This is a genomic window from Polaromonas sp. CT11-55 (assembly GCF_047303325.1).
Taxonomy (GTDB): Bacteria; Pseudomonadota; Gammaproteobacteria; order Burkholderiales; family Burkholderiaceae_C; genus Polaromonas.
On sequence record NZ_JBKBEX010000019.1, the window covers coordinates 1 to 55,497 of the forward strand.

At 63.7% G+C, this 55,497-nt stretch carries 54 protein-coding genes, 1 tRNA gene and 1 riboswitch (1 of these 56 only partly in view); of the genes, 31 read left to right on the forward strand and 24 right to left on the reverse strand.

Annotated features, from left to right (window positions below; genetic code table 11):
• Positions 1-4 precede the first annotated feature (4 nt).
• The 3 genes from ACEN8I_RS16635 to ACEN8I_RS16645 are packed head-to-tail and all read left to right on the forward strand — an operon-like array spanning position 5 to position 3,255.
• Positions 5-934 (forward strand): hydroxymethylglutaryl-CoA lyase, encoded by a 930-nt coding sequence (locus ACEN8I_RS16635; RefSeq protein WP_413329714.1) that lies wholly within the window; start codon positions 5-7, stop codon positions 932-934.
• Between the two features lie 54 nt (positions 935-988).
• A complete protein-coding gene (locus ACEN8I_RS16640) occupies positions 989-2,197 on the forward strand; it encodes a CaiB/BaiF CoA transferase family protein (RefSeq protein WP_413329634.1) in 1,209 nt (402 codons plus the stop codon).
• A gap of 41 nt (positions 2,198-2,238) precedes the next feature.
• A complete protein-coding gene (locus ACEN8I_RS16645) occupies positions 2,239-3,255 on the forward strand; it encodes a Bug family tripartite tricarboxylate transporter substrate binding protein (RefSeq protein ID WP_413329635.1) in 1,017 nt (338 codons plus the stop codon).
• 225 nt (positions 3,256-3,480) lie between these two features.
• Here ACEN8I_RS16645 and ACEN8I_RS16650 read toward each other — a convergent pair whose 3' ends face one another.
• The 8 genes from ACEN8I_RS16650 to ACEN8I_RS16685 form a co-directional block, all read right to left on the reverse strand.
• A complete protein-coding gene (locus tag ACEN8I_RS16650) occupies positions 3,481-3,696 on the reverse strand; it encodes a TOBE domain-containing protein (RefSeq protein ID WP_007869745.1) in 216 nt (71 codons plus the stop codon).
• Between the two features lie 48 nt (positions 3,697-3,744).
• Positions 3,745-4,644 (reverse strand): ATP-binding cassette domain-containing protein, encoded by a 900-nt coding sequence (locus ACEN8I_RS16655; protein ID WP_413329636.1) that lies wholly within the window; start codon positions 4,642-4,644, stop codon positions 3,745-3,747.
• Between the two features lie 18 nt (positions 4,645-4,662).
• The gene (gene ssuC, locus ACEN8I_RS16660) at positions 4,663-5,559 is read right to left on the reverse strand and encodes an aliphatic sulfonate ABC transporter permease SsuC (RefSeq protein WP_413329637.1); all 897 of its coding nucleotides are present in this window, start codon (positions 5,557-5,559) and stop codon (positions 4,663-4,665) included.
• 15 nt (positions 5,560-5,574) lie between these two features.
• The gene (gene ssuD, locus ACEN8I_RS16665) at positions 5,575-6,738 is read right to left on the reverse strand and encodes an FMNH2-dependent alkanesulfonate monooxygenase (RefSeq protein WP_413329638.1); all 1,164 of its coding nucleotides are present in this window, start codon (positions 6,736-6,738) and stop codon (positions 5,575-5,577) included.
• A gap of 35 nt (positions 6,739-6,773) precedes the next feature.
• Positions 6,774-7,787, reverse strand: a complete 1,014-nt coding sequence (locus ACEN8I_RS16670) for a sulfonate ABC transporter substrate-binding protein (RefSeq protein WP_413329639.1) — start codon at positions 7,785-7,787, stop codon at positions 6,774-6,776.
• A 20-nt stretch (positions 7,788-7,807) separates the two neighbouring features.
• A complete protein-coding gene (locus ACEN8I_RS16675) occupies positions 7,808-8,836 on the reverse strand; it encodes a sulfonate ABC transporter substrate-binding protein (RefSeq protein ID WP_413329640.1) in 1,029 nt (342 codons plus the stop codon).
• 146 nt (positions 8,837-8,982) lie between these two features.
• The gene (ssuE, locus tag ACEN8I_RS16680; RefSeq protein WP_413329642.1) at positions 8,983-9,582 is read right to left on the reverse strand and encodes an NADPH-dependent FMN reductase; all 600 of its coding nucleotides are present in this window, start codon (positions 9,580-9,582) and stop codon (positions 8,983-8,985) included.
• Positions 9,583-9,728: 146 nt separating this feature from the next.
• Positions 9,729-10,778 (reverse strand): sulfate ABC transporter substrate-binding protein, encoded by a 1,050-nt coding sequence (locus tag ACEN8I_RS16685; protein WP_413329643.1) that lies wholly within the window; start codon positions 10,776-10,778, stop codon positions 9,729-9,731.
• Positions 10,779-10,956: 178 nt separating this feature from the next.
• Here ACEN8I_RS16685 and ACEN8I_RS16690 point away from each other — a divergent pair, with 178 nt between their 5' ends.
• Together ACEN8I_RS16690 and mnmC are read left to right on the forward strand one after the other, a co-directional pair.
• Complete coding sequence (locus tag ACEN8I_RS16690) at positions 10,957-11,229, forward strand: oxidative damage protection protein (protein WP_074574597.1); 273 nt, start codon at positions 10,957-10,959, stop codon at positions 11,227-11,229.
• 9 nt (positions 11,230-11,238) lie between these two features.
• Positions 11,239-13,131 carry an FAD-dependent 5-carboxymethylaminomethyl-2-thiouridine(34) oxidoreductase MnmC gene (gene mnmC / locus ACEN8I_RS16695; protein ID WP_413329644.1) on the forward strand — a complete coding sequence of 631 codons (1,893 nt, stop codon included), beginning with the start codon at positions 11,239-11,241 and terminating at the stop codon, positions 13,129-13,131.
• A 3-nt stretch (positions 13,132-13,134) separates the two neighbouring features.
• Here mnmC and ACEN8I_RS16700 read toward each other — a convergent pair whose 3' ends face one another.
• On the reverse strand, positions 13,135-13,920 hold the full coding sequence (locus tag ACEN8I_RS16700; protein WP_413329645.1) for a response regulator transcription factor: 786 nt from the start codon (positions 13,918-13,920) through the stop codon (positions 13,135-13,137).
• A gap of 139 nt (positions 13,921-14,059) precedes the next feature.
• Positions 14,060-15,313: an ABC transporter substrate-binding protein gene (locus ACEN8I_RS16705; protein WP_413329646.1), complete on the reverse strand. Its 1,254-nt coding sequence runs from the start codon at positions 15,311-15,313 to the stop codon at positions 14,060-14,062.
• 224 nt (positions 15,314-15,537) lie between these two features.
• On the opposite strand from ACEN8I_RS16705, the gene ACEN8I_RS16710 reads away from it, so the two are divergent.
• From ACEN8I_RS16710 to ACEN8I_RS16750, 9 genes are all read left to right on the forward strand, one after another.
• Positions 15,538-16,329, forward strand: a complete 792-nt coding sequence (locus ACEN8I_RS16710) for a sulfite exporter TauE/SafE family protein (RefSeq protein WP_074574603.1) — start codon at positions 15,538-15,540, stop codon at positions 16,327-16,329.
• Between the two features lie 54 nt (positions 16,330-16,383).
• Positions 16,384-18,195, forward strand: coding sequence for a nitrite/sulfite reductase (locus ACEN8I_RS16715; protein ID WP_413329648.1), 1,812 nt, complete (start codon positions 16,384-16,386; stop codon positions 18,193-18,195).
• Between the two features lie 11 nt (positions 18,196-18,206).
• Complete coding sequence (locus ACEN8I_RS16720; protein WP_413329649.1) at positions 18,207-18,602, forward strand: DUF934 domain-containing protein; 396 nt, start codon at positions 18,207-18,209, stop codon at positions 18,600-18,602.
• 5 nt (positions 18,603-18,607) lie between these two features.
• Positions 18,608-19,228, forward strand: a complete 621-nt coding sequence (locus tag ACEN8I_RS16725; protein WP_413329650.1) for a phosphoadenosine phosphosulfate reductase family protein — start codon at positions 18,608-18,610, stop codon at positions 19,226-19,228.
• 43 nt (positions 19,229-19,271) lie between these two features.
• On the forward strand, positions 19,272-20,228 hold the full coding sequence (gene cysD / locus ACEN8I_RS16730) for a sulfate adenylyltransferase subunit CysD (protein ID WP_413329651.1): 957 nt from the start codon (positions 19,272-19,274) through the stop codon (positions 20,226-20,228).
• Complete coding sequence (locus ACEN8I_RS16735; RefSeq protein WP_413329652.1) at positions 20,228-21,538, forward strand: sulfate adenylyltransferase subunit 1; 1,311 nt, start codon at positions 20,228-20,230, stop codon at positions 21,536-21,538. The genes cysD and ACEN8I_RS16735 overlap by 1 nt, the downstream gene beginning before the upstream one ends.
• A gap of 100 nt (positions 21,539-21,638) precedes the next feature.
• On the forward strand, positions 21,639-21,968 hold the full coding sequence (gene fdxA, locus ACEN8I_RS16740) for a ferredoxin FdxA (RefSeq protein WP_007869720.1): 330 nt from the start codon (positions 21,639-21,641) through the stop codon (positions 21,966-21,968).
• A gap of 70 nt (positions 21,969-22,038) precedes the next feature.
• On the forward strand, positions 22,039-23,142 hold the full coding sequence (locus ACEN8I_RS16745) for an NAD(P)/FAD-dependent oxidoreductase (protein WP_413329653.1): 1,104 nt from the start codon (positions 22,039-22,041) through the stop codon (positions 23,140-23,142).
• A 107-nt stretch (positions 23,143-23,249) separates the two neighbouring features.
• Positions 23,250-23,363, forward strand: a riboswitch (TPP riboswitch).
• A 56-nt stretch (positions 23,364-23,419) separates the two neighbouring features.
• Positions 23,420-24,724 (forward strand): purine-cytosine permease family protein, encoded by a 1,305-nt coding sequence (locus ACEN8I_RS16750; protein WP_413329654.1) that lies wholly within the window; start codon positions 23,420-23,422, stop codon positions 24,722-24,724.
• Here ACEN8I_RS16750 and thiD read toward each other — a convergent pair.
• The 3 genes from thiD to thiM are packed head-to-tail and all read right to left on the reverse strand — an operon-like array spanning position 24,708 to position 27,054.
• Positions 24,708-25,553 carry a bifunctional hydroxymethylpyrimidine kinase/phosphomethylpyrimidine kinase gene (gene thiD / locus ACEN8I_RS16755; RefSeq protein WP_413329655.1) on the reverse strand — a complete coding sequence of 282 codons (846 nt, stop codon included), beginning with the start codon at positions 25,551-25,553 and terminating at the stop codon, positions 24,708-24,710. The two genes, ACEN8I_RS16750 and thiD, sit on opposite strands and share 17 nt — an antisense overlap.
• Before the next feature lie 5 nt (positions 25,554-25,558).
• A complete protein-coding gene (gene thiE / locus ACEN8I_RS16760) occupies positions 25,559-26,209 on the reverse strand; it encodes a thiamine phosphate synthase (RefSeq protein ID WP_413329656.1) in 651 nt (216 codons plus the stop codon).
• Between the two features lie 11 nt (positions 26,210-26,220).
• Entirely contained in the window at positions 26,221-27,054 is an 834-nt protein-coding gene (gene thiM, locus ACEN8I_RS16765) for a hydroxyethylthiazole kinase (protein WP_413329657.1), read from the reverse strand.
• Positions 27,055-27,238: 184 nt separating this feature from the next.
• Here thiM and ACEN8I_RS16770 point away from each other — a divergent pair, with 184 nt between their 5' ends.
• Positions 27,239-28,000, forward strand: coding sequence for a class I SAM-dependent methyltransferase (locus ACEN8I_RS16770; protein ID WP_413329658.1), 762 nt, complete (start codon positions 27,239-27,241; stop codon positions 27,998-28,000).
• 30 nt (positions 28,001-28,030) lie between these two features.
• Here the strand turns inward: ACEN8I_RS16770 and ACEN8I_RS16775 are convergent, their stop codons facing one another.
• Entirely contained in the window at positions 28,031-29,074 is a 1,044-nt protein-coding gene (locus ACEN8I_RS16775; protein WP_413329659.1) for a glycosyltransferase, read from the reverse strand.
• A 208-nt stretch (positions 29,075-29,282) separates the two neighbouring features.
• Here ACEN8I_RS16775 and ACEN8I_RS16780 point away from each other — a divergent pair.
• From ACEN8I_RS16780 to ACEN8I_RS16795, 4 genes are all read left to right on the forward strand, one after another.
• A tRNA-Asn gene (locus ACEN8I_RS16780) sits at positions 29,283-29,358 on the forward strand.
• A 210-nt stretch (positions 29,359-29,568) separates the two neighbouring features.
• Positions 29,569-30,336, forward strand: coding sequence for a leucyl/phenylalanyl-tRNA--protein transferase (gene aat / locus ACEN8I_RS16785; protein WP_413329660.1), 768 nt, complete (start codon positions 29,569-29,571; stop codon positions 30,334-30,336).
• Complete coding sequence (locus ACEN8I_RS16790) at positions 30,333-31,118, forward strand: arginyltransferase (protein ID WP_413329661.1); 786 nt, start codon at positions 30,333-30,335, stop codon at positions 31,116-31,118. The genes aat and ACEN8I_RS16790 overlap by 4 nt, the downstream gene beginning before the upstream one ends.
• Before the next feature lie 73 nt (positions 31,119-31,191).
• Complete coding sequence (locus ACEN8I_RS16795) at positions 31,192-31,971, forward strand: IclR family transcriptional regulator (RefSeq protein WP_007869695.1); 780 nt, start codon at positions 31,192-31,194, stop codon at positions 31,969-31,971.
• 43 nt (positions 31,972-32,014) lie between these two features.
• On the opposite strand, the gene pbpG is transcribed toward ACEN8I_RS16795, so the two are convergent.
• From pbpG to ACEN8I_RS16830, 7 genes are all read right to left on the reverse strand, one after another.
• A complete protein-coding gene (gene pbpG, locus ACEN8I_RS16800; protein ID WP_413329662.1) occupies positions 32,015-33,079 on the reverse strand; it encodes a D-alanyl-D-alanine endopeptidase in 1,065 nt (354 codons plus the stop codon).
• A 204-nt stretch (positions 33,080-33,283) separates the two neighbouring features.
• The gene (locus tag ACEN8I_RS16805) at positions 33,284-34,822 is read right to left on the reverse strand and encodes a 2-isopropylmalate synthase (RefSeq protein WP_413329663.1); all 1,539 of its coding nucleotides are present in this window, start codon (positions 34,820-34,822) and stop codon (positions 33,284-33,286) included.
• Between the two features lie 25 nt (positions 34,823-34,847).
• Positions 34,848-36,548, reverse strand: a complete 1,701-nt coding sequence (gene leuA / locus ACEN8I_RS16810; protein WP_413329665.1) for a 2-isopropylmalate synthase — start codon at positions 36,546-36,548, stop codon at positions 34,848-34,850.
• Positions 36,549-36,720: 172 nt separating this feature from the next.
• Positions 36,721-37,533, reverse strand: coding sequence for a CDP-diacylglycerol--serine O-phosphatidyltransferase (gene pssA / locus ACEN8I_RS16815; RefSeq protein WP_413329666.1), 813 nt, complete (start codon positions 37,531-37,533; stop codon positions 36,721-36,723).
• A 246-nt stretch (positions 37,534-37,779) separates the two neighbouring features.
• Complete coding sequence (gene ilvC / locus ACEN8I_RS16820) at positions 37,780-38,796, reverse strand: ketol-acid reductoisomerase (protein ID WP_413329667.1); 1,017 nt, start codon at positions 38,794-38,796, stop codon at positions 37,780-37,782.
• Between the two features lie 127 nt (positions 38,797-38,923).
• The gene (gene ilvN / locus ACEN8I_RS16825; protein WP_007869681.1) at positions 38,924-39,415 is read right to left on the reverse strand and encodes an acetolactate synthase small subunit; all 492 of its coding nucleotides are present in this window, start codon (positions 39,413-39,415) and stop codon (positions 38,924-38,926) included.
• A gap of 111 nt (positions 39,416-39,526) precedes the next feature.
• Complete coding sequence (locus ACEN8I_RS16830) at positions 39,527-41,305, reverse strand: acetolactate synthase 3 catalytic subunit (protein WP_413329669.1); 1,779 nt, start codon at positions 41,303-41,305, stop codon at positions 39,527-39,529.
• 323 nt (positions 41,306-41,628) lie between these two features.
• On the opposite strand from ACEN8I_RS16830, the gene ACEN8I_RS16835 reads away from it, so the two are divergent.
• The 6 genes from ACEN8I_RS16835 to ACEN8I_RS16860 all read left to right on the forward strand — a co-directional run bounded on the left by ACEN8I_RS16835 (position 41,629) and on the right by ACEN8I_RS16860 (position 45,088).
• Entirely contained in the window at positions 41,629-42,195 is a 567-nt protein-coding gene (locus tag ACEN8I_RS16835) for an RNA polymerase sigma factor (protein WP_413329670.1), read from the forward strand.
• On the forward strand, positions 42,192-42,638 hold the full coding sequence (locus tag ACEN8I_RS16840) for a DUF3619 family protein (protein WP_413329671.1): 447 nt from the start codon (positions 42,192-42,194) through the stop codon (positions 42,636-42,638). The genes ACEN8I_RS16835 and ACEN8I_RS16840 overlap by 4 nt, the downstream gene beginning before the upstream one ends.
• A complete protein-coding gene (locus tag ACEN8I_RS16845) occupies positions 42,635-43,363 on the forward strand; it encodes a DUF3106 domain-containing protein (RefSeq protein ID WP_413329672.1) in 729 nt (242 codons plus the stop codon). The genes ACEN8I_RS16840 and ACEN8I_RS16845 overlap by 4 nt, the downstream gene beginning before the upstream one ends.
• Positions 43,364-43,442: 79 nt before the next feature.
• Entirely contained in the window at positions 43,443-43,982 is a 540-nt protein-coding gene (locus ACEN8I_RS16850; protein ID WP_413329673.1) for an RDD family protein, read from the forward strand.
• Positions 43,983-44,018: 36 nt separating this feature from the next.
• Positions 44,019-44,471, forward strand: coding sequence for a diacylglycerol kinase (locus ACEN8I_RS16855; protein ID WP_413329674.1), 453 nt, complete (start codon positions 44,019-44,021; stop codon positions 44,469-44,471).
• The gene (locus ACEN8I_RS16860) at positions 44,468-45,088 is read left to right on the forward strand and encodes a TIGR00730 family Rossman fold protein (RefSeq protein WP_413329675.1); all 621 of its coding nucleotides are present in this window, start codon (positions 44,468-44,470) and stop codon (positions 45,086-45,088) included. Before ACEN8I_RS16855 ends, ACEN8I_RS16860 begins: the two co-directional genes overlap by 4 nt.
• Positions 45,089-45,104: 16 nt before the next feature.
• Here the strand turns inward: ACEN8I_RS16860 and ACEN8I_RS16865 are convergent, their stop codons facing one another.
• On the reverse strand, positions 45,105-45,443 hold the full coding sequence (locus tag ACEN8I_RS16865; RefSeq protein WP_007869659.1) for a P-II family nitrogen regulator: 339 nt from the start codon (positions 45,441-45,443) through the stop codon (positions 45,105-45,107).
• 147 nt (positions 45,444-45,590) lie between these two features.
• Positions 45,591-47,279, reverse strand: a complete 1,689-nt coding sequence (locus ACEN8I_RS16870; protein WP_413329676.1) for an NAD+ synthase — start codon at positions 47,277-47,279, stop codon at positions 45,591-45,593.
• A gap of 60 nt (positions 47,280-47,339) precedes the next feature.
• On the opposite strand from ACEN8I_RS16870, the gene ACEN8I_RS16875 reads away from it, so the two are divergent.
• From ACEN8I_RS16875 to ACEN8I_RS16895, 5 genes are all read left to right on the forward strand, one after another.
• Complete coding sequence (locus ACEN8I_RS16875; protein WP_413329715.1) at positions 47,340-48,536, forward strand: GNAT family N-acetyltransferase; 1,197 nt, start codon at positions 47,340-47,342, stop codon at positions 48,534-48,536.
• A 93-nt stretch (positions 48,537-48,629) separates the two neighbouring features.
• Positions 48,630-48,974: a hypothetical protein gene (locus tag ACEN8I_RS16880; protein ID WP_413329677.1), complete on the forward strand. Its 345-nt coding sequence runs from the start codon at positions 48,630-48,632 to the stop codon at positions 48,972-48,974.
• Between the two features lie 25 nt (positions 48,975-48,999).
• On the forward strand, positions 49,000-49,806 hold the full coding sequence (locus ACEN8I_RS16885) for a hypothetical protein (protein ID WP_413329678.1): 807 nt from the start codon (positions 49,000-49,002) through the stop codon (positions 49,804-49,806).
• 110 nt (positions 49,807-49,916) lie between these two features.
• Positions 49,917-51,515 (forward strand): wax ester/triacylglycerol synthase family O-acyltransferase, encoded by a 1,599-nt coding sequence (locus ACEN8I_RS16890; protein WP_413329679.1) that lies wholly within the window; start codon positions 49,917-49,919, stop codon positions 51,513-51,515.
• Between the two features lie 91 nt (positions 51,516-51,606).
• The gene (locus ACEN8I_RS16895) at positions 51,607-52,443 is read left to right on the forward strand and encodes an alpha/beta hydrolase (protein WP_413329680.1); all 837 of its coding nucleotides are present in this window, start codon (positions 51,607-51,609) and stop codon (positions 52,441-52,443) included.
• A gap of 85 nt (positions 52,444-52,528) precedes the next feature.
• On the opposite strand, the gene ppa is transcribed toward ACEN8I_RS16895, so the two are convergent.
• Complete coding sequence (gene ppa, locus ACEN8I_RS16900; RefSeq protein WP_074574658.1) at positions 52,529-53,062, reverse strand: inorganic diphosphatase; 534 nt, start codon at positions 53,060-53,062, stop codon at positions 52,529-52,531.
• 305 nt (positions 53,063-53,367) lie between these two features.
• Here ppa and ACEN8I_RS16905 point away from each other — a divergent pair, with 305 nt between their 5' ends.
• On the forward strand, positions 53,368-55,497 hold the 5' portion of the coding sequence (locus ACEN8I_RS16905; protein WP_413329717.1) for a sodium-translocating pyrophosphatase. It continues 102 nt past the right edge of the window; only the first 2,130 of its 2,232 coding nucleotides appear in the window; its start codon is at positions 53,368-53,370; its stop codon lies beyond the right edge, outside the window.

The following is a 55,497-nucleotide window of genomic DNA, read 5'->3' on the forward strand; positions in this document are numbered from 1 at the left end:
CGCCCTGCCCGCCCAAGCCATCATCCGCGAGGTCGGCCTGCGCGACGGCCTGCAAAGCATTGCCGCCGTGATGCCGACCGCCCACAAGCTTGAATGGCTGCGCCAGGCCCATGCGGCGGGCCAGCGCGAGATCGAGGTCGGCTCTTTTGTGCCGGCGCGCCTGCTGCCGCAGCTGGCCGACACGGCCGAGCTGGTGGCCTATGCCAAGACCCTGCCGGGCCTGGTCACCTCGGTGCTGGTGCCCAACCTCAAGGGCGCGGAGCGCGCGATTGAATCGGGCGCCGACCTGATGCTGCTGCCGCTGTCGGCCAGCCATGCCCACAGCCTCGCGAATTTGCGCAAGACGCCTGATGAGGTCGTGGAAGAAATCGGCCGCATACGCGCGGCGCGCGACGCTTCGGGTTCGCGCATGGTGCTGGAGGTCGGCATGAGCACGGCTTTTGGCTGCACGCTGCAGGGCCGGGTGGAGCCGGCCGAGGTGCTGCGCCTCTTGCAGGCCGTGCTGGACGCCGGCGCCGACCGCGTGAGCCTGGCCGACACCGTGGGTTATGCCGACCCGGCCATGGTGCACAGCCTGTTCGAGGCGGCTTTTGCCCTGGTGGGCGACAAGCTGGCCTGCGGCCATTTCCACGACACGCGCGGTATGGGCATGGCCAATGTCTATGCCGCGCTGCAGACCGGCATGACGCGCTTTGACGCCTGCCTGGCCGGCATAGGCGGCTGCCCGCATGCGCCCGGCGCCAGCGGCAATGTGGCCAGCGAAGACCTGGCGTATATGTTCGCGAGCATGGGCATACAAACCGGTATTGATTTCGACAAACTTATGGCCTTGCGCGGCCAGGTGGCCGGCTGGCTCGAAGGCGAAAGCCTGCATGGCTCGCTGTGGCGCGCGGGCCTGCCCAAAACCATGCGGCCCGCCGCCGCAACGGCCTAAACTCTTCGCTGGCAGGCTTTGCCGGCGCCGCTTTTTTTCTTTCACTACACCTGCATGCAAAACACTGCTTCTTCCACCCCACCCCAGCCGCTGGCCGGCCTGCGCGTCGTGGAGTTCACCCACATGGTCATGGGCCCGACCTGCGGCATGCTGCTGGCCGATATGGGCGCCGAGGTCATCAAGGTCGAGCCCATAGACGGCGACCGCACGCGCCACCTGCTGGGCGCGGGTTCGGGCTTTTTCCCGCTCTTCAACCGCAACAAAAAAAGCATAGGCATAGACCTGCGTGATCCGGCCGGCGCCGAGGTGGCGCGCAAGCTGTGCGCCAGCGCCGACGTGGTGGCCGAGAACTTCAAGCCCGGCACCATGGCCAAGTACGGCCTCGACTACCCCGCGCTGAGCGCCGCCAACCCGCGCCTGATTTACGCCAGCCACAAAGGTTTTCTGCCCGGCCCCTACGACCACCGCACGGCGCTGGACGAAGTCGTGCAGATGATGGGCGGCCTGGCCTATATGACGGGCCGGCCCGGCGACCCGCTGCGCGCCGGCAGCAGCGTCAACGACATCATGGGAGGTATGTTCGGCGCCATCGGCGTGCTGGGCGCACTGATACAGCGCGGCATCAGCGGCAAGGGCATGGAGGTGCAGTCGGCCCTGTTCGAGAACAACGTCTTCCTGGTCGGCCAGCACATGCTGCAGTACGCCATCACCGGCCAGCCGGCCGCGCCCATGCCGGACCGCATCTCGGCCTGGGGGGTGTACGACGTGTTCAGCGTCAAGGACGGCGAGCAGATCTTCCTGGCGGCCGTCAGCGACGCGCAGTGGGCCGTGTTTTGCGACGCGCTGGGTTTTGCCGACCTCAAGGCCGACGCGCGTTACGCCGGCAACAACCAGCGCGTCACCGCGCGCCCCACCCTGCTGCCGCTGCTGCGCGAACGCCTGGCGCTGCGCAGTGCCAGTGAGCTGGTAGCGCTGTTTGAGGCGGCCGGCCTGCCTTTTGCGCCCATACGCAAGCCCGAGGAGCTCTACGACGACGAACACCTGCTGGCCACCGGAGGGCTGGCCGACATCACACTGCCCGACGGCGAACGCGCCGGCCAGACCGCCAAGACCACGCTGCTGCCGCTGACCATGGACGGCGAGCGCCTCAAGGTGCGCATGAACCCGCCCAGGCTGGGTGAGCACACACGCGAACTGCTGGCCGGCCTCGGTTATGGCGAGGCCGACATAGCCCGCTTGCACCGCGAGGAAGCGGTGTCATGACGGCCTGACCACCCCACGAATCACGACAAAGGAGACAAGACATGCGCAGCACAACAAAAAATCCCATCGCTCTTCAACTTGACCGCCGCCACACGCTGCAAGGCCTGGGCGCCCTGCTGCTAGGCGGCCTGGCCTGGGCGCCGCGCCGCCTGCTGGCGCAAACAACGGAACGCGCGGTGCGCTTTATCCTGCCGGTGGGCGCGGGCTCAGGCGTGGACACCATCGTCCGCGCCGCCACCGCGGCCCTGGGCAAGACGCTGGGCCACCCGGTGGTGATTGAAAACCAGCCCGGCGCGGGCGGCATTGTCGGCACATCGGCGCTGGTCAAAGCAGCGCCCGACGGCATGACACTGGGTGTGGTGTCCAACAACCACGTGGTCTACCCCAGCGTCTACAAAACGCTGCCTTTCGACCCGATCAATGACATCACGCCGATCTGCGTGCTGGGCAGCACGCCTTTTGTGCTGGTGGTCAACCCGGCCAAGGTGGCGGCGACCAATGTGAAGGAGCTGGTGGCCCTGCTCAAGGCCAAACCCGAGGCCTACAACTACGCCTCATCGGGCAACGGCACCATATTGCACCTGGCGGCGGAGATGTTCATGGACGAAGCCCAGGTCAAGGTCAAGCACATCCCCTACAAGGGCGTAGGGCCCATGGTGACTGACTTGATAGGCGGCCAGGTCGAGCTGGGCGTGCTGGCGCTGCCGGCCGTGCAGGCCCACCTCAAGAGCGGCGCGCTGCGCGCCATAGGCGTAGGCAGCGCAGCGCGCGTGGCGGCCGCGCCCGAGATTCCGACGATTGCCGAACAAGGCCTGCCCAACTACAACATCGAAGGCTGGTTTGCCGTGGTCGGCCCGGCCAAATTACCGATCGCCGAAGCCAGGCGCATCCAGGCTGCCGTGGCCGCCGCCTACGCAACGCCCGAGGTCAAGGAGGCCATGGCCAAACAGGGCAACACCATCAACCCCGGCACGCCCGAAGCGGCCGCACAGTTCTTCCGCAGCGAGATGATGAAGTACGCGCGACTCGTCAAAAAAGCAGGTGTCGAGCTGCAATAAATCCGCAGAAAAACCGTCCTGATTTTATTGCGCAGCATTGCCGTGCCAAGGCCTGTGGCCATGCTCATAAAAGCCTCGTTTTCAATCTGCGGAAATCTGCGAAATCTGTGGATGAAATTCTTATCCGCAGATTACGCAGATTTACACAGATTAAAGAGAAATCCCGGCGACGTGCGTGGCTAGCGCCGCCTCGCCGGTTCTGTGAGCAGCTCCTGAAGCTGACTGCTACAGCTTTGCTATCGAAACCTCGGTGGACTTGACGAGGGCCACGACCTCGCTGCCGACCGCGAGCTCGAGCTGATCGACGGATCGCGTGGTGATCACCGAGGTCACTATGCCCCAGGGCGTTTCGACGTCGATTTCGGACACCACGTCGCCGCGGATGATTTCCTTGACCTTGCCGCGGAACTGGTTGCGGACATTGATGGCTTGGATGGACATAAAGAGGTTCTCCTGGAACTGGGTTAAAGAATCGTTGAATAAGTAAGGCTAGACCGCCCAGCGCACGCCGTGCACCGGCGTGTTGGGCCATCGCGGCTCACTGGGCGAGATTGCCTCGCCGGGCTGCTGCAGCACGCGGTCCAGGATCTTTTTCTCGATCTGCCCGAACAGCGGGTCGCTGCGTTCGCGCGGCCGGCTGATGCGCACGCGCTCGTCGAGCGCGATGCGGCCGTCCTCGATCAGGATCACGCGGTCGGCCAGCGCCACGGCCTCCTGCACGTCGTGCGTGACCAGCAAGGCGGTAAAGCCGTTGCGCTGCCACAGGCCTTCGATGAGCTGGTGCATTTCGATGCGGGTCAGCGCGTCCAGCGCGCCCAGCGGTTCATCGAGCAGCAAGAGGCGCGGGTTATGCACCAGGGCCCGGGCCAGCGAGACGCGCTGGCGCTGGCCGCCCGACAGGCGCGCCGGCCAGTCGGGCTGGCGGTCGGCCAGGCCCACCTGGGCCAGCACGTCGGCCGCGGCCGCATGGCCGCCGGGCGGCAAGCCCAGGGCCACGTTGTCGATCACGCGGCGCCAGGGCAGCAGGCGTGAATCCTGGAACATGATGCGGGTGTCTTCGCGCAGGCCGCTCACGTCCTGGCCGTCCAGGCGTATGCTGCCTTGCGTGGCAGCCTCCAGCCCGGCCACCAGGCGCAACAGGGTGGATTTGCCGCAGCCGCTGCGGCCCACGATGGCGACAAACTCGCCGGGCTCAATCACAAGCTCGGTGTGCTGCAGCACCTGGCGTTTGCCATAACGTTTCGAGAGCCCGCGTATTTCCAGGCGCACGCCGCGCTCCTGCGATACAGGCGGCGCTTGCTGCGGCAGCGTGTCAGGTTCGGCATCGCGCCCGAGTTCCGCCGCCAGATAGGCCTGGGAAGATTCAAAAGAGATATGGGGATGCAGCATGGTGTTTCCTCGTGCCATTCAGGCCGCCGCACTCTGGTAACCGGGGTGCCAGCGCAGCCAGTAGCGCTCCAGCCCGCGCGCGAACACATCGGCCAGCTTGCCCAGCAAGGCATACAGCAGGATGCCAACCAGCACGATGTCGGTCTGCAAAAATTCGCGGGCGTTCATGGTCAGGTAGCCAATGCCAGCCTGCGCCGAAATGGTTTCGGCCACGATCAAAATCACCCACATCAGGCCCAGCGAAAATCGCAGGCCGACAAGAATGGACGACAGCGCGCCGGGCAGGATGACTTCGCGGTACAGCTGCCAGCGCGTGAGGCCATAGGTGCGGCCCATCTCAATGAGGCCCGGATCCACATTGCGTATGCCGTGGAAGGTGTTGATGTAAATCGGGAAGAACACCGACACCGCGATCAAAAACAGCTTGGCCGTTTCGTCGATGCCGAACCACAGGATCACCAGCGGGATCAGGGCCAGCGCGGGGATGTTGCGCACCATCTGTATGGTCGAGTCGAGCAGGGTTTCGAAAAATTTGACCGAGCCGGTCAGCAAGCCAAAGGCCAGGCCCAACCCGCCGCCCACGGCCAGGCCCGCGAGCGCCCTGCCCGCGCTGACCTTCACATGGATCCACAACTCGCCCGAGGCCGAGAGCGTCCAGGTGGCCTTGATGACTTCCGACGGCGCCGGCAGCACGCGGGTGGACAGCCAGCCCAGCGAGGAGGCAATCTGCCAGAGCGCGATCAAGCCCATAGGCACCACCCAGGGCAGCATGCGCTGGCCCAGGTCGCGCAGGATGGCGGCGAAGGGGATGCGCGGCAATGCGACGCCCGAGCCCAGCGGCAAAAAGCCCAGGCTGGGCGCGTCCACAGTGTCGGGCACCGGGGTCACCTGGAGTTCACGAACAGAGTCTGTCATGGCTGTGCTTCGGGTTCAGCTTTGCGAGACGCGCGGCAGGTAGTCATTGGCCACGACCTCGCCGAAGGGGCCGTTGAGCACCTGGCCGGGCAGCTTCTGACGCAGCCTGCGCGGCAGCAGCGGGAAGACCAGCTCGGCAAAGCGGTAGGCCTCCTCGAGGTGCGGGTAACCCGAGAGCACAAAGGTGTCCAGGCCCAGGGCCGCGTATTCCTCTATGCGCGCGGCCACGGTTTGGGGATCGCCCACCAGGGCCGTGCCGGCGCCGCCGCGCACCAGGCCCACACCGGCCCAGAGGTTGGGACTGATTTCGAGCTCGGCCCTTGTTCGCTTGCCGCCGCCCGCATGCAAGGCAGCCATGCGGCGCTGGCCTTCGGAATCCATGCGCGAAAACGCTGCCTGGGCGCGGCCCACGGTGTCGTCGTCGAGCCGGCTGATCAGGCTTTCGGCGGCGCGCCAGGCTTCGTCCTCGGTCTCGCGCACGATGACGTGCAGGCGTATGCCGAACTTGACCTTGCGGCCCAGCCTCTCGGCGCGGGCCCGCACGTCGGCGACTTTTTTGGAGACCTCGGCGGGCGGCTCGCCCCAGGTCAGGTAGGTGTCGACCTGCTCGGCGGCCAACGCATGGGCCGGCGCCGAGGAGCCGCCGAAATACACGGGCGGATGCGGTTTTTGCACGGGCGGATACAGCAGCTTGGCGCCTTTGACGCTCAGGTGCTGGCCCTGGAAATCAAAACTTTCACCAGCGTGGCTGCGCGCGAGGATCTCGCGCCAGATGCGTATGAATTCGGCCGACTGCTCGTAGCGCTGCGTGTGGTCCAGGTAGACGCCGTCGCCTTCGAGTTCGGCCTGGTCGCCGCCGGTGACCAGGTTGATCAGGAGGCGCCCGCCCGAGAGCCGGTCAAAGGTGGCGGCCATGCGCGCGGCCAGGCTGGGCTGGTGCAGGCCGGGGCGAACCGCCACCAGGAACTTGAGGTTTTTGGTGACGGGCAGCAGGCTGGCGGCCACCACCCAGGGGTCTTCGCAGGAGCGGCCGGTAGGAATCAGCACACCTTCGTAGCCCAGCGTGTCGGCGGCCGTGGCGACCTGCTTCAAATAGTCATGGTTGACCTCGCGCGCGCCTTCGCCCGTGCCCAGGTAGCGGCTGTCGCCGTGGGTGGGAATGAACCAGAAAACCTGCATGGAAAACTCCTTGTGTCTTGCGTCTAATGTGGAAGTTATTTGCGCGCGACCTGCGTGGCTTCAGGCCGCCATACGATGTCCGCCACCTTGACCGGCTTGGGTATCAGGCCCAGGCGAAGAAAGGCATCGGCCACACGCTGCTGGTCTGCGATAGCAGCGGCATTGAGCGGGCCGACAGGCGACACGGGACGGCGCTGGATAAACAGGCTCACCACGCCGGCGTCCAGCCCGCTGAACTCGGACACCAGCTTGATGGCCTCCGCACGATTGCTTTGCACCAGCACATCGGCGCGGCTCAGTTCCTCAAACAGCGCCGCCAGGGTCTGCCCATGCTGGGTGGCAAAGGGGCGCGAGGCCAGGTAAAAGGAGTTGTTGCTCGACAGCTCACGCCCCGTGGCCAGCACGCGCGGCTTGATGGCGAGTTCTATCGCGGCGTAGAACGGGTCCCAGATGGCCCAGGCATCCACACTTTTGCGCTCGAAGGCGGCGCGCGCGTCGGCCGGAGCCAGGTAGATGGGCTGGATGTCGTCCCACTTGAGGCCGGCCTTGTCGACCGCGCGCACCAGCAGGTAGTGGGCGCTGGAGCCTTTTTGCAGCGCGATTTTTTTGCCCTTGAGGCCGGCCAGGTTGCGTATCGGCGAGTCGCCCAGCACCAATACGGCCGAACTGTCGGGCTTGGGCGGCTCGACGCCGACGTAGACCAGCTCCTTGCCGGCGGCCTGGGCGAACACGGGCGGTGAATCGCCGGTCAGGCCGAACTCCAGGCTGCCGACCGACAGCGCTTCCAGCAGCTGCGGCCCGGCCGGGAACTCGGCCCAGGTGATTTTGGTGTTCGGGAAGCGTTTTTCGAGCACGCTTTTCTGCTTGAGGATGACCAGGTTGACGGCGGACTTCTGGTAGCCGATGCGCAGTTGCCCCGGCGCTTTTTCAGCCTTGGCGGCGGCCGGCTGGGCCTTGGCGCCTTGAAGCCCCAGCCCCCACAGCGAGGCAGTGGTGGCGAAGATCTGCAGGAAGCGTCGTCGCAGTTGTAGCGGTGTGAGGGTGTTCATGGTGAGGTCCTTGCAACCGATCACGGGGCGGGTTTGTAGGCGGCATCACTGACATTGATGGCCTTGGGAATCAGCTTGAGCTCGAAGAAGGTGTCGGCCAGTTTTTGCTGGTCGGCGATCACGCTGGCCGGCACGGGCTGGACCTTGAACTCATAGCGCTTGAGGCTGGTCTCGACCACGTTGACCGGCAGGCCTTGCAGCGGCGCGATCAGCTCGGCGGCCTTTTTGAGGTTGGCCTTGAGCCAGGCGCCCCGCTCCACCGAATCGTCAAACAGGGCCTGGATGACCTTGGGATTTTTGGCGACGAAACCGCGCTCGGCCAGGTAGTACTGGTAGTTGTTGACCACGCCCTTGCCGTCGGCCAGCACGCGCGCGCCTATGGCTTTTTCAGCGGCGGCGGTAAACGGGTCCCAGATCACCCAGGCGTCCACGCTCTTGCTTTCGAAGGCGGCGCGCGCATCGGCCGGCGGCAGGTAGACGGGCTGGATGTCGCTGAGCTTGAGCTGGTTTTTCTCAAGCAGCTTGACCAGCAGGTAGTGCACATTGCTGCCCTTGTTGAGGGCGACTTTCTTGCCTTTAAGTTCGGCCACGGATTTGATGGCGGAATCCCTGGGTACCAGGATGGCTTCGGCTTCGGGTGCGGCCGGGTCGTAGCCTATGTAGGCGAATTTGGCACCGGCGGCCTGCGCAAAGATAGGCGGCGCTTCGCCCACATAACCCACGTCCACCGAGCCCAGGTTCAGGCCTTCAAGCAATTGCGGGCCGGCCGGGAATTCCACCCATTTGACCGTGGCGTTCAAGGGCTGCAAACGCTTTTCAAGCGTGCCCTGGGCTTTTTGCAGCACAAACAGGCTGGCGGCTTTCTGGTAGCCGATGCGCAGCTCGACCTTTTCGGCGTTTCCTTGCGCATGGGCCACGGGCAGGCTCAGCAAGGTGATGACGCCCGCGATCGCGGCGGCCAGCAGCAGGCCCAGGCTGAAGTCGAGCCAGGTGCGCGCCCTGGAGGGCTGTTGGGAAGTGCCGGGTGTGCCGGCGGAGGGGGTGCTCATGGGATGTCCTTTTCAGTGGTCTTTTCCGGGTGCGCTGCCGGCGAGAGGCAAAGCTCCGCCCGGCCGCCTGCCTGGCGGTTTCAAAATTGGCGCCGGGGGTTCAGGGCGGCGGCTGAACGATCAGCCCGCGCGCCCCGGTGAGGAGTTCAAACGCTACATCGCACCCGGGAAAAGTGCACCGGCTCAAAGCCGGCCGTGGCCGGCTGGCGAAAGCTTTCCGCCAACAGGGACAGCACCGCGTCGTCGAGGCGCACGGCGATGTCGGGGCCGACCTCGTAGCGCTTGTCGGCCGACTGCGGAACCTGGGAATCGGTGGCGTAAACACCGGGCAGGATATGGCGCGCAGCCAGCGCCTGCAGCACCGGGCGCAGCGCGTAGTCGAGCGCCAGCATGTGGTGCGGGCTGCCGCCCGTGGCCAGCGGCAGCACGGTTTTTTCTTTCAGCGCGGTCTGCGGCAGCAAATCGAGCAGCACCTTGAGCAGCCCGCTGTAGGCCGCCTTGTAGACCGGCGTGGCCACCACGACAGCGCGCGCCCTGGCGATCTGCGCTATGGCCTTGACGATGGCCGGGTGGCCCCATTCGGCCAGCAGCAGCGCCTGGGCCGGCAGCTCGCGGATATTGAGGCGGTCCACCACCAAGCCGCCGCGCAGGGCCAGCCTGTGGCTGACCGAGTCGAGCAGCGCCGAGGAGCGCGACTGCTCGGAGGGGCTGCCGGCGATCAGCAGTACGGATTGTTGCGCGGACATTATTTAAAGTTTTCCCTGGTGTGCCTGTGTGGCCAAGCGTGGTGTGACAGCTCTTCAATTTCAGTGCCGGCGCGGAACCGGCTCAGCCGGGCCGCAGCGGGCGCCCCCCTTGGGGGAGGCGGCCGGAGGCCGCTTCGGGGGGGTACTTACTTTCTTGTATAGATCTGGTCGAAGGAGCCGCCGTCGGCGAAGTGCTCCTTGTCAGCCTTGGTCCAGCCGCCGAACGCCTGGTCGATGGTGAACAGGTTCAGCTTGGGGAACTGCTTGGCGTACTTGGCAATGGCTTTTTGCGAAACGGCCGGGCGGTAGAAGTTCTTGCCGGCGATGTCCTGGCCTTCTTCCGAGTACAGGTACTTCAGGTATTCCTCAGCCACGGCGCGCGTGCCCTTTTTGTCCACGTTCTTGTCGACCACGGCGACGGCGGGCTCGGCCAGGATGCTGAGCGAGGGCACGACCACGTCGAACTTGGCGCCGAATTCCTTTTCCAGCAGGTAGGCCTCGTTTTCCCAGGCGATCAGCACGTCGCCCTGAGCACGCTGGGCGAAAGTGATGGTGGAGCCGCGGGCGCCGGTGTCCAGCACCGAGACATTGCCGTAGAGCTTGGCGACAAACTCCTTGGCCTTGGCGTCGCTGCCGTATTTGCGCTTGGCGAATTCCCAGGCCGCCAGGTAGTTCCAGCGGGCGCCGCCCGAGGTCTTGGGGTTGGGCGTGATCACATTGATGCCGGGCTTGATCAGGTCGTCCCAGTCCTTGATGCCCTTGGGATTGCCCTGGCGCACGGCCAGCACGATGGTGGAGGTATAGGGCGAGGAGTTGTGCGGCAGCTTCTTTTGCCAGTCGGCGGACAGCCAGCCGCCGTTTTTGACCAGCGCGTCGGTGTCGCCGGCCAGGGCCAGGGTGGCGACGTCGGCGTCCAGGCCGTCAATGATGGAGCGCGCCTGCTTGCCCGAACCGCCGTGCGACTGCTTGATGGTCACGTCCTGGCCGGTCTTGGCCTTCCAGTATTTGATGAAGGCGGCGTTGTACTCGACGTAAAGCTCGCGCGTAGGGTCGTAAGACACATTGAGCAGCGTGACAGGCGGCTTGGGCGGCTGCTGGGCCTGGGCCGTCAGCAGTGACCCTGCCAGCGTCAAACCCAAACCCAGGGCGGCGGCCGTGCGGGTGGAAACATTGATAAAGTTGCGGCGTGAAGTCATGGTTGCTCTCTTTTCCAGAAAATGCGTGTAAATGCAGACAAAATGGATTCTGGAAGCAGCCTTAGAAAACCGGAACGAATAAAAACTCAGTTCTTTATTCTGTATTTATCCTTGGACGCCCTTTTGGGCCCTTGGATCACCCTTTTAGATCCCCCCGATACACGAAAGAACCCTCGCCATGGCACGCCTCGTCAAATGCATCAAGCTCGGTAAAGAAGCCGAAGGCCTGGACTTCCCCCCCTACCCCGGCGCCCTGGGCAAACGCATCTGGGAAGAGGTCAGCAAGGAGGCCTGGGCCGACTGGATGAAGCAGCAGACCATGCTGGTCAATGAAAACCGCCTGAACCTGGCTGACGCCCGCGCCCGCCAGTACCTGGCGCGCCAGATGGAGAAACACTTCTTCGGTGAAGGCGCCGACGCGGTGCAAGGCTACGTACCGCCCACCCCCTGATACGGCGGCATGCCCGAGCGCATTGAGTGGCTGGACGACGGCACGGCCGGCGGCAGCCCCTTCAGCCCGCGTTTCGGCGACCGCTACCGCAGCGAACTGGGCGGGCTGGACCAGGCCAAAGAAGTCTTTCTCAAGGGCTGCGGCCTGCCCGCAGCCTGGGCCGGCCAACCGCAATGGACGGTGCTGGAAACCGGTTTCGGCCTGGGCCTGAACTTCCTCGTGACCTGGGCCGCCTGGAAGGCCGACCCGGACCGCCCCCACCTTCTGCATTTCGTCTCGACCGAGGCCTTCCCGGCCAGCGCGGCCGACGTGCTGCGCAGCGCCCAAACCCATGCTGAACTGATTCCCTTGGCCGAACAGCTGCAGGCCCAGCTCTGGGGGCTGCTGCCGGGCTTTCACCGCCTGGTGTTTGAGGGCGGCCAGGTCTTGCTGACGCTGTGCATAGGCGATGCCAAAGCCATGCTGCGCGAACAATCATTCGAAGCCGATTCGGTCTACCTGGACGGCTTCAGCCCGCAGCGCAACCCCGACATCTGGGATGTGCACACCTTCAAGGCCGTGGCGCGCTGTTGCCGGCGCGGCACACGGGTGGCCACTTGGACCATCGCGCGCAGCGTGCGCGACGGGCTCGCGCAATGCGGCTTTGTCGTGAAAAAAGTGCCGGGCATACCGCCCAAGCGCGACAACCTGCAGGGTGAGTTCAATCCGGCCTGGGAACCCAAAAAAGCGCAGCCGCCACCGGCGCGCCGCGCCCCGGGTAGCTGCGTGGTGATAGGCGCGGGCCTGGCCGGCGCGGCCGTGGCGGCCAGCCTGGCGCGCCGCGGCTGGCAAGTCACGGTGCTCGACGCGGCCGAAGAGCCGGCCGCCGGGGCCTCCGGCCTGCCGGCGGGCTTGCTGGCACCGCATGTCTCTCCCGACGACAACCCGCTCTCGCGCCTGTCACGCCATGGCATTCGCGCCACGCTGCAGCAGGCCGAAGCCTTGCTGCAAGCCGGCGACTGGGGCCGCACCGGCGTGCTGGAGCACGCGGTGGAGCACCCGCGCAAACGGCCCGAGGCCTGGCGGGCGGACTGGGCCGAGGCAGCCGGCGACTGGAGCCGCCCGGCCGAGACCGCTCAGCTCGCGCAATGCGGCCTGCCGCCGGATGCGCCCGCGCTGTGGCATGCGCGCGCCGGCTGGATACGGCCCGCCGCCCTGGTCGAGGCCTGGCTGGCTGCGCCAGGTGTGGTGTCGTACGGCCGATCGGTGGTGGGCCGGCTGAGCCATGCCTCCGGCCAGTGGCTGGTTTGGGATGCGCAGGGCCGGGAGCTGGCGCGCGTCGAACTCGTGGTGCTGGCGGCTGGGTATGCAAGCCGCGCGCTGGCGGCCGGCGCCGAGGCGGCTAACACCGGTGAACTCGCGCTGCAAGCCATACGCGGCCAGGTCAGCTGGGGCCGACATGAGCCCGGCACGGCCGGCGCCCTGCCCGCTTTTCCGGTGAACGGCCACGGCAGCCTGGCGCCCGCCGTGCCCCTGGCCGGCGAGGCCAGTGGCCTGGCCTGGGTCATGGGTTCGAGCTTTGAACGCGACAACCCCAAGGCCGAAATACGCCCCGAGGACGACCACCACAACTTCAGCCGGCTGCAAACCCTGCTGCCCGAAACGGCGCGTGCGCTGGCCGCGCAGTTTGAGGCCGGGCATGTTCAAAGCTGGGCCGGCGTGCGCTGCGCGACACCCAGCCGCCTGCCCATGCTGGGGCCGCTGGCGGACGGCTTGTGGGTTTGCAGCGGAATGGGCTCGCGCGGGCTGAGTTTTGCCGCGCTGTGTGGGGAGTTGCTGGCGGCCCGGCTGCACGCCGAGCCCCTGCCGCTGGAGCAGCGCCTGGCCGATGCGCTGGCGCCGCAACGCGCACCAGCCGCCTGAAGCTCAGCTCAGGCTGCGCAGCAGGTACTTGAGCTTTCCGGGATGCAGGGGTTTGCGCAGGCTGCCGCGTGCGCCGGCAAACCAGCCGCGCACCGCGTCCAGCGGGGTCAGCTTGCTGCCGGTCAGGATCAGGAATTCGATGTGTGGGCGCGAGGCTTCCACGCGTTTGACCATCTCCCAGCCATCGATGTCAGGCAGGTCCATGTCAAGGATCACGAGTTTGTAAAGCCGTGTGTCCATGAGCTTGAGCGCTTCGCTGCCGCTGGCGGCTTCGTCCACGACCAGCCGGCCGGCCATGGCCAGGCGGGCGCGCAGGTAGAGGCGCGCATCGCGGTCGGCGTCCACCACCAGCACCTGGGCCTGCTCGGCTTGGGCAGCGGGTTCTTCCAGCGGCGAGGGCGCGGTGGGGGCTTCGGAATCAAAGTCGAGGTCCAGGTCCAGCACCGCGCCTGACTCGGACAGCAGGTCCAGGTCAAGTTCGGCTTCCGCCGGCTTGCCGGCGGCCTGGGGGTGCTCGGCCTCCAGCAAGGCGTCCATGCCTTCAATCACGGCCGCCCATTGCAGCGGGCGCTTGATCGCCAGTCGCGCCCGGGACGGCGCGTTGTCGCCTATCCAGACCAGTTTGAGATCGTCATGGGCGGGATTGGCCAGCTCGATCGCGGCTTCCCAGCTGTCGCCGTCTATCAGGGCCAGTTCGGCTTCTTCAGGCGCGGCCGCGGTCCACAGCGCGTAGGCCGTGGGCCGGGTTTCGGACAGGCGAAACACCGTGTTCAGGGCGTGACGTTCCACGTCATCAAACCCGAACACTTTTACAAATATCCGCTTGACAGCCTCACCACCCGTATTCGTCATGTGGGCCGATTATGCGGGGATTCGGCAGGCTCTTTTTCATGATTCTCATGAAATTGGCGCGCTCGTTGCCAAAAGGTCACTTCATGGCCGCAGACGGTCGGCGGGCCTTGACATAGTCGTCCGGCGGCAGATAGGCCTTGCCGTCGGCATAGCGCCATTGCACCATGGTGCCCTTGTTGCCGCGCAGGTCCAGCTTGCCCACATAGGCGCCCATGGTGGACTGGTGGTCGATGGCGCGGAACTCGGCCGGGCCGAAGGGGGTGGAGAACTTCAGGCCACGCAGCGCCACGACCAACTTCTCGCTGTCGGTGGAATTGGCCTTTTTGATGGCGGCAAAAATCGCCTGCATGGTGGAATAACCCACGACCGAGCCGACCTTGGGGTATTCGTTGAAGCGGCGGTAGTAGTTGGCGGCGAAGCTGGCGTGCTCGCGCGAGTCGATCTGGTCCCAGGGGTAGCCGGTCACGATCCAGCCCTTGGGCGTTTCGTCCTTGAGCACATCCAGGTACTCGGGCTCGCCCGACAGCAGCGACACCACGGGTATCCTGGGAAAAATGCCGCGCTGGTTGCCCTCGCGCACCAGCTTGGCCAGGTCGGCGCCGAATGTCACATTGAAGATGGCATCGGGCTTGCTCTGCATGGTGGCCTGCAGCGTGGTGCCGGCGTCTAGCTTGCCGAGCGCGGGCCACTGCTCGCCGACGAACTCCACGTCGGGGCGCCTGGCCTTGAGCAGTTCCTTGAAAGCCGCCACGGCACTGGTGCCGTATTCATAGTTGGGCGCGATCACGGCCCAGCGCTTGGCCGGCAGTTTGGCGGCCTCCTCGACCAGCATGGCGGCCTGCATATAAGTACCGGGCCGCAGCCGGAAGGTGTAGCGGTTGCCCTTGTCCCAGATCAGCGCGTCGGTCAGAGGCTCGCTGGCGATAAACACCTTTTTGTTCTTCTGGGCATGGTCGGCCAGTGCCAGCCCGACATTGGACAGGAAACCGCCGGCCAACACGTCGACCTTTTCCTTGGAAGTCAGCTCGATCGCGTGGCGCAGGGCTTCTTCGGGCTTGCCGGCGTCGTCGCGGGCGATGACCTCAACCTTGCGGCCCAGCAGGCCGCCGGTGACGTTGATTTCTTCCACGGCAAGCTGCCAGCCCTGGCGGTAGGGCTGGGTGAACTGGGGGATGGTCGAATAGCTGTTGATTTCGCCGATCTTCACGGGTGTTTTTGAGCCGCCCTGCGCCAGCGCCAAGCCGGCCGCCGATGCCAGAAACAAACCGCCCAGCAGGGCGGATTTTGCAAATTTCACGGTTTTCTCCAAAAGGTGAGCGATTCGTTCCATCGAGCCGGCGCACGCGAGGGGGTAGCTGGCCGGGAAAAGCAGGGACTGTACCAGCGCATTGTGGATGCGGGATGCCCGGATGCGCGATTGTGGATTTTCTTTAAGCACACAGCGACTGAAATCACCCTGAAATCCGCATATTTGCTGGCGAATAAGCTTATCCAGATAACGGCAGAACAAATGTGTAGTTTGTTTTTATAAGCTGCACACTTACATTTTCCGGCATGCATGAATTTGCCTTTGTATTTGCCGGCTTTGCCGTGGGTTTGGTGGTGGGCCTGACCGGCGTGGGCGGCGGCTCGCTGATGACGCCGCTGCTGATCTTCTTTTTCGGCATCAAACCGCACCTGGCCATAGGCACCGACCTGCTGTTCGCCGCCTTCACCAAGATGGGCGGCACCGTGAGCCTGGCGCGCGCCCGCGCGGTCGACTGGAAAATCGTCGGCCAGACGGCCGCCGGCAGCATCCCGGCCTCGCTGGCCACGCTGTATATGTTGCAGCGCCTGGGCCCCGCCAATCCGGCCACCCAGGCCATCATGACGACCACCCTGGGCCTGGCGCTGCTGCTGACGGCCGGTGCCACCTTCTACAAGGTGCTGCGCGGAAAAGCCGCCCCCACCAGCATCGCCCCCGAAGCCATCGTCCAGGCCACGCGCGCGCGCCACTGGTCGCTGCCGCTGCTGTTCGGCGCGGTCATAGGCACGCTGGTCACCCTGACTTCGGTGGGTGCGGGCGCCATCGGCGTGATCGTGCTGATGCTGCTCTACCCCACCCTGCCGCTGCCGCGCATCGTGGCGGCCGACATCGCCCATGCCGTGCCGCTGACCCTGGTCGCGGGCCTGGGCCACGCCTCCATCGGTTCGGTCGACTGGTCGCTGCTGATCAAGCTGCTGGCCGGCTCCCTGCCCGGCATCTGGCTGGGCTCGCACCTGGTGCACAAGACGCCGGACCGCGTGATCCGCTCGCTGCTCTCGGTGCTCCTCGCCTATGCCGGCGTGAAACTGATCTCGATCTGAGCGGCGCCAGGCCCGTTTTCCTTATAAAAATCCCACGTTTGAATCCCGACAGCCATGTACCAATACACAGAATTTGACCGCGAGTTCGTCCAGGCCCGCGCCAACCAGTACCGCGACCAGCTGAGCCGCTGGCAGGCCGGCAAACTGCCGGAAGACGAATTCCGCCCGCTGCGCCTGCAAAACGGCTGGTACGTGCAGCGCTATGCGCCCATGCTGCGCGTGGCCGTGCCCTACGGCGAGCTGTCGAGCGCGCAGGTGCGCGTGCTGGCCAAGATCGCCCGCGAATACGACCAGCCGAATGCGGCGCTGTTCAACGACGCCCAGGCCAAACAGGACAAGCTGGGCCCCGTCAACCTCAAGAGCGGCCTGTCGGTCAGCTCCAAGCTGACGACCGGCTATGCCCACTTCACGACGCGCCAGAACGTGCAGTACAACTGGATCCCGCTGGACAAATCGGCCGACGTGATGGACCTGCTGGCCAGCGTCAACATGCACGGCATCCAGACCAGCGGCAACTGCATACGCAACATCACCAGCGATGAGCGCGCCGGCATCGCCGTCGACGAAATCGCCGACCCGCGCCCCTTCGGCGAGATCCTGCGACAGTGGAGCACGCTGCACCCCGAGTTCGCATTCCTGCCGCGCAAGTTCAAGATCGCCATCAGCGGCGCCCGCGAAGACCGCGCCGCCACGGCCTGGCACGACGTGGGCCTGCACCTGGTGCGCAATGCCGAAGGCGAGCTGGGCTTCAAGGTGCTGGTGGGCGGCGGCATGGGCCGCACGCCTGTCATAGGCACGGTGATACGCGAGTTCCTGCCCTGGAACCAGATCATGAATTACCTGGAAGCCGTGATACGCGTGTACAACCGTTACGGCCGCCGCGACAACATCTACAAGGCGCGCATCAAGATCCTGGTGAAGGCCGAAGGCCAGCGCTATATCGACGAGGTCGAGGCCGAGTACAAGCAGATCCTCGAGCACGACGGCGCGCCGCACACCATCACCCAGGAAGAACTGGACCGTGTGACCGCCTCCTTCGTGCCGCCCACGCTCAATTGCGACCGCAAGAGCGCCGACGTGAAGATCGCCAACATCCTGCGCGCCGCCGCCGAGGACGACATCGAGTTCGGCCGCTGGCTGCAGCGCAACGTGGCCCCGCACCAGAACCCCGACCTGCGCGCCGTGACCTTGTCCTTCAAGCGCCTGGGCCAGGCCCCGGGCGACGCAACGGCCGACCAGCTCGACATCGCCGCCGACCTGGCCGACCAGTTCAGCGCCGGCGAGGTGCGCGTCACGCACGACCAGAACCTGCTGCTGCCCTGGGTGCGCTGCGACGAGCTGCCCGAGCTCTGGCGCGCCGCCCGCAAGGCCGGTTTCGCCAAGCCCAACGTCCGCCTGCTGACCGACATGATCGCCTGCCCCGGCGGCGATTTCTGCTCGCTGGCCAATGCACGCTCCATCCCCATCGCCGAAGCCATCACCGAGCGCTACCAGGACATGGACGAGCTACACGACCTGGGCGAGATCGACCTGCACATCAGCGGCTGCATCAATTCCTGCGGCCACCACCACAGCGGCCATATCGGCATCCTGGGTGTGGACAAGGATGGCCTGGAGTGGTACCAGGTCTCGCTGGGCGGCTCCGACGGCTCCGCGCTGAGCGGCGCCTCGGTGCCCGGCAAGGTGGTGGGCCCTTCGTTCACGGGCGCCGAAGTCCCCGAGGTCATTGAAGCGGTGCTCGACACCTACCGCCAGTTGCGCGAAGACGGTGAAACCTTTATCGCGACCCTGCGCCGCGTCGGCATGGAGCCCTACAAGGCCGCCGCCAAGGCCGCACGCTTTGCCCCCAACACCGTCGCGCACTGAAAGGAATGACGATGAAACTGCTGCCTTTCAACGAACACAGCGGCACCGAACAAGCCGGTGTCCTGGCCATCGCGAACGACGCCGATCCTTTCGAGGTCTCGCTGGCCGGCGTTGTGCGCATAGACCTGCACTTCCCGAAATTCACCGACGGCCGCGCCTACAGCCAGGCCTTTTTGCTGCGCCGCCGCCGTGAATTTAAGGGCGAGATTCGCGCCACCGGCGACGTGCTGGTGGACCAGCTGGCGCAGATGGAGCGCAGCGGCTTTGACACCGCAGTGCTGCGCGCCGACCAGGACATAGCCGTCGCCGAGCGCGTGCTGGCCAGCTACCCCGGCTACAGCGCGGGCCGCTACCAGGGCGACGCAGTGCACATTGCCCCCCACTTCAAGGAAGCGGCTGCCGCCTGAACACCATGAGCCTCGATCTTGCAAAAATCAACGCGGAACTCGGCCACAACGCGCAGGGCCTGGTGGCCTGGGCTGTGGGACTGGGCCGTCCCGCCATCGTCACCACCAATTTCCGCCCCTTTGAGGCGGTGATACTGCACATGGTGACGCGCGCCAATCCCCGCGTTCCCGTGGTCTGGATGGACAACGGCTACAACACCGAGGCCACCTACCGCTTCGCCGACGAAGTGACAAAGCTGCTCAAGCTGGACCTGCATATTTACCTGCCGCGCCGCTCCCGTGCTCACCGCGAGGCCGTGGAAGGCCCGACCCCGGCGCTGGACGATCCACGCCACGCGGCCTTCACTGAAGAGGTGAAACTCGAGCCCTTTGCCCGCGCCCTGCGCGAAACCGCCCCCCAGGTCTGGTTCACGGCCTTGCGCGCCACCGATACCGCGGTGCGCGCCCAGATGGACCCGGTCAGCGTCAACCCCGACGGTCTGATCAAGGTTGCGCCGCTACTGCACTGGTCTTCCAAAGACCTCTACCAGTACTGCGAAATCAACGGCCTGCCCAACAACTTCGACTATGTGGACCCCACCAAGGGCGAGGACAACCGCGAGTGCGGTCTGCACCTTGCGCACTGACGGCCCCCTCCCGATGTCCCCCCATGCCCCACCTCGCAGACCTATGAACGCCCGCACACCCTCTCACTTGCTGCCAGCCGACCCGGCGATTTCCATCGCACGGCTGTCCAACTCCCACCTCGATGCGCTGGAAGAGGAAACCATCTTCATCCTGCGCGAAGTGGCCGCGGCCTTTGAGCGCCCGGCCCTGCTGTTTTCGGGCGGCAAGGACTCGTTGGTGATGCTCAAGTGCGCCGAAAAAGCCTTTGGCGTGGGCCGCATCCCCTACCCGCTGCTAATGATTGACACCGGCCACAACTTCCATGAAGTGACCGATTTCCGCGATTTCCGCGCCAAGGAACTGGGCGCCGAGCTGATCGTGCGCAATGTCGAGGACTCGATGAGACGCGGCACCGTGCGCCTGGCCCATCCGGGCGAATCGCGCAATGTGCACCAGTCGGTCACGCTACTGGAGGCGATCGACGAATTCCGCTTTGACGCGCTGATAGGCGGCGCACGCCGCGACGAAGAAAAAGCCCGCGCCAAGGAGCGGATTTTTTCGCACCGCGACAGCTTCGGTCAGTGGCAACCCAAGGCGCAGCGCCCCGAACTCTGGACGCTGTTCAACACCCGGCTGCAGCCCGGCGAGCACTTCCGCGTGTTCCCGATCTCCAACTGGACCGAACTCGACGTGTGGCAGTACATCGAACGCGAAAAAATCGCGCTGCCTTCGCTGTACTACGCGCACCAGCGCAAGGTGGTCGAGCGCAAGGGCCTGCTGGTGCCGGTAACCGAGCTGACCCCCGCGCGCGACGGCGAACAAATCGTTGAAAAAACCGTGCGCTTTCGCACCGTAGGCGACATCACCTGCACCTGCCCGGTGGACAGCCCCGCCGCCACGGCCGCCGAAATCGTGATTGAAACACTGGCCGCCGACGTGAGCGAGCGCGGCGCCACGCGCATGGACGACAAGACCTCCGACGCATCGATGGAAAAGCGCAAGAAAGACGGGTATTTCTGATGAGCACGACTGATTTAACCGCCGGCGACGTGAAACTCGCGCCCCCCGGCCAGAACGACCTGAAGCCGGCGCTGAAATTCATCACCTGCGGCTCGGTCGACGACGGCAAGAGCACCTTGATAGGCCGCCTGCTGGTGGACAGCCGCGCGGTGCTGCAGGACCACCTGGCCGGCGTGCAGCGCGGCGGCGAGACCGACCTGGCCCTGCTGACCGACGGCCTGTCGGCCGAACGCGAGCAAGGCATCACCATCGACGTGGCCTACCGCTACTTCGCCACCGAAAGCCGCAAGTTCATCATCGGCGACGCGCCCGGCCATGAGCAGTACACCCGCAACATGGTGACGGCCGCCTCCAGCGCCGACGCCGCCGTGGTGCTGGTCGACGCCACCAAGCTGGACTGGAAAAACCCCTCGCTGGAGCTGCTACAGCAAACCCGCCGCCATTCGCTGCTGGTCAACCTGCTGCGCGTGCCCTCCATCGTGTTCGCGGTGAACAAGCTCGACGCCGTGGAAGACCCGGCGCTGGCATTCAAAAACATAGCTGCGGCCCTGGCCGCCTTCGCCCAGGCCGCGCGCATCCCGGTGAAAGCAACCGTGCCGGTGTCGGCCCTCAAGGGCTACAACGTGGTCGACGGCAAGCCCGGCTGGTGCGGCTACGAAGGCCTGTCGCTGCTGCAGCTGCTGGAACACCTGCCCGTCACGGCCGCCGAAAGCACCGAGGCCTTTTCGTTTCCGGTACAGTGGGTCGAAAAATTTTCGTCCTCGTCCGACACCTCGCAGGGCCGCCGTGTCTTCTGGGGCCGTGTTGCCACCGGCGGCGTGCAGCCCGGCCAGAGCGTGACCATACTGCCCAGCGGCAAGACGGCGGTGGTGGCCCAGGTGCTGGACCATACCCGCCAGCCCAAGACCATCCTGGCCGGCCACAGCGCAGGCATCGTGCTGGACCACGAAGTCGACGTGTCGCGCGGCGACTGGCTGCTGGCCGTGGACAGCTTCGAGCCCTCGCGCGAAATCTCGGCCACCGTGGCCTGGATGGACGACGAGCCGCTGGTCGCGGGCCGCGTCTACTGGACGCTGCACGGCCACCGCTGGGTCAAGGCCAAGGTCAAACGCATCGTGCACAAGCTCGACGTAAACACCCTGGCCGAGGAAGACGCCAGCGAGCTGCCGCCCAATGCCATAGGCCACATCGAACTGAGCCTGCAGGAGCCGCTGGCCACCCTGCCCTATGCGCGTTCGCGCATCCTGGGCTCGCTGGTGCTGGTGGACACGGCCTCGCACAGAACCTCGGGCGCGGCGCTGGTCCTTTGAGCCGGCCTCCACGCGAAGCACCCGCTTCGCGTTCTTTGATAACCCTGTTGGCGGAAACCTCTTAAAATCAAGGGTTTCCACCGACCAGCCTAGAAAAAACATGACCCACATCGTCTCCGAATCCTGCATCCGCTGCAAATACACCGACTGTGTGGATGTTTGCCCCGTGGACTGCTTCCGCGAAGGCCCCAACATGCTGGTGATCGATCCGGACGAGTGCATTGACTGCGCCGTCTGCATTCCCGAATGCCCCGTGAACGCCATCTATGCCGAGGAAGACGTGCCGGCGGACCAGATCGCCTTCATCAAGCTCAATGTGGAATTGAGCCGCGCCGAGGGCTGGAAAAGCATTACCAAGCGCAAGGACGCTTTGCCCGACGCCGAGGAATGGAAAGACAAGACGGGCAAACTGTCCGAATTGATCCGCTAAGCCGACCCGGGGCCGCCGGCCCCAGGCCCTTCCCGGGCCGCCACGCGCCTTGCCGGGCGCCCCAGGAACCATGGAACCCCAACTGAACCAAGAAGTGATCAACACCGCAGCCGAGCACGACGGCCCCATCGAAACCGATGCGGTGATCGTGGGCGCCGGGCCCGTGGGACTGTTCCAGGTGTTCGAGCTGGGCCTGCTGGAGATCAAGGCGCATGTGATCGACTCGCTGGCTTACCCCGGCGGCCAGTGCATAGAGCTTTACCCCGACAAGCCGATTTACGACATTCCCGCCGTGCCCATGTGCACCGGCAGGGAACTGACCGACAGCCTGCTCAAGCAGATCGAGCCTTTCGGCGCGACTTTTCATTTCGGCCAGGAAGTCAGCACGGTCGAACGGCAGCAGGACGGCCGCTTTTTTGTCGAAACCTCCAAGGGCACGCGCTTTCTGACCAAGACGATTTTCATCGCGGCGGGCGTGGGCGCCTTCCAGCCCAAGCTGCTGCGCGTCGATGGCCTGGAGCAATTTGACGACAGCCAGCTGTTCTACCGTGTGAAAAACCCGGCCGACTTTGCCGGCAAAAACCTGGTCATCGTGGGCGGTGGCGACTCCGCGCTCGACTGGGCGCTGAACTTCGCGGCCGCTGGCCCCAACAAGGCCGAGAGCGTGATCCTGGTCCACCGGCGTGACGGCTTCCAGGCCGCGCCCGCCAGCGTGGCCAAGATGCGCGAACTCTGCGACGCTTACGAGATGCAGTTCATCGTGGGTCAGGTCACCGGCTACGAAGAAAAGCAAGGCCGGCTCACCGGCGCCAAGGTCACCGGCTCCGACGGTATCACGCGCGTGGTGCCGCTGGACGTGCTGCTGGTGTTCTTCGGCCTGTCGCCCAAGCTGGGGCCGATTGCCGACTGGGGCCTGGACATCGAACGCAAGCAGCTCAAGGTGGACACCGAAAAATTCTCCACCAACATTCCCGGCATCTTCGCGGTGGGCGACATCAACACCTACCCCGGTAAAAAGAAGCTGATCCTGAGCGGCTTCCACGAATGCGCACTGGCGGCCTTCGGCGCTGCGCCCTTCATCTTCCCCGACAAAAAAATCCACCTGCAATACACCACGACCAGCCCGAAACTGCACAAGGTGTTGGGCGTTGAGTCGCCGGTGTTTGACGACTGAGCCGGGCAACCCCCCGTCCCTCCAAAAAGCCCGCCATGCGCGGGCTTTTTATTGCCTGCAGAAGCAGGCACGAATCCACCCTACAATTTACGCAGCGCCCGCAAGGGTGCCTTCGCTGGGGGTGTTGCCGCGGTTCGTGATTGCGAACGGCGGCGGCTGAGAAAGTCCCTTTGAACCTGATTTGAGGTAATCCTCGCGCAGGGAAGCATGTTCCGGATGCCCGCAGCGCCTGCGGGCTTCAAGCAGGCCGACCTGGCATTGAAGATCGGAACTGCTGATGACCACAACCTCTACTTCCGCCGCCGGCAACACCGCGCTCACACCACTGCCCGCAGGCGACCGCCTGTTCGGCTGGAGCGACCATGCCGCGCTCTGGCTCAGCCTGGGCGTGGGCCTGCTGGTCATGCAGATAGGCGCCTACCTGGTGCCGGCCCTGGGCACACAAACGGCGCTGGCGGTGATCGTCTGCGGCTCCATCCTGGGCGCGGGCCTGCTGGCCTGGACGGCGAAGATCGGCTGCGACAGCGGACTTTCGAGCGCCGGGCTGATGCACGCCACTTACGGCAGCAGCTTCGCGCGCCTGCCGGTGCTGCTCAACATCGTGCAACTGATAGGCTGGACCACCTTCGAGCTTGTGGTGATGCGCGACGGCACCATCGCCATCGCCCGCCAGTCCGGCAGCTTTGCGGGTGCCGCATGGCCCCTTCTGGCCACCCTGCTCTGGGGCGCGGTGCTGCTGGCGCTGCTGTCGGGCTCCATGGTCAGGCTGGTGCGCAAATTCATAGGCCGTTGGGGCCTGCCGCTGGTCATCGCTTCGCTGCTGTGGCTGAGCTGGCAATTCCTGGCCAAGGCCAACAGCCAAGGCCTGGCCGCGCTGTGGAACCGCCCCGGCGAAGGCGGCATGAGTACGCTGTCAGCGCTGGACCTGGTGATCGCGATGCCGGTTTCCTGGCTGCCGCTGGTGGCCGATTTCGCGCGCCACGGGCGCGACGGCAACAGCGCCCTGCGCGGCACCTGGCTGGGTTATGCGATTGCCAATATCTGGTGCTACGCGCTGGGCGTGCTGGTGGCCATCACAACGCCCAGCACCGACCTGGTCGCAGCGCTGCTGCTGGCGCAAGGCGGGCTGGTCGCACTGGGGCTGATCCTGATCGACGAAGTCGACAACGCTTACGGCGACCTGTACTCGGGCTCGGTGGCCGGCCACAGCCTGAAGCCGGCCTGGAGCGTGCGCCGCTGGGGCGTGGGCCTGGCCCTGCTGTGCACCGCGCTGGCGCTGGTGCTGCCCATGCACAGTCTGGAGCCGTTTTTGCTGATGCTCAGCTCGGTGTTCGTGCCCTTGTACGGCGTGATCCTGGCGCGGCTGGCCGGCACGCCCCATATCGCCGCGCTAGTCGCCAGGCGCAAGGTCAATCCCAGCGCCGTCGCGATCTGGCTCCTGGGCATTGTTTGCTACCACCTGTGCGCCAAGCTGGCGCCCGACTGGGGTGCGGCATTGCCGACGCTGGTGCTGACCTTTGCCCTGGCGCGGCTCACGCGAGCCGACGCTACCGGCGCTTCGGGCGCTAGCGCAGCGGCTTGAGCCGCATCGCGAGGGGCGCGTGGCCGTGATTCAGCGGCCCGCTGCCCTCGCCCGTGCACACCCGGGCGCCGGCCTGCAGCGCCGCGCGCACATAGGTGCGCGCCAGCAGCACGGCTTCCAGCAGGGGCTGGCCCAGCGCCAGGTGGGCTGCAATCGCGGATGACAGCGTGCAGCCCGTGCCGTGGGTATTAGGGCTGGGAATGCGCGGCCCGCGCATCCAGTGCAGTTCGCCGCTTTGCGTTGCCAGCAGGTCGCTGACGACATCGCCGGGCAAATGCCCGCCCTTGAGCAGCACGGCGCGCGCGCCTTTGGCCAACAGTTCCTGCGCCGCGGCCTGCATGGCTTCTTCATCGGCTAGCGGCCGGCCGACCAGCAACGCCGCTTCATCGAGATTGGGCGTTACCACCAGCGCACGCGGAAACAGCTCACGCACCAGTACCGCGATGGCCGGGTTGTCGATCAACACCGCACCGCTGGTAGCGACCATGACCGGGTCCAGCACCACGTTTTGCAACGCGTGGCGGTCTATGGCCTCGGCCACGGTCTGCACGATGTCCGGTGCGTGCAACATGCCTATCTTCACCGCGTCCGCGCCTATGTCTTCGACGACGGCGTCAATCTGGTCGCTCAGCATTTGCGGCGGCACGCCGTGGATAGCACGCACCCCGCGCGTGTTCTGCGCCGTCAAGGCGGTGATGGCCGTCATGCCGTAGCAGCCCAGCGCGGCAAAGGTTTTAAGGTCGGCCTGGATGCCGGCCCCGCCGCCGCTGTCGGAACCCGCGATGCTCAGAACGCGGGGATATTCGTGATCAAAAAGAGTGTCGGTCATTGGCTTTATCCGTGATTCTGGGTATGGTCGCACAGCGACCTCAGTGTGGCGGCTGCCGCACGCGGATCGTCGGCGGCGCACAGCGCACTCACCACGGCCAGGCCGTCGGCACCGGCGCGCAGCACCTCGCGTGCGTTGCCGGCGTGGATGCCGCCTATGGCCACCAGCGGCAATCGGGTGGCGGCCCGCACAACGGCCAGCCCTTCCAGGCCCCAGGGATCTTTGGTGTCGGTTTTGGTGGGGGTCGAAAAAACCGGGCTCACGCCCAGGTAGTCGACCGGCAGCGCCGCGCTTTGCCGCACGTCGTCCATGGACTCGACCGACCAGCCGATGAACACACCGGGCGGCAGCAGCTTGCGCGCCTCGTCGGCCGGCAGGTCGTTCTGCCCCAGGTGCACGCCGTCGGCGCCGCAAGCCAGGGCGATGTCGATGCGGTCGTTGATGACCAGCGGTATGCCCTGGGGCGCGAGCAGTGCTTTCAGAATCAGGGCTTGGGCCAGGAATTCGCGCGTGCCCAGCTGCTTTTCGCGCAGTTGCACACAGCTGACTCCGCCCTGCACGGCCTCGGCCACTACGTCGGCCAAGGGCCGGTCGCGCATCAACCCCTGGTCGGTGACCAGGTAAAGCCGCAAGGCCTCGGGCTTCAATCGCGCCATGTCCTCGTCCCTCAACCGTTCGCCACTTCCAGTTTCAAGCGGGCGGTGAAGGTGGCTTTGTCCAGCAGTTGCAACTCGTCGAGCAGTTGCACGGCCATGCTGCCCACGCCCAGGCCGCGCGCCTGGGTTTTTTCCGCCGCCACTTCGCCGGCAAGGCCCAGCAAAGCCATCGCAGCGGTGGTCGCGCGCCAGGCATCGGGCTGCACCGCGCAGAACGCGCCAATCAGGGCTGTGGCCGAGCAGCCGACGCCTGTGATGCGGGTCATCCAGGAATGGCCGTTGGAAAGCCGGGCCCAGCGGTGTCCGGCATCCAGGATATGGTCGGTCTCGCCGCTCACGCAGACCACGCCCTCGGTGCGCGCGGCCAGAGCCCGCGCGGCATCCAGCGCATCCCCGGCCGCGGCCCCGCTGTCGACACCGCGCGTTTTCACGGTGGCGCCGGCCGTGCTCATGATTTCAGAGCCATTGCCGCGAACCACGGTGGGTGCGGCGACGGCCAGCAGGGCCTTCAGCGCGGAATTGCGGTATGGCGTGGCGCCCGCGCCGACCGGGTCGAGCACGCAGGGAGTCCCGCGCGCCGAGGCGGCTGCCAACGCCAGCTTCATGCTCTCAACCCAGTAGGGGTCCAGTGTGCCTATGTTCAGCACCAGCGCCTGGGCGATGCCCACCATGTCGCGGACCTCTTCATGCGCATGCGCCATGACGGGCGAAGCGCCCGCGGCCAGCAGCACATTGGCGTTGAAGTTGATCACCACCAGGTTGGTGATGCAGTGCACCAGCGGCGAACGCTCGCGAACCGACGCGATGTCGGCCCAGAGATCTGCGGCGGAAAGAGTGGAGGCCATTTGCGGTCGCTAGAGGTAGTGGTAATGGCGGGCTGTGCGGTGCTACGGATGGGCTGCAGCCCGCGCCGATGGGGAGCCGGAGGTCTTGCCGGGTCATTATCGCGGAATGCCCCATCGGGGGAAGCCGCTTCATTCGCGCGACAAAGGCCATGGACCCCAGTTTTTGCCGATACCCGAGCTTCCCTTGGATTTCCGCAACGCCTTGCGTTATGCTTTTCGAATCCAGTTCGAAAAGCCATACCGGCAAGAACATCTCACTCCAAAGCCCAAAGTCATGAGCCAAACCCCGGTCCACGAATTTCATAACCAGGAACTTCTGGAAGTCATTCCCTGGGGAGCCAGCAAACTGATTGAAGTGGGCTGCAGTTCAGGCGCCCTGGCAAGAGAGTTCAAGAAAATATCGCCGGGCTGCCACTATTTCGGGATCGAGATCGATCCTGACTACGCCAAGCTGGCGGACCGATATTGCAACGAGACCCAAGTCATGGACATCGAGGCTGCCGACGATGCATTCTGGAAAAAACAGACAGACAGAGACTGCTGGATCTTCGGCGACTGCCTGGAACATCTGAGGGATCCCTGGAATATCCTGCGAAAAGTCCGCCAGGCCATGCCTGCGGGGGCCAACATCGCAGCCTGCATTCCCAATGCACAGCACTGGTCGCTTCAGGCCCGGTTGAGCATAGGGGATTTGCGCTACGAGGAAAGCGGCTTGCTGGACAAAACCCATTTGCGGTTTTTTACCAGGCAAACCATCCTGGAAATGTTTCACAATACCGGTTTCACCGTCACCGAGTGTGTTCCCAGAATTATCTTCCCGGAGCCCGCGAGGGAGCAATTTCTTCCCGTCATCCAGCAGCTCGCAAAGCTGGCGGGAGCAGACCCACAAGCCGCCGCGGAGGATGCAATACCCATTCAGTACGTTGTCAGGGCCGAACCCCGATAGCGCCAGCCCTGTCTGAATAACCCGCGAAAGCTAAGACCAGACCTTCAGCATCTGCGCCTGGCTTACGTACGGGAAATCTACCTGTTCGATCAGGCCGTCATCCGACTTTTCCGGCAGATGATCCTTGTATTTTTCCTGGAATCTGCTCGCATAGGTCTTATAGACACCCTCAAAATCTCCGACAGTTGATTTGTGGGCAATCAAGATGTCCTTGCATACCGCTATGTCAAAGCCGCGCAGAAAGGCGGCATAGCTGAAGTCCGTGTCGTATCCGTGGAAACCGTCGAAGGTTTCTTCATCGAATCGCACTGATTCGACGACACGACGCCTGGCCGCGATAAAAAAACCGTCCAGCGCCTGTATTCCCTCAACCTGCGCCAACTCCGGGCCGCCCCATACCGAAACATGGAAGAGTTCACTGGGCCATGCATTGGCAACCGGGTATGCAATCACCCCGTGGATATGAGGATCACCGCTGCTCATCCATTTGCTGTCTTTAAGCCGGGTCGTACCGGCGCAGCCGACGACATCAAAAGTCTGCAAATGCTTGCGAAGCAGGCTGGAGAAACTCGGCGAGATGATTTCAATGTCGTCATGGCAAAAAATCAGAATATCACCTCGACTTTTCTTGACGCCCCTGTTGTACCCCTCGCACAGTGACTTGGCATCATGGATTCCGATGATTTCATACGGTGAATCACCGAAACGCTCCCTTAAGTTGCCGCACACCAGCTCGTACTTGACCGGATCGATGCTGCAGATGATGACGGACACCAGTGAATCTTTTTTCTCCGCTTCGTTGGCATCAACGCCATGGTCGACCAGATTCCGGGAAACCCCTGCAAAACGGGCGCTAGTACGGTAAATCAGCCCCGCAAGAAGGAGTGCCGCGAGTATGAGCACAGCCGGCAGATACTTTTGCCACAGCAAACATAAGCCCAGTGCGATAGCGCAGCACGCCCAAAAAACTCTAAAAATGATTCTGCGGATTACCCAGTTCCGGGTTGGAACGTTTGTTTGGACAGATTGCATATTGGTGTAGGTTATCACCGGCCAGGAGCGTGCTTTTCGCATGGAACACCGCACTGCACGGCCATGTATAAAGCCGTGCGCACCGGGACTTGCAAGCCCAATCCGCTCAGCGAAACCGGGAATGCTATCAATACAATAGCTAAGTACGCCCATCATTCCCTTGACCTGTTCCCCCTGCACAAAGAAGTCACCGGATAAATAACTCGGGCTTAAAAAGCGTAAAAATTGACGCTATAATCTAAGGCTGCATTCCTCAATAGCTCAGTTGGTAGAGCGCCGGACTGTTAATCCGTAGGTCCCTGGTTCGAGCCCAGGTTGAGGAGCCAGTGAATTTCCGAAATGGGCACCCTTGTGGTGCCCATTTCTTTTTCCGCGGCCCAAGTCCGCAATGCCTTTTTCGCCGCAAGCAGGCCGCTAGGCGCATCAGCGGCGCCATCGTCTGCCGGCCTTGCCGCCGCAACCCACTCGGCTACCATGTGCGCATGCCCTTCCCGGCCTGCTGTCTCCGCTGTTTCGTGCCGATGCGCTTCTAAGCCATGGGAAAACTCCCGCGCCCCGTCCCCTGGCTTGCCGCCGGCGAAAGCTTTCCGCCACTCGAGGAAGCCTGGGGCCATCACGACCCGGCCCCCGGCCTGCTGGCTGCCGGTGCCGCATTGGACGTGCCAACACTGGTGCAGGCCTATTCGCAGGGTATTTTTCCGTGGTTCAGCCTGGGCCAGCCGCCGCTGTGGTGGAGTCCCGATCCCCGCATGGTCTTGCAGACGCGGCATTTCAGGCTGCATCGTTCGCTGCGCAAAACGCTGACCCGCTTCCAGGCCCAAACCGGTTGCGAGCTTCGTTTTGACAGCACCTTCGAGCGCGTCATCAATGCCTGCGCGAGCAAACCCCGCGAGGGCCAACCGGGCACCTGGATTGTCCCGGACATGGTCCAGGCCTACAGCAGCCTGCATCGGGCCGGCCATGCCCATAGCGTAGAGACCTGGGTGGACGGCGAACTGGCCGGCGGCCTTTACTGCGTCAACCTGGGCCGCATGGTGTTCGGCGAATCGATGTTCGCCCATCAGACCGACGCATCCAAAATTGCGCTGGCTGCGCTGGTGGCTTTTTGCCGCGCCCACGAAATGACCATGATCGACTGCCAGCAAAACACCCGGCACCTGGCCTCGCTGGGAGCGAGTGAGATCAGCCGCGCAGAATTTGTCACCCATCTCGCCCGGAGTGTTGGCAAAACCGCACCCCTCTGGGAGTTCAAACCCGTATACTGGAATCAGCTTCTGACGACGGGAATGACAGACCTACCGTGACGCACCTCAAAGACCTGCCCCTGCAAACCTTGCAGTTCTATGCAACGGCACCCTATCCCTGCAGTTACCTGCCGGGCAAGCAGGCCCGCTCGCAGGTCGCAACGCCGAGCCACCTGATTCACAACGACGCCTATTCGGACCTGGTGACCAACGGCTTTCGGCGCAGCGGCATGTTCACCTACCGCCCCTACTGCGACGGCTGCCAGGCCTGCGTGCCGCTGCGGGTGCCCGTCAAGCTCTTCAGCCCCGACCGCAGCCAGCGCCGCGCCTGGAACCGGCACCACACGCTGCACGCCCGCATCCTCAAGCTGTGCTTCATGCCCGAGCACTACCAGCTCTACCTGCGCTACCAGAACGGCCGCCACGCCGGCGGCGGCATGGACCACGACAGCATCGACCAGTACACCCAGTTCCTGCTGCAAAGCCGCGTCAATTCGCGCCTGGTGGAGTTCCGCGAAACCCTGCCCAATGGCGAACCGGGCGCGCTCAAGATGGTATCCATCCTCGACGTGCTGGAAGACGGGATTTCGGCTGTCTATACTTTTTATGAGCCCGACGCCCGCGCAAGCTACGGCAACTACAGCGTGCTCTGGCAAATCGAGCAGGCACGGCGCCTGGAACTGCCCTATGTTTACCTGGGTTACTGGATCGCCGAAAGCCCGAAGATGAATTACAAGGCGGGATTCAGGCCCAACGAAGTGTTGCTGGACGGCCGCTGGGTGCTTTCCACTACACCTGCAACGGCCAGCCAGGGTGCCGGCGAACATCCCGACCCGGCTTAAGCCTGCCGCCTCGCATGCGTCACCAGACGCATCTGCATTTCACAGGGTAAAATTTGCAGCAGAAAGCCTGCACATGAAAAAGCCCGACTCCGCCCCTTCCGCCACACCGACCGTCCAGGTCATCGAGAGAATGTTCACGCTACTCGAAATCCTGGCAAACCGCGAGGAGGCCTTGTCGCTCAAGGAAATCAGCGAAAAATCGGGCCTGCACCCCTCCACGGCCCACCGCATCCTGAACGACCTGGCCACCGGCCGTTTTGTCGACCGCCCCGCGGCGGGCAGCTACCGGCTGGGCATGCGCCTGCTTGAGTTGGGCAACCTCGTGAAGGCGCGCCTGGATGTGCGCGAAGCGGCGCTGATTCCCATGCGCGAATTGCACAAGATCACCCAGCAGCCGGTGAACCTGAGCATGCGCCAGGGCGACGAAATCGTGTACGTGGAACGCGCCTACAGCGAGCGTTCCGGCATGCAGGTGGTGCGCGCCATAGGCGGCCGTGCGCCGCTGCATTTAACGTCTGTGGGCAAGTTGTTCCTGGCCTTTGACGACCCGCAGCGCCTGCGCACCTATGCGACGCGTACCGGGCTGTCGGGGCAGACGCGCAACAGCATCACCCAATTGCCGGTGCTCGAGCGCGAGCTCTCCAAGGCGCGCCAGTACGGCATCGCGCGCGACAATGAGGAACTGGAACTGGGAGTGCGCTGCATGGCCGCCGGCATTTACGACGACCAGAACAAGCTAGTGGCGGGTTTGTCGATTTCAGCGCCGGCGGACCGGCTTGACGAGCACTGGCTGCCCAAGCTGCAGGCAACGGCCAATGAGATTTCAGCGGCGCTGGGCTACAGGCCCAAATAGAAAAAGAAAGAGCCGCCTTTAGCGTTGCCCGCGGCGGAAATACTCAGCCGTTGACTTGCTTGACGGAAGCGCTGACATTGACCTTGGGCTCGGTCACCGGGTTGGACTCCACCCAGCGGCGCACGCGCTCGGCATCACCCAGGCGGCTGAGCTTGCCGGCGGAATCCAGGAACACCATGATCAGCTTGCGGCCCGCGATTTTAGTCTGCATGACCAGGCACTGGCCGGCTTCGGAGATATAGCCGGTTTTCTGCAGACCGATGTCCCACTCGGGGTTCTTCACGAGGCGGTTGGTGTTGTTGTACTGCAGTGTGCGGTTGCCGACGGCGACCTGGTAACCGGTGGAGGTCGACAGCTCGCGCAGCATGGGATCGCCGTGAGCGGCATTGACCAGCGTTGCCAGGTCTTGCGCACTTGACTGGTTGCGGCTGGAGAGGCCTGTTGGCTCGACGTAGCTGGTGTCGGTCATGCCCAGCATCTTGGCCTTGGCGTTCATCAGGCTCACGAAGGTGGCCATGCCGCCGGGATAGGTGCGTCCCAGGGCATGCGCCGCACGGTTTTCGCTGGACATCAGGGCCAGATGCAGCAGTTCACCGCGGGTCAGTGTGGTGCCGACCTTCAGACGCGAGCTGCTGCCTTTTTCAGTGTCCACGTCATCCTGTGTCACGGTGATCAACTCATCCATGGGCAGCTTGGCGCCGCTGATGATGACGCCGGTCATCAGTTTGGTGAGGGACGCGATAGGCAGCACGGCATGGTCGTTCTTGCTGAACAACACTTCGCGCGTGTCCTGGTCAATCACCAATGCCACGCTGGACTTGAGTTCCAGCGGATCCTGCGCGCTGTGCAGGCCGGCGATCTGGCCGAAAGACGGTTTGGCCGGCACCGAAGCGCGGATGATGCTGCGGCGCTTGGTACCTGCAACAAAACGTACGCTCTTGCGCGTGGAGACAATCTTTTTGGAAGCCGCCGCCTTCGAAGAAGCGTGCTGCTTTTTGACAATGGTATTTTTGGCGGTCGCCGCATTGGCGGCGGGCACTGCAAAGGCGGCTATCAAAGCCACGAATCCAACGATTTTTAATGCGCGATTGAAAATCTGATGAGACATGGTGAATATTGCCTGCGTGGGATTGCAATGATGGGATGGCTGGAGTGTATACAAATAGAAAAAGTCACGCAATATCAAAAACTTGCGTGACTTTCCTAAAAATACACTCAATTCGTGCGATTTTTCCGCTTGGCCTCCTGGTTTGCACCCAGACTCATCGCCAAGTCGTTGAATTTAAACGACTTTATTTTCCGAATTGTTACATCATCCCTGCGCGGCTACCCGGTCAGCTTTACTTTGGAGCTTGTTCAGCGCGCTCAGATACGCTTTGGCCGAGGCCACCACGATGTCCGGATCGGCACCCACCCCATTGACAACCCGTCCGCTGTTCTGCAGGCGCACCGTGACCTCCCCCTGGCTTTCCGTCGACCCGCTGATGGCGTTCACGGAGTAAAGCACCATCTCGGCACCGCTTTTGACGTGTGATTCGATGGCTTTGAGGGAAGCGTCCACGGGGCCGTTGCCGTCCGACTCGCCTTTGACTTCCTTGCCGGCCACCGTGAACACGACGCTGGCCTGGGGGCGCTCACCGGTTTCACTGTGCTGCGACAGGGATACAAAGCCGTACTGCTCGTTATCATGCGAAGCGCTTTCATCGCTGGCCAGAGCCAGGATGTCTTCGTCGAAAATTTCGCTCTTGCGGTCGGCGAGTTCCTTGAATTTGGCGAAAGCGTTATTGATGTCCGCTTCGCTTTCCATGGAAACACCAAGCTCGAGCAGACGTTGCTTGAAAGCGTTGCGTCCGCTCAGTTTTCCCAGCACGATCTTGTTGGCGCTCCAGCCCACGTCCTCGGCACGCATGATTTCATAGGTGTCACGCGCCTTGAGTACACCATCCTGGTGAATGCCGGAGGCATGGGCAAACGCGTTGGCGCCGACGACAGCCTTGTTCGGCTGCACCACAAAGCCGGTGGTCTGGCTCACCATGCGGCTGGCCGCGAGAATGTGCTGGGTGTCTATGCCCAGGTCCAGGCCGAAATAATCCTTGCGGGTCTTGACGGCCATCACCACCTCTTCGAGCGAACAGTTGCCGGCGCGCTCGCCCAGGCCGTTGATGGTGCATTCCACCTGACGCGCGCCGCCGATTTTCACGCCGGCCAGCGAGTTGGCGACGGCCATGCCCAGGTCGTTGTGGCAGTGAACCGACCAGACGGCCTTGTCGCTGTTGGGAATGCGCTCGCGCAGGTTCTTGATGAAGTTGCCGTAGAGCTCGGGGATGGCGTAGCCCACGGTGTCGGGCACGTTGATGGTGGTTGCGCCCTCCTTGATCACGGCCTCCAGCACGCGGCACAGGAAATCAGGGTCGGAGCGGTAGCCGTCTTCGGGGCTGAACTCGATGTCGCCCATCAGGTTCTTGGCAAAACGCACCGAAAGCTTGGCCTGCTCGAACACCTGGTCGGGTGTCATGCGCAGCTTCTTTTCCATGTGCAGGGGGCTGGTTGCCAGGAACAGGTGCAGCCGCCCGGAAGCGGCCGGTTTCAAGGCCTCGGCGGCACGAGAAATGTCCCTGTCATTGGCACGCGCCAGCGAACAAACCGTGGAGTCCTTGACGACTTCCGCGATCGCCTTGACGCATTCAAAGTCGCCGTTGGAACTGGCGGCAAAGCCGGCTTCGATCACATCGACCTTCAGGCGCTCCAGCTGGCGAGCGATACGCAGCTTCTCATCCCGGGTCATGGAGGCGCCGGGCGACTGCTCGCCGTCGCGCAGGGTGGTGTCGAAAATAATGAGTTTGTCGGTCATGGTGGGCTCCTGAATCTGAAGATTTTTAGTTGGACGGGGCCAATGCGGCGCAAGGGGTATTTTCGCCGGAAGCCAGGCGCATTTGCGCGCGTTGCCATCCGGACAGGATGGCTTTCAAGGATGCCGAGACGATATTCGCGTCCATGCCGACGCCAAACACCGTATACCGTTCGTCGACGCGCAATTCCAGGTAGGCCACGGCGCGGGCATCGGCACCGGAACCGAGGGCGTGTTCATGGTAGTCCAGCACGCGCACCGTGGTGCCCAGCGCGGCGTTCAAACCGTTGACGAAGGCCTCGATAGGCCCGGCGCCCTGCCCCGCAATCTGCCGCGTCTGGCCGGCGATTTGCACCTGGGCCGTCAAAACCACGCCATCCTCCGAGACGCTTTGCTGGACCTGCGGCGCTTCAGTGCCGGCCATGCCGTATTCGTCCTGAAACAACTGCCACAGATCTTGTGCCGTCAATTCCTTGCCTTCGCTGTCCATTACTGACTGTACGGCCTGGCTGAATTCGATCTGCAGCCGGCGCGGCAATTCGAGGCCATATTCGCTTTCCAGCAAATACGCGATACCGCCCTTGCCCGACTGGCTGTTGACGCGAATCACAGCCTCGTAGCTGCGCCCCAGGTCTTTCGGGTCTATGGGCAGGTAGGGAACGGCCCAGGCGGCGCCTTCTTTTTGAACGGTGAAGGCTTTTTTGATGGCATCCTGGTGGGTGCCGGAAAACGAGGTGTAGACCAGTTCGCCAACATAGGGATGGCGCGGATGCACCGGCAACTGGTTGCAATGCTCCACCGTGCGGCGGATCTCGTCGATATGGGAGAAGTCAAGATTGGGCGCCACGCCCTGGGTGTACAGGTTGAGCGCCACATTGACGATATCGAGGTTGCCGGTGCGTTCCCCGTTGCCGAACAGGCAGCCTTCGACCCGCTGCGCGCCGGCCATCAAGGCCAACTCGGCCGCCGCCACACCGGTGCCGCGATCGTTGTGCGGATGCACCGACAACACCACCGCGTCACGCCTGGCGATGTGGCGGTGCATCCACTCGATCATGTCGGCAAAGACGTTGGGGGTCGAGTGCTCCACCGTGGTCGGCAGATTGATGATGCAGGGGTGTTCGGCCGTGGGCTGCCATACCTCGGTGACCGCATCGACCACACGCTTGGAAAACGCCAGTTCGGTGCCGGAGAAATGCTCGGGCGAATACTGGAAAGTCCACTGCGTTTCGGGCCGGGTACGCGCCAGATCCTGAATCAGCCGCGCATGGCTGGTGGCCAATTCCACGATCTGGTCCGGATCCATGCCCAGGACCACTTCGCGCATCAAGGGCGAAGTGGCGTTGTACAGGTGCACGATCACTCGCCTGGCGCCGGCCACCGCTTCCATGGTGCGGCGTATCAAAGGCTCCTTCGCGGGCGTCATCACCTGGAGGGTGACATCGTCGGGAACCATGTCGTTGTCGATCAGGTGGCGGACAAAATCAAACTCAACCTGCGACGCGGCCGGAAAGCCGACCTCGATCTCCTTGAAGCCGATCCGCAGCAGTTGTCCGTACATCCGTAGCTTGCGCGCTATATCCATGGGCTCGATCAGCGCCTGGTTGCCGTCGCGCAGGTCGGTGCTGAGCCAGACGGGCGCTTGTGTCAGGATAGCGTCGGGCCAGGTACGGTCGCGCAAGCCAATGGGTGCGAAGGCGGGATATTTGCTGGCAGGTTGCTTCAACATGGTTTTCCTCTCTCGAAATCCGAAATCAAGAACCAGCAACCCAAAGAAAAACGGCCCGTTGCTGGTGCAAACGGGCCGTTGAATCAGGTGTACGCGTGCGCTACCGTCTCCGCCCGTTGGCAGATAGCAGTAGTGCTAGCGAAATTTGTTTCATCCGCTCAATGTACCACAATTATTTGTGGAGGCCCCGCTCGTCCGGTTCGTCTGTGGACGTCGATATCACGCTGGTCTGCTGACCCTTGGCCTTGCGCCAGCCGTACAGCACGTAGCCAGAAAGGCCGTAAAGCACGAACAGGCTAAACATCACGGTAGGCGGGTGGATGTTAATCACGGCGATCCCGAGGGCGATCAGCACGATGGCCGCAAAAGGCACGCTGCGTTTCATCTGCACGTCCTTGAAGCTGTAGAACGGCACATTGGTGACCATGGTCAGGCCCGCATAAAGCGTAAGGCCGAAAGTCACCCAGCGCACCTCCATCCCGCTGATGCCGGCATCGGTCATCAGCCAGATAAAGCCAGCCACCAGCGCCGCGGCGGCTGGCGACGGCAGTCCCTGGAAGAAGCGCTTGTCGACCACTGCCGTGTTCACGTTGAAGCGGGCCAGGCGCAACGCGGCGCAGGCACAGTACACAAAAGCGCCTATCCAGCCCCAGCGTCCCAGGCTGGTCAGGGCCCAGACATAAGCAATCAGGGCCGGCGCGGCACCGAAAGACACCATGTCCGAGAGCGAATCCATCTGCTCGCCAAAAGCGCTTTGCGTGTTGGTCATGCGGGCAACCCGCCCGTCCAGGCTGTCGAGGATCATGGCGCAAAACACGCCAATGGCGGCCTGGTCGAAGCGTCCGTTCATGGCCATGACGATGGCATAAAAGCCGCCAAACAAAGCGGCCAGCGTGAAGAGGTTGGGCAATATGTAAATGCCCTTGCGGCGCTTGCGTATCACGACCTCCGAGTCGTTGCCCGCGGATTCTTCGCCATCATGCATAAAAAAACTCCTGAAGCACAGCTGGTGCGCGCAAATAGCTATCAATTCATAGCATCCTAGGACACCACAGAGGAAGCCGGCCTGCCCGCCAGGGGCTCTCAATTGCCGGTTCAAGGCGCCAAGGATACCAAGATCGGTGCCATATAAATTTCCGGAACACGTTCGAGTTTGTGTTTCCCAGAAAAAAAGCCGCGCAGGAACTTTGCGCGGCTTTTTGCAGGACAAGGCCCTGGCGGGCCCACTCCATTAGTTGCGGGTCTGGTCGACCAGCTTGTTTTTGGCGATCCAGGGCATCATCGCGCGCAGCTTTTCGCCCACCACTTCGATCTGGTGCTCGGCGTTGAGGCGGCGGCGGCTCAACAGGGTTGGCGCGCCCGCCTGGTTTTCCAGCAGGAAACTCTTGGCGTATTCGCCCGTCTGGATGTCTTTCAGGCACTTGCGCATGGCGTCCTTCGTGGCCGAAGTCACGATGTTGGGGCCCGTCACATATTCGCCGTACTCGGCGTTGTTCGAGATCGAGTAGTTCATGTTGGCGATGCCGCCTTCATAGATCAGGTCGACGATCAGTTTGAGTTCGTGCAGGCATTCGAAGTAGGCCATCTCAGGCGCGTAGCCGGCTTCCACCAGCGTTTCGAAGCCGGCCTTGATCAACTCGACGGTGCCGCCGCACAGAACGGCCTGCTCGCCGAACAGGTCGGTTTCGGTCTCTTCACGGAAATTGGTTTCAATGATGCCGGCCTTGCCGCCGCCGTTGGCCATGGCATAGCTCAGGGCAAGGTCGCGGGCCTTGCCGGACTTGTCCTGGTGCACCGCCACCAGGTGAGGCACACCGCCGCCCTGGGTATAGGTGTTGCGTACCGTGTGGCCGGGGGCCTTGGGGGCGACCATCCAGACGTCGAGGTCGGCACGGGGAATCACGGCGCCGTAATGGACGTTGAAACCGTGGGCAAACACCAGGGAAGCGCCCTGCTTGATGTTGGGAGCCACGTCGTTCTTGTAGACCGCGCCGATCTGTTCGTCGGGCAGCAGAATCATGACCACGTCGGCGGCTTTGACCGCGTCGGCGACTTCGGCGACCTTCAGGCCGGCCTTTTCAACCTTGGGCCAGGAGGCGCCGCCCTTGCGCAGGCCGACGACCACTTTCACACCGCTGTCGTTCAGGTTTTGCGCGTGAGCGTGGCCTTGGCTGCCGTAGCCGATGATGGCGACCGTCTTGCCCTTGATCAGGCTCAAATCACAATCTTTGTCGTAAAAAACTTTCATTTTTCTCTCCAGAATAGGTATTGGCGAAAATGCCCTTCGACAGGCTCAGGGCGAACGGTAAACGCATATCGCCACTCAAAATCCGTTCGCGTTGAGCCTGTCGAAACGCGCGCACGGACGACTGAAATCAAACCCGCAAAATCCGCTCACCGCGGCCGATGCCGCTGGAGCCGGTTCGCACCGTCTCCAGAATCGCGCTGCGGTCTATGGCCTCCAGGAAAGCATCATTTTTGGACTGGTCGCCGGTCAGCTCGATCGTGTAACTTTTCTCCGTGACGTCGATGATTCGCCCGCGGAATATATCAGCCATGCGCTTCATCTCCTCGCGCTCCTTGCCGACCGCGCGCACCTTGACCATCATGAGCTCACGCTCGGTGTAGGCGCCCTCGGTCAGGTCGACCACCTTGACCACTTCGATCAGGCGGTTCAGGTGCTTGGTGATCTGCTCTATGACGTCGTCGGAGCCCGTGGTCTGTATCGTCATGCGCGACAGGCTTGGGTCCTCGGTCGGGGCGACGGTCAGGCTTTCGATGTTGTAGCCGCGCGCCGAAAACAGGCCGACCACGCGGGAAAGAGCGCCCGGCTCGTTTTCCAGCAAAACTGCAATGATGTGTTTCATAAGAAGATTCCTCTTTTCGCTGCCCTCCCCTGCGCACGGTAATGCGCAGGCTCGGCAGACAATAGATTCGTCAGGTGACGGTGAATGAATGGGTGTTTGGTGGCTTGAGGCTTAAAGGTCTTCCGACCCCAGCAGCATCTCGGTAATGCCCTTGCCGGCCTGCACCATCGGGAACACGTTTTCGGTCGGGTCCGTGCGGAAATCCATGAACACCGTGCGGTCCTTGAGCTTGCGGGCTTCACGCAACGCAGGCTCAACATCCTGCGGCTTTTCAATCAGCATGCCGACGTGGCCGTAGGCCTCGGCCAGCTTGACGAAATTGGGCAGCGCGTCCATGTAGCTGCTGCTGTAGCGCCCGGCGTATTCCACTTCCTGCCACTGGCGCACCATGCCCAGGTAGCGGTTGTTCAGCGACACGATCTTGATCGGCGTGTTGTACTGCAGGCAGGTGGAGAGCTCCTGGATGCACATCTGCACCGAGCCTTCACCCGTGATGCAGAACACTTCCGAGTCGGGCTTGGCGAGCTTGATGCCCATGGCATAGGGAATGCCGACACCCATGGTGCCCAGGCCGCCCGAATTGATCCAGCGGCGCGGTTCGTTGAACTTGTAGTATTGCGCGGCCCACATCTGGTGCTGGCCCACGTCGGACGTGATGTAGGTGTCGGCGTCCTTGGTCAGGTTCCAGAGGGTTTCGACCACGTGCTGGGGCTTGATGACGTCGCCCTTGCCCATGCTGTACTTCATGCAGTCGCGCTTACGCCAGCCTTCGATCGTGTCCCACCAGCCGCCCAGCGCGTTGGCGTCGGGCTTGAGGCCGGACTCCTTGATCATGCTGATCAGCTCGGTCAGCACGTCCTTCACGTCGCCCACGATGGGGATGTCGACCCGCACACGCTTGGAGATGCTCGAAGGGTCGATGTCGATATGGATGATCTTGCGCTCGTTCTGCGCGAAATGCTTGGGATTGCCGATCACGCGGTCGTCAAAGCGGGCGCCGACGGCCAGCAACACGTCGCAGTTCTGCATCGCGTTGTTGGCTTCGATGGTGCCGTGCATGCCCAGCATGCCGAGGAATTTTTTGTCGGTGGCCGGGTAGGCGCCCAGGCCCATCAGGGTGTTGGTGCAGGGGTAGCCCAGCATGTCGACCAGGGTGCGCAGCTCTTGCGAGGCATTGCTGAGCAGCACGCCGCCGCCGGTGTAGATGTAGGGCCGCTTGGCCGAAAGCAGCAGTTGCAGGGCCTTGCGGATCTGCCCGCCGTGGCCTTTGCGAACCGGGTTGTAGGAGCGCATCTCCACGGTTTGCGGGTAGCCGGCATAAGGCACCTTGTTGAAGGACACGTCCTTGGGAATGTCCACCACCACCGGGCCGGGGCGGCCGCTGCGGGCAATGTGAAAGGCCTTTTTCAGGGTCTCGGCCATTTGCCGCGCGTCCTTGACCAGGAAGTTGTGCTTCACGATGGGCCGGGTGATGCCGACGGTGTCGCACTCCTGGAAGGCATCCAGGCCGATGGCGTGGGTGGGGACCTGTCCCGTGATGATGACCATCGGGATGCTGTCCATATAGGCCGTCGCGATGCCGGTCACTGCATTGGTCACGCCGGGACCAGAGGTGACCAGGGCCACGCCCACGTCGCCGGTGGCGCGGGCATAGCCGTCCGCCGCGTGCACGGCCGCCTGCTCGTGGCGCACCAGGATGTGCTGGATCGAGTCCTGCTTGTAGAAGGCGTCGTAAATGTGAAGGACCGCGCCGCCGGGGTAGCCCCAGACGTACTTGACACCCTCAGCCTGAAGCGACTTGATGAGAATTTCCGCGCCGCGGAGTTCCTGGGAATTTGTGTGTGCAGACGCTGCTGCCGCGGAAGCGATTTCCGCCTTGGAGATTTCCATGATGAACCTTTGTGAATTTCTCTAACGAAATACCTTGGGTGCCTCTTCGCCCACTCTTGTGAAGCGGCGTCGAGACTTGAGGCCAGAACCATAAGCGGAAACATAAACCGCCGAGCCATGACCCGTTTGCCTTTTGAATTGCAGGGCATATTATGACATTTCGCGTTGCGCATTGGCCGCAGGTGCCGAAAAAGGGCCGGCCCGGGCCGGCCGTGATGCGATAATTTTCCAGCGGCATCCCAAGGATGCATGCTGATCGGCACAGGCCCCGCGACGACCGCGGGCCATCCCCGCAGCACTGGACGAACCGGAACCCCATACCGTTGGCAACTGAACAAGAACTCTCGGATTTCCTGAAAAACGTTGAAAAACGGGCTTTCAAGCGCAGCATTTACCACGTCAGGGACGAAGAAGCTGCGCTCGACATCGTTCAGGACAGCATGATGAAGCTGGCTCAGCACTACGGCGACAAACCCGCCGCGGAGCTGCCCATGCTGTTCCAGCGCATCCTGGCCAACACCACGCTGGACTGGTTCCGCCGCCGCAAGACCCGAAACGCGCTCTTTTCCAACATGAGCGACTTCGAGTCGGCTGGGGAAGACGGAGATTTCGATCTTCTGGAAACTTTAGAGACCTTGACCAACTCAGAAGGTACGGAGAGCGCCCAAGATGCGACGGAACGGGCTCAAATATTGCGTGAGATCGAACTGCAGGTAAAGGAACTGCCGGGCCGTCAACGGGAAGCCTTTCTGATGCGTTACTGGGAGGAAATGGACGTCGCTGAAACAGCAGCCGCCATGGGCTGTTCAGAGGGTAGTGTCAAAACGCACTGTTCGCGCGCGGTTCACGCTCTTAGCAAAGCCCTGAGCGCCAAAGGTATAAAACTATGACTAATTCACTACAAAAAAGAGCCGATATCCTGCAGGACCGCTTTGGCCTGAAAACCGCCTCCTACCTGTCAGCGGGCGCGGCAGACCTGCCTTACGACATTTCCGAGCGCCTGCGCGCCGCGCGCTTTCAGGCCGTATCCAATCGCAAAGTAGCAAAAGCCCAAACCGCTGGCAGTATTGTGGGCAATGGCGGCAGCGCGGCTCTGACCTGGGGCTCCGACGACGGCCTGAGTTGGTGGGCCCGGATCGGCTCGGTCCTGCCCCTGGTGGCTCTGGTTGTGGGCCTGCTGGTCATCAATTCCATCCAGAACGACAATCGCGCCCAGGAACTGGCCGAAGTCGACGTGGCGCTGCTCACCGACGAACTCCCGCCCGCGGCCTTTGCCGACCCCGGTTTTGTCCAGTACCTCAAAGCAACACGCCAAGCCCCCACGGTCCAATGACCCGTCCAGCAGGCGCCCGGCGCATCTCCCTGCCTCTTGAACCTTCAAGCCGCTTGAAGCTGCAATGGCTGTCGCTCGGGCTTGTGGCGGCCGCCCTGCTGGCTATGCCAGGCTTGGGTTTCGCCCAGGGCCCCAAACCGGCAGCCCCCGCCAGCGCGCCTGCCCCAAAACCCGCCGCAAGCGCACCCGCCAAAGCGGTCGTGTCCAAGCCCACCTGGGCGGAACTCAGCCCCATGCAGCAGAAGGCGCTCGCGCCCCTGGCTTCGAGCTGGCACGATATCAGCGAGCAGCAAAAGCGCAAATGGCTGGAAATCTCCAAAAACTACCCCTCGCTGCCGCCTGAAGGCCAGGCCAACCTGCACAGCCGCATGAACGAATGGGTCACCCTGAGCCCCCAGCAGCGCGCCCAGGCACGGCTGAATTTCGGCAAAACCAAAGAACTCTCCAAGCAGCTCACGCCTGAAGAGAAAAAAGCCAAATGGGAAACCTACCAGGCCCTGAGCCCGGAAGAAAAACAAAAGCTGGCAGCCAAGGCCAGCCCCAAGCCCACCGGGGCCGCAACCGCCGTCAAGCCGGTCGCCCCGCAAAAACTGGCGCCTGTTCCGCCGCACCCTGTCAAAGCCGCGAGCAAACCTGCACCTAAAATCGGTGCTTCACAACCGGTGGCAGCCGCCACGCCCGCAGCACTGCCCGCCAGCGCTCCAGGCGCCACGCCCCAGCGTTGACACGCAGCCGGCGGTAGCCGGCCGGATTTATTGGCCGCTCCGGCAGTCCACTGCCCGCGAGCATTGAAGAGCGACTCATTTGACAGCCACCGACACCCCCTCAATACCGTCCATCCCCCGGCGCATGGCATGCTGGATGTACGAAGGCATGCTGATGTTCGGCGTGGTTTTTCTGGCCGGCTACCTCTTCAGCACCTTGAGCCAGACCCGCAACGCGCTGGACAACCGCCATGCGCTGCAGGCTTTTGTGTTTGTGGTTTTCGGCATCTACTTTGTCTGGTTCTGGGCCAAGGGCCAGACACTGGCGATGAAAACCTGGAACATCCGCGTGGTCGACGTCCACGGCGCGCCCATCACCCAAAAACGCGCCCTGCTGCGCTATGTGCTGAGCTGGCTGTGGTTCCTGCCACCGCTGGCCGTCAGCTGGCTGCTGGCATTGCCAGGTCGCGAAGGCGCCGTGCTGACGCTGGGATGGGTCGCCATCTGGGCCATCCTGGCGCGCTTTCATCCGCAAAAGCAGTTCTGGCACGACGCCTGGGCGGGAACCCGGTTGATCACATGGGTGGCCCCCGAAAAACCCCGCAGCAAAAACAAAGGCATGACAGACGCGGGTGCATAACATCAACATGCCACAAAGCTGCGCGACAATCGCCCCATGCCCGAACAAGTTCCGCTTTCCGCCTCCGCGCCAGCTTCCATCAGCCCCGCCTCCGCCGCGCCCCTCGACGAGCCGGTCAATCCCCAAAAGCACCGCAGGGGCCTGAGCCGCGTCTGGCACGCCACGGGCTACTCCATCGCCGGCCTGCGGGCCGGCTGGCATGAAACCGCATTCCGCCAGGAAGCCATCGCCTCCATCGTGCTGATACCCGCCGCCTTCTGGCTGGGCCGCAGCTGGGTGGAGACCGTGCTGCTGGCCGGCACGGTCATCCTCATCATGATCGTGGAGCTGCTCAACACCGGTATCGAAACCGCCATAGACCGCATAGGCCCCGAGTGGCACGACCTTTCCAAGCGCGCCAAGGACATGGGCAGCGCCGCCGTCCTGCTCAGCCTGCTGCTGTGCGCGGGCACCTGGGCCATGGCGCTCTGGCAACGCTTTGCAGCATGAACAAAGACAACACCGAAGTGACAGAAACCTCCAAACCCACCTTCTCCCTTTGCGTCTACTGCGGCTCACGCACGGGCGCCCAGCCTGAATTCGCCGCGATCGCCGCCCTCGTCGGCACCTGGATAGGCCAGCACGGCGGCCAACTGGTCTACGGCGGCGGCCGCAACGGCCTCATGGGCATACTGGCCGACGCGGCGCTCGCCGCAGGCGCGCGTGTCGTGGGGGTGATCCCCAAGGCGCTGGTCGAAAAAGAATGGGCCCACACCGGCTGCACCGAACTGCACGTCGTGGAAAACATGCACGAGCGCAAACGCATCATGGCCGAACATGCCGACGCCTTCCTGGCCCTGCCCGGCGGCATAGGCACGCTCGAAGAATTTTTTGAAGTCTGGACCTGGCGCCAGCTGGGCTACCACGACAAGCCGGTCGGCTTGCTCAACATGGGCGGCTACTACGACAGCCTGCTGGCTTTCCTGGCCTCATCGGTGAAAGCCGGCTTCATGAACGACTGGCTGATGGACCTGATACGCACCGGCAGCGAGGCGGAGCCTCTGCTCGAAACCCTGGTGCAGACGGCCGGCATGACGCCAGCCGCCACCCGCCTCGACCAGATTTAATCGGCTTGGCGGCCCGTCAGACCGCAGCTTCGTCCTCTTCCCCAGTGCGGATGCGTACAACGCGTTCGACGCTGGTGATGAAAATCTTGCCGTCGCCGATCTTGCCGGTGCGCGCGGCGCGCACGATGGCATCCACGCAGCGCTCCACGTCCTCGGTTTTCACGACGACTTCGACCTTGACCTTGGGCAGGAAGTCGACCACGTACTCGGCACCGCGATACAGCTCGGTGTGGCCTTTCTGGCGGCCGAAACCCTTGACTTCAGTGACGGTCAAGCCCGTCACGCCGCATTCGGCCAAAGCCTCGCGGACTTCTTCGAGTTTGAAAGGCTTGAGGACGGCGGTAATTTGTTTCACTGAATATCTCCGGTAGTTAAAAAATAAGGCCCCCACGCTCCCCACTGCGTGTGGTTCGCTGCCCCCCCGAGGGGGCCGCCCGCCTGCGGCCCGGCAAAGCCGGTTCCGCGGCTCATGCTGGTATGGGAGGAGGCATCCCGTGCTTTTTTACTGTCTAAATTTACTCGTAATAGGATAGCGCCAATCCTTGCCGAAGCTCCTGTGGGTGACCCTGATGCCCACGGGCGCCTGCCGGCGTTTGTATTCGTTGATTCGGATCAGTTGCGCCACGCGCACGACCAACCCGCGGTCAAATCCGGCAGCGACGATGGCGTCCACGCCCTGGTCGTTCTCCATGTACCGCTCCAGTATGGCGTCCAGTACCTCATAGGGCGGCAGGCTGTCCTGGTCGGTCTGGTCGGGCCGCAGCTCGGCGCTGGGCGGGCGCGTGATGATGCGCTCGGGAATCGGGTTGCTGCCGGTGCCGTAAGGGTCGTTGGCATTGCGCCAGCGCGCCAGCCGGAACACCGAGGTCTTGAGCACGTCCTTGATGACCGCGAAGCCGCCAGCCATGTCGCCGTACAGCGTGCAATAGCCGGTGGCCATCTCGCTCTTGTTGCCGGTGGTCAGCACGATGGAGCCGAACTTGTTGGACAGCGCCATCAAAAACACGCCGCGTATGCGCGCCTGGATGTTTTCCTCGGTCGTGTCTTCCTTCCGGCCCTTGAACTCGCCGGCCAGCGAGGCCTTGAAGGCCTCGAACTCGGGCACGATGGATATCTCGTCGTAGCGCACCTTCACCCGCTCGGCCATCTCGCGCGCGTCTATCCACGAAATATCGGCGGTATAGGGCGAAGGCATCATCACCGCGCGCACCTTGTCCGCGCCCAGCGCATCCACCGCGATCGCCAGCACCAGGGCCGAGTCGATGCCACCCGACAGGCCCAGGATCGCTCCCGGAAAACCGTTTTTGCCCAGGTAGTCGCGCACGCCCAGCACCAGCGCGTCCCACAGGTCGGCCTCGGGGCTGCGCTCGGCCGCGGTAGCCGCAGCCAGTGTGACCGCCCCCCCCGTGCGCTCGGCACGGATGGCAAACAGCTTTTCCTTGAAACTCTCGGCCCGCCCGGCCAGCGTGCCGTCGGCCTGCAGCGCAAAAGAGCGCCCTTCAAACACGATTTCGTCCTGCCCGCCCACCAGGTGGGCATAAACCAGCGGCAAGCCGGTGGCCAGGCAGCGGTTTTGCATCATCTGCTCGCGCTCGCCGCCCTTGCCCACATGGAAAGGCGAGGCATTGATGACCACCAGCAGCTCGGCGCCGGCCTCCCTGGCCAGGCGCGCCGGCTCTTCGAACCAGGCGTCTTCACAGATCAGCAGGCCTATGCTGATGGCCTCGTCGCCCTCCCCGGCCTGGAACACGCAAATACCCTGGCCCGGCGTGAAGTAACGGCGCTCGTCAAATACCTGGTAATTGGGCAGTTCGCGCTTGGCGTAGCTTTCGATGACGCGGCCCTCGCGCAGCACCCGAGCGGCGTTGTGGCGCTGCTGCACCTCCACGCTTTTGGTGCGCAAGCCCTTGCCGTTGTCGCCGTGGGTGGGCGTGCCCACCACCACCGTCAGGCCTTTTAACCCGGCCAGCTCGCGGGCCACTTGATTCACGGCATCATCACAGGCCTGGATGAAAGAGGGACGTAAAAACAGGTCTTCAGCCGCATAACCGCAAATGGCCAGTTCGGGTGTCAGCACCAGCCGCACACCGTCCTGGTAGGCGGCGCGAGCCGCCTCGATGATCTTTTGCGCATTGCCCGGCATGTCTCCCACGCAGTAGTTCAGTTGGGCAACGCAGATTTTGAGTGGCATGTAGAAGTAAAACCCCAAAAACACGTGAAAAAAGACTCAAACGATTATGTCATCCGCGTGATGGATTCGCCGCTGAAGGTGAATGCCTCCGAGTGGAACGCCCTGCTGGCGGCGCAAAGCCCCGGCGAAGCCGCCAACCCCTTCATGCGCCACGAGTACCTGGCCGCGCTGCACGAAAGCGGCAGCGCCACCCCAGAGACCGGCTGGACGCCTCGCTTTGTCACCCTCTGGCAGGGCCATACCCTGGCCGGTGCCTGCCCGCTTTACCTCAAGGCCCACTCCTACGGCGAATACGTGTTCGACTGGGCCTGGGCCAATGCCTACCAGCAGCACGGTCTCAACTACTACCCCAAGGCCGTGGCCGCCGTGCCCTTCACGCCCGTGCCGGGCGCCCGGCTGCTGGCGCGCACGGCTGCCGAGCGCACGCTGCTGGTCAAGGCGCTGCTTGCCTTGTGCACGGAAGAAGCGCTCTCATCCTTGCATTTGCTGTTTACTGCCGATGAAGATGTCGCCGCTTGCGAAGAAGCCGGCCTCATGCTGCGCCACACAGTCCAATTCCACTGGACTGCGCCGCCCGCCGGCTACCGTGACTTCGACGACTTCCTGATGTCGCTGAACCAGGAAAAGCGCAAAAAAATCCGCCAGGAGCGCCGCAAGGTGCACGATGCCGGCATCCGCTTTCGCTGGTCCCTGGGCAAGGACATCAGCCGGGATGACTGGGATTTTTTCTACCGTTGCTATGAACGTACCTACTATGAGCACGGCAACGCACCCTACCTCAGCCGAGACTTCTTCCAGCGCATGCAGGACACCATGCCGGAGAACTGGCTGCTGTTTATTGCCGAAGGCGATGCTGGTGGAAAGCGTCGTCCTATCGCAGCCAGCCTGATCGCGGTCAGCGCGGCTCCGGCCAATTCGGCAAACACCGAAGCTCCCCCGCTGGCCGCCTACGGCCGCTACTGGGGCGCCCTGGCCCGCGTCGACTGCCTGCACTTCGAAGCCTGTTACTACCAGCCGCTGCAGTGGTGCATAGAGCACGGCTACCAGCGCTTTGAGGGCGGCGCCCAGGGCGAGCACAAAATGGCACGCGCCCTGCTGCCCGTCAAGACCACCAGCGCCCACTGGCTGGCCCATCCCTCCTTCGCCGACGCCGTGGAGCGTTTCCTGGAACGCGAAGGCGCCGGCATCCAGAGTTATATGGACGAGCTGGAGCGGCGCAACCCGTTCAGGCGCGCCGGGCCGGCCGCCGCAGCCTGAGAAAACACCACGATTTCAGCGCCGCAGGGTCTTTCCTCCGATTGCGCGCCACGTAGGCGAGCGGTGCTATAAATCCCTCCAAAGGACATTCCCATGAGCAACACCCACGATGCACCTCGGGGCCAATTCCAGGGCCAATACAAAGTCAACCTGGTCGAGTGCCCCACCCTCAGCGCCGAGCAGCGCGCCGCCGCCGAGCTGCGCTTTCGCATGGCGCTTGAATTCGCCGTGGGCGGACCGGAATATGTGCTGCCCTCCCTTCAGGCCTATATGCTGGCGCAGACCCTGAACGAAGGCCTGCCGCTGCAAGGTGCCTCGCAGGCCGAAGAGCAGGTCATCGCGCTGTGGGAAAACGCCGAGACAGATGCCATCCTGGCCGCCATGCGGCCCTTGGGCGATAACCTGGACAACGCGCGCTTCGAGATTCTTCCGCTCTGAATCCCGGCATGCCGACACCCACACCATGAACAGCGCCGCCCTCCCGCTTCCAGGCGCCCCGGCATCCGCCGCACCTGCCGCAAACGACAGCGCCCTCGGCACACCGCCGCCACTGGGCCGCCCCCATGCCCGGCGCCTGCGCGAGGTCTACCGTTCCGCCGGATGGCCCTGCCAGGACCTGCTGGAGATCGAACTACTCGCCACCGGCATGCTGCAGCGTGTGGCCGGGCCCGCGGGCCATGAAACCCTGCGCGTCACCGATGCGGGCATTGCCTACCTGGCGGCCACACTGCTGCGCAACCGCTCGGCATTGTCCAAACATGAAGCGCTGGTCGAGCAGGTCGCACGCGAAATGGTGCGTGCCGGCCGCATCGCCTGGCGCGGCCTGGGCCTGCGCGCCCAGTTGCCGCCGGAAACCGAAGACGGCAAGGCGCGCTGGTGCGTCGTTCGACCCGACGTGTTTTCCATCCGCAACACCACAGTCCAAGAATATGTGGACCCCATCGTCCACGAGATCAAGGTGCACCGCTCCGATTTGCTGGGCGACCTGCGCCGCCCCGAAAAGCGCGCCGCCTACCTGGACCTGGGCGGCGAATGCTGGTACGTGTTGGGCTGCGATGCCAAAGGCCGGCCCATAGGCGCGGCCGACGAGGTTCCGGCCGAATGCGGCGTGATGGTGGTCGAGGGCCAGCGCCTCGTCGTAGCCCGCGCAGCGCCACGGCGCTCGCGCCAGGCCTTGCCCCTGGGAGTGTGGATGGCGCTGGCCAAGGGGACACCGGTGGCCGGGCTCAATGACGATGAGCAAGGGATGCTGGGCGACTGCGAAGCTTGAACGCGATCGCGGCCGCGCGCTGAGCCCGGCGCGACAGCCGCGGCTACGGCAAACCCTAGTGCCGCGGCCCGGCCCGCTCGGTTAAGGTCTCCCCCACGGAGACAACAACCATGAAATCCCTGACCGGCCTGGACGCGACCTTTCTTTACCTCGAAACCCCTGAAATGCCCATGCATGTGGGCTCGCTCAACCTGTGCGAACTGCCGGCGGGCTTCAAGGGCAGCTTTCACAAGGCCGTCAAAAACCATATCGCCAAACGCATGCACCTGGCGCCGGTGTTCAGCCGCAAGCTGGTGTTCATGCCGCTGGACCTGGGCCATCCGCTGTGGGTGGAGGCCGATTCGGTGGACATCGACTTCCACATCCGCCGCGCCGACCCCAACAAAAAAGGCGCGGCGCCCATGACGCTGGCCGAGGTGCACAAGCTCTGCGCCCAGCTGCACGGCGAGGTCATAGACCGCGACTACCCGCTCTGGGAGTTTTATATCTTCGACCGCATCCAGCTGCCCGAATCCCAGGGCGGCGGCATCGTGGCCGGCTTTTTCTCCAAGATCCACCATGCCGCGCTGGACGGCAAGGGCGGCGTGATGCTGGCCAATGCCATGCTGGACCTCAGCCCCGAGCCGCGCGAGGTGGCGCCGCCCGACCCTGACCGGCGCCGCAAGCTGGAGGCCGACCTCAAGCTGGGCAAGATGATCGGCTCGGTGTTCTCCAGCTCGCTGGGCCAGCTGGCCAAGGTCGCCAAGTCACTGCCCGCCGCGGCCAGCACCTTGGGCAGCACACTGGCCAAACAGTCCATGGGCAGTTCGGCCACCGGCGTCAAACCCAAGATGCCCATGAAGCTGGCGCCACCCACGCCCTTCAATGCGGGCATAGGCACGGGCCGCGTGTTTGTTACCGCCACCATCCCGCTGGCGGAGACCAAGGCCATGGGCAAGGCGGTGGGCGGTTCGTTCAACGACATGGTGTTGTGGATCTGCTCCACCGCGCTGCGCAGCTACCTCACGCAGCACCACAGCCTGCCGAAAAAATCACTGGTGGCCGCCATGCCGGTGTCGCTGCGCGAGGCCGGCGCCACCGATGCCAGCAACCTGGGCAACCAGGTGAGCATGAGCCTGGTCGAACTGGGCACGCACCTGGCGCACCCGCTCAAGCGCATGAACGCCATCATGGCCTCCACCGCCAAGGTCAAGACCTCCATGCAAAGCCTCAAGGGCCTGCTGCCGACCGATTACCCCTCGCTGCTGGCGCCCTGGCTGGTCGGCGGCGCCGCCAAGATGGCGCTCAATGCCTACGGCAAAAGCGGCATGGCCAGCCGCCTGCCCATGGTGGCCAACCTGGCGATTTCCAACGTGCCGGGCCCGCCCGTGCCGCTGTACCTGGCCGGCGCGAAATTCCTGACCTTCCATCCGCTGTCCATCATCTTGCACGGCCTGGCGCTCAACATCACCATACAGACCTACGCCGGCCATGTGGACTTTGGCATCATTGCCGACAAAAAAGCGCTGCCGCATGCCAGGGACCTGGCCAAGGCGATTGAGGACGCCTTCGTCGAGGCGCAGGCGCTGATGGCTGCCCCGGCACCGGCAGCACCCGCGCCCCGCAAGACCACCGGGCCCGCCGCGAAAAAGGCCGCAGTGAAGGCCGCGCCGGTAAAAACCCGAAAGGCCGCTGTCACGAAGGCGACGAAAACTACCGCGAAGCGATGAAGTTAGAGGTGCCTCCCTCTGTAAAAACCGGTAAGCGCCCCATACTGGTTTCTGTAGGAAACCAACACAAAAGTATCCAATGCTCCAAGCCATGGCAAGCCCCTCATCCAAGCGAAATCCGTCTTCCTCCTCCCAGAATCCCTCAAAACCGGCTCCGCACGATGTCCCGCCCAGCGCATGGCTGCTCGCACTCGAGTTGCGCGCATTCTGGGAGTTCGGCGCCCTGCTGCCCGCCTGGCCCCTGCTGGCCCGCGCGCCGCGCGGCGACGGCCATGCCGTGATGGTGTTCCCGGGCCTGTCGGCCAACGACGCCACCACCGTGCCGCTGCGCCAGTACCTGCAGTCGCTCAATTACAAGCCCTGGGGCTGGGAACAGGGTTTTAACTTCGGCCCGCGTGCGGGTGTGCTTGAAGAAGCCCGCGACAGCCTTGTCCGCACCTTCGAGGCCACGGGCCGCAAGGTCAGCCTGATTGGCTGGAGCCTGGGCGGCGTCTATGCGCGCGAGCTGGCCAAGGAAATGCCGGACAAGGTGCGCTGCGTCATCACGCTGGGCACGCCTTTCGCGGGCTCGCACAAGGCCACCAACGCCTGGCGCGTTTATGAGCTCACCAGCGGCCGCAATGTGGAGCGGGAATCCGAAAACTACGACCTGCCGGCCGCCCCGCCCGTGCCGACCACCAGCATTTATTCACGCAGCGACGGCGTGGTGGCCTGGCAGGCCAGCATCCAGGCGCCCAGCGCGAGCAACCCGCAGACCGAGAACATCGAGGTGCTGGCCAGCCACATCGGCATGGGCGTGAACCCCAGCGCCTGGTGGGCGGTGGCTGATCGTTTGGCCCAGCCCGAAGGCCTGTGGAAACCCTTCGCGCGCGAGGACAAGGGCCGGCTGCACGGCCTGGTTTACCCGGTGCCCGCGCAAGCAACTTAAACGCAAACAAAACCGCGCCAGGCATAAAAAAGCGCCTGCAGGAAAACCTGCAGGCGCTTTTTTTGTGGGGACCTGAAACCTGAAATCAGGCGGCCTTGGCGTAGTTGGCGATGCCGTCGGTGATTTCCTTCTTGGCCGCATCGGGGCCTTCCCAGCCCAGCACCTTGACCCATTTGCCTTCTTCCAGATCTTTGTAGTGTTCAAAGAAATGGGAGATGGTTTTCAGGCGCAGCGGGTTCATGTCCTCGGGTTTTTGCCACTGGGTGTAGAGCGAGCATTTCTTGTCCACGGGCACGGCCAGCACCTTGCCGTCTTCACCGGCTTCGTCCTGCATCTTCAGGATGCCGATGGCGCGGCAGGTCACCACCACGCCGGGAATCAGGGGCACTGGCGTGATCACCAGCACATCGACCGGGTCGCCGTCGCCGCTGATGGTCTTGGGCACATAGCCGTAGTTGGTCGGGTAGTGCATGGACGTGCTCATGAAGCGGTCCACAAAAATCGCGCCGGACTCCTTGTCCACCTCGTACTTCACCGGGTCGGCGTTCATCGGGATTTCGATGATCACGTTAAAGGATTCGGGAACGTTTTTACCGGGGGAAACTTTATCGAGGGACATGGTCGCTTGAGGTTGTGTTGAAGGGAAAGAGATGAAATGAAAGGCTTCAGCCCGCATGGGCGGCCGCGCAAGAGCGCGGGGTTAATACTCTGCGGTTACCGGTAGCTCGGTATTTACCCTCATTTTACTGATTCAGGGCTTACGCATCGCGAACTTGTCATGTTTTCACGTTAAATTTCGCGAGTTGGCCAATCGACTTGTCTCCACACGTGGCACAAGCAACGAGGAAGCAACGCAGCGGGGGCACCGCTCGCGTGGCACCCCCTCCAAGCGAAAAACAACGTAGGAGAATTTCAATGTCAGCTATGACAGGCAACTCGGCGCTCATTCTTGCGCTGGTCTGCGGACTGATCGCCGTCGGGTACGGCTTCTGGGCACGCAGCTGGATTCTTTCCCAGGACGCAGGCAATGCGCGCATGCAGGAAATCGCAGCCGCGATCCAGACAGGCGCCGCCGCCTACCTCGCGCGGCAATACAAAACCATTGCCATCGTCGGTGTCATCCTCGCGGTGCTCATCGGCTTTTTTCTTGACGGCAAGACCGCCGTCGGCTTCGTGGTCGGCGCGGTGCTCTCGGGCGCCTGCGGCTTTATCGGCATGAACGTCTCGGTGCGCGCCAACGTGCGCACCGCACAGGCCGCCACCAGGGGCATTGGCCCCGCCCTGGACGTCGCCTTCCGCGGCGGCGCCATCACCGGCATGCTGGTCGTGGGCCTGGGCCTGCTGGGCGTGAGCGGCTTTTACTGGTTCCTGGTGGGCAACGGCAATTACACGCCCGACCTCAAGCTGGCCAACCTGCTCAACCCGCTGATCGGCTTTGCCTTCGGCTCCTCGCTGATTTCCATCTTCGCCCGGCTGGGCGGCGGCATCTTCACCAAGGGCGCCGACGTCGGCGCCGACCTGGTGGGCAAGGTCGAGGCCGGTATCCCCGAGGACGACCCGCGCAACCCCGCCGTGATTGCCGACAACGTCGGCGACAACGTGGGCGACTGCGCCGGCATGGCCGCCGACCTGTTTGAAACCTATGCGGTGACGCTGATCGCCACCATGGTGCTGGGCGCCCTGCTGCTGTCCAGCGCCGGTGCCACCGCCGCGGTCTATCCGCTGGCGCTGGGCGGCGTGTCCATCATCGCCTCCATCATCGGCTGCTTCTTCGTCAAGGCCTCGCCCGGCATGAAGAACGTGATGCCGGCCCTCTACAAGGGCCTGGCGATTGCCGGCGTGCTGTCGCTCATCGCTTTCTACTTCGTCACCATGTGGCTGATGCCCGACAACGCCGTGACGGCCACCGGCACGCAGATGCGCCTGTTCGGCGCCTGCGCGGTCGGCCTGGTCCTGACCGGCGCGCTCTGCTGGGTGACCGAGTACTACACCGGCACGCAGTACAAACCCGTGCGCCACATCGCGCAGGCATCGACCACCGGCCACGGCACCAACATCATCGCCGGCCTGGGCGTATCCATGCGCTCCACCGCCTGGCCCGTGGTGTTTGTCTGCATCGCGATCCTGGTCGCCTTCAAGCTGGCGGGCCTCTACGGCATCGCGATCGCGGCGACCTCCATGCTGAGCATGGCCGGCATTGTGGTCGCGCTGGACGCCTACGGCCCCATCACCGACAACGCCGGCGGCATCGCCGAGATGGCCGAGCTGCCCAGCAGCGTGCGCGACATCACCGACCCGCTGGACGCCGTGGGCAACACCACCAAAGCGGTGACCAAGGGCTATGCCATCGGCTCGGCCGGCCTGGCCGCGCTGGTGCTGTTCGCCGACTACACGCACAAGCTCGAGGCCTATGGCAACGCCATCAGCTTCGACCTGAGCAACCCCTACGTCATCATCGGCCTCTTCATCGGCGGGCTGATTCCCTACCTGTTCGGCGCCATGGCCATGGAGGCCGTGGGCCGCGCCGCCGGCGCCGTGGTGGTCGAAGTGCGCCGCCAGTTCCGCGACATCAAGGGCATCATGGACGGCACGGGCAAGCCCGAGTACGACACCGCGGTCGACATGCTGACCACGGCCGCCATCAAGGAAATGATGATTCCCTCGCTGCTGCCCGTGGTGGTTCCCATCGTGGTCGGCCTGGCGCTTGGACCCCAGGCCTTGGGCGGCCTGCTGATGGGCACCATCGTGACCGGCCTGTTCGTCGCGATCTCCATGTGCACCGGCGGCGGCGCCTGGGACAACGCCAAAAAGTACATTGAAGACGGCAACCACGGCGGCAAGGGCTCGGAGGCGCACAAGGCCGCCGTGACCGGCGACACCGTGGGCGACCCCTACAAGGACACTGCCGGCCCGGCCGTCAACCCGCTGATCAAGATCATTAACATCGTGGCGCTGCTGATCGTGCCGCTGGTGATGAAATTCCACGGCGGTCCCGCGCAAGCCGCGCCCAGCGCGCCCATGGCGGAACCCGCCGCCGTGAGCGCACCGGCCGCC

What these genes read in the sequence shown, in the direction of transcription:
- ACEN8I_RS16640 (WP_413329634.1), top strand. Translation starts at nt 989, where the DNA reads ATGCAAAACACTGCTTCTTCCACCCCACCCCAGCCGCTGGCCGGCCTG.
- ACEN8I_RS16645 (WP_413329635.1), top strand. Translation starts at nt 2,239, where the DNA reads ATGCGCAGCACAACAAAAAATCCCATCGCTCTTCAACTTGACCGCCGC.
- ACEN8I_RS16650 (WP_007869745.1), bottom strand. Translation starts at nt 3,696, where the DNA reads ATGTCCATCCAAGCCATCAATGTCCGCAACCAGTTCCGCGGCAAGGTC.
- ACEN8I_RS16655 (WP_413329636.1), bottom strand. Translation starts at nt 4,644, where the DNA reads ATGCTGCATCCCCATATCTCTTTTGAATCTTCCCAGGCCTATCTGGCG.
- ssuC (WP_413329637.1), bottom strand. Translation starts at nt 5,559, where the DNA reads ATGACAGACTCTGTTCGTGAACTCCAGGTGACCCCGGTGCCCGACACT.
- ssuD (WP_413329638.1), bottom strand. Translation starts at nt 6,738, where the DNA reads ATGCAGGTTTTCTGGTTCATTCCCACCCACGGCGACAGCCGCTACCTG.
- ACEN8I_RS16670 (WP_413329639.1), bottom strand. Translation starts at nt 7,787, where the DNA reads ATGAACACCCTCACACCGCTACAACTGCGACGACGCTTCCTGCAGATC.
- ACEN8I_RS16675 (WP_413329640.1), bottom strand. Translation starts at nt 8,836, where the DNA reads ATGAGCACCCCCTCCGCCGGCACACCCGGCACTTCCCAACAGCCCTCC.
- ssuE (WP_413329642.1), bottom strand. Translation starts at nt 9,582, where the DNA reads ATGTCCGCGCAACAATCCGTACTGCTGATCGCCGGCAGCCCCTCCGAG.
- ACEN8I_RS16685 (WP_413329643.1), bottom strand. Translation starts at nt 10,778, where the DNA reads ATGACTTCACGCCGCAACTTTATCAATGTTTCCACCCGCACGGCCGCC.
- ACEN8I_RS16690 (WP_074574597.1), top strand. Translation starts at nt 10,957, where the DNA reads ATGGCACGCCTCGTCAAATGCATCAAGCTCGGTAAAGAAGCCGAAGGC.
- mnmC (WP_413329644.1), top strand. Translation starts at nt 11,239, where the DNA reads ATGCCCGAGCGCATTGAGTGGCTGGACGACGGCACGGCCGGCGGCAGC.
- ACEN8I_RS16705 (WP_413329646.1), bottom strand. Translation starts at nt 15,313, where the DNA reads ATGGAACGAATCGCTCACCTTTTGGAGAAAACCGTGAAATTTGCAAAA.
- ACEN8I_RS16710 (WP_074574603.1), top strand. Translation starts at nt 15,538, where the DNA reads ATGCATGAATTTGCCTTTGTATTTGCCGGCTTTGCCGTGGGTTTGGTG.
- ACEN8I_RS16715 (WP_413329648.1), top strand. Translation starts at nt 16,384, where the DNA reads ATGTACCAATACACAGAATTTGACCGCGAGTTCGTCCAGGCCCGCGCC.
- ACEN8I_RS16720 (WP_413329649.1), top strand. Translation starts at nt 18,207, where the DNA reads ATGAAACTGCTGCCTTTCAACGAACACAGCGGCACCGAACAAGCCGGT.
- ACEN8I_RS16725 (WP_413329650.1), top strand. Translation starts at nt 18,608, where the DNA reads ATGAGCCTCGATCTTGCAAAAATCAACGCGGAACTCGGCCACAACGCG.
- cysD (WP_413329651.1), top strand. Translation starts at nt 19,272, where the DNA reads ATGAACGCCCGCACACCCTCTCACTTGCTGCCAGCCGACCCGGCGATT.
- ACEN8I_RS16735 (WP_413329652.1), top strand. Translation starts at nt 20,228, where the DNA reads ATGAGCACGACTGATTTAACCGCCGGCGACGTGAAACTCGCGCCCCCC.
- fdxA (WP_007869720.1), top strand. Translation starts at nt 21,639, where the DNA reads ATGACCCACATCGTCTCCGAATCCTGCATCCGCTGCAAATACACCGAC.
- ACEN8I_RS16745 (WP_413329653.1), top strand. Translation starts at nt 22,039, where the DNA reads ATGGAACCCCAACTGAACCAAGAAGTGATCAACACCGCAGCCGAGCAC.
- ACEN8I_RS16750 (WP_413329654.1), top strand. Translation starts at nt 23,420, where the DNA reads ATGACCACAACCTCTACTTCCGCCGCCGGCAACACCGCGCTCACACCA.
- thiD (WP_413329655.1), bottom strand. Translation starts at nt 25,553, where the DNA reads ATGACCGACACTCTTTTTGATCACGAATATCCCCGCGTTCTGAGCATC.
- thiE (WP_413329656.1), bottom strand. Translation starts at nt 26,209, where the DNA reads ATGGCGCGATTGAAGCCCGAGGCCTTGCGGCTTTACCTGGTCACCGAC.
- thiM (WP_413329657.1), bottom strand. Translation starts at nt 27,054, where the DNA reads ATGGCCTCCACTCTTTCCGCCGCAGATCTCTGGGCCGACATCGCGTCG.
- ACEN8I_RS16775 (WP_413329659.1), bottom strand. Translation starts at nt 29,074, where the DNA reads ATGCGAAAAGCACGCTCCTGGCCGGTGATAACCTACACCAATATGCAA.
- aat (WP_413329660.1), top strand. Translation starts at nt 29,569, where the DNA reads ATGGGAAAACTCCCGCGCCCCGTCCCCTGGCTTGCCGCCGGCGAAAGC.
- ACEN8I_RS16795 (WP_007869695.1), top strand. Translation starts at nt 31,192, where the DNA reads ATGAAAAAGCCCGACTCCGCCCCTTCCGCCACACCGACCGTCCAGGTC.
- pbpG (WP_413329662.1), bottom strand. Translation starts at nt 33,079, where the DNA reads ATGTCTCATCAGATTTTCAATCGCGCATTAAAAATCGTTGGATTCGTG.
- ACEN8I_RS16805 (WP_413329663.1), bottom strand. Translation starts at nt 34,822, where the DNA reads ATGACCGACAAACTCATTATTTTCGACACCACCCTGCGCGACGGCGAG.
- leuA (WP_413329665.1), bottom strand. Translation starts at nt 36,548, where the DNA reads ATGTTGAAGCAACCTGCCAGCAAATATCCCGCCTTCGCACCCATTGGC.
- pssA (WP_413329666.1), bottom strand. Translation starts at nt 37,533, where the DNA reads ATGCATGATGGCGAAGAATCCGCGGGCAACGACTCGGAGGTCGTGATA.
- ilvC (WP_413329667.1), bottom strand. Translation starts at nt 38,796, where the DNA reads ATGAAAGTTTTTTACGACAAAGATTGTGATTTGAGCCTGATCAAGGGC.
- ilvN (WP_007869681.1), bottom strand. Translation starts at nt 39,415, where the DNA reads ATGAAACACATCATTGCAGTTTTGCTGGAAAACGAGCCGGGCGCTCTT.
- ACEN8I_RS16830 (WP_413329669.1), bottom strand. Translation starts at nt 41,305, where the DNA reads ATGGAAATCTCCAAGGCGGAAATCGCTTCCGCGGCAGCAGCGTCTGCA.
- ACEN8I_RS16840 (WP_413329671.1), top strand. Translation starts at nt 42,192, where the DNA reads ATGACTAATTCACTACAAAAAAGAGCCGATATCCTGCAGGACCGCTTT.
- ACEN8I_RS16845 (WP_413329672.1), top strand. Translation starts at nt 42,635, where the DNA reads ATGACCCGTCCAGCAGGCGCCCGGCGCATCTCCCTGCCTCTTGAACCT.
- ACEN8I_RS16855 (WP_413329674.1), top strand. Translation starts at nt 44,019, where the DNA reads ATGCCCGAACAAGTTCCGCTTTCCGCCTCCGCGCCAGCTTCCATCAGC.
- ACEN8I_RS16860 (WP_413329675.1), top strand. Translation starts at nt 44,468, where the DNA reads ATGAACAAAGACAACACCGAAGTGACAGAAACCTCCAAACCCACCTTC.
- ACEN8I_RS16870 (WP_413329676.1), bottom strand. Translation starts at nt 47,279, where the DNA reads ATGCCACTCAAAATCTGCGTTGCCCAACTGAACTACTGCGTGGGAGAC.
- ACEN8I_RS16875 (WP_413329715.1), top strand. Translation starts at nt 47,340, where the DNA reads ATGGATTCGCCGCTGAAGGTGAATGCCTCCGAGTGGAACGCCCTGCTG.
- ACEN8I_RS16880 (WP_413329677.1), top strand. Translation starts at nt 48,630, where the DNA reads ATGAGCAACACCCACGATGCACCTCGGGGCCAATTCCAGGGCCAATAC.
- ACEN8I_RS16885 (WP_413329678.1), top strand. Translation starts at nt 49,000, where the DNA reads ATGAACAGCGCCGCCCTCCCGCTTCCAGGCGCCCCGGCATCCGCCGCA.
- ACEN8I_RS16890 (WP_413329679.1), top strand. Translation starts at nt 49,917, where the DNA reads ATGAAATCCCTGACCGGCCTGGACGCGACCTTTCTTTACCTCGAAACC.
- ACEN8I_RS16895 (WP_413329680.1), top strand. Translation starts at nt 51,607, where the DNA reads ATGGCAAGCCCCTCATCCAAGCGAAATCCGTCTTCCTCCTCCCAGAAT.
- ppa (WP_074574658.1), bottom strand. Translation starts at nt 53,062, where the DNA reads ATGTCCCTCGATAAAGTTTCCCCCGGTAAAAACGTTCCCGAATCCTTT.